This window comes from Faecalicatena sp. Marseille-Q4148, from assembly GCA_018228665.1.
Lineage (GTDB): Bacteria > Bacillota > Clostridia > Lachnospirales > Lachnospiraceae > UBA9414.
The window spans coordinates 1,095,758-1,153,428 of record CP073692.1 but is presented as its reverse complement, the minus strand read 5'-3'; the positions used below and the strand labels follow the sequence as shown (position 1 = coordinate 1,153,428).

The 57,671-nt window shown below is 42.4% G+C and carries 53 protein-coding genes and 1 pseudogene (2 of these 54 running past the window's edge); 48 read left to right on the top strand and 6 right to left on the bottom strand.

Going from position 1 to position 57,671, the window contains the following annotated elements:
• The 5 genes in view from KFE17_05520 to KFE17_05500 are tightly spaced (at most 37 nt apart) and all read left to right on the top strand, a layout consistent with a single transcriptional unit that may run on beyond the window.
• On the top strand, window positions 1-96 hold the end of the coding sequence (locus KFE17_05520) for a ribonuclease III (protein ID QUO33204.1). 375 nt of this gene lie to the left of the window's left edge; the window shows 96 of its 471 coding nt (coding positions 376-471); the start codon falls outside the window, past its left edge; its stop codon occupies window positions 94-96.
• Between the two features lie 17 nt (window positions 97-113).
• Entirely contained in the window at window positions 114-869 is a 756-nt protein-coding gene (gene rlmB / locus KFE17_05515) for a 23S rRNA (guanosine(2251)-2'-O)-methyltransferase RlmB (GenBank protein QUO33203.1), read from the top strand.
• Complete coding sequence (locus KFE17_05510; protein ID QUO33202.1) at window positions 866-1,498, top strand: sigma-70 family RNA polymerase sigma factor; 633 nt, start codon at window positions 866-868, stop codon at window positions 1,496-1,498. Before rlmB ends, KFE17_05510 begins: the two co-directional genes overlap by 4 nt.
• A gap of 37 nt (window positions 1,499-1,535) precedes the next feature.
• A complete protein-coding gene (locus KFE17_05505) occupies window positions 1,536-2,366 on the top strand; it encodes a hypothetical protein (protein ID QUO33201.1) in 831 nt (276 codons plus the stop codon).
• Window positions 2,367-2,379: 13 nt separating this feature from the next.
• Complete coding sequence (locus tag KFE17_05500) at window positions 2,380-3,420, top strand: alcohol dehydrogenase catalytic domain-containing protein (GenBank protein ID QUO33200.1); 1,041 nt, start codon at window positions 2,380-2,382, stop codon at window positions 3,418-3,420.
• 64 nt (window positions 3,421-3,484) lie between these two features.
• Here the strand turns inward: KFE17_05500 and KFE17_05495 are convergent, their stop codons facing one another.
• From KFE17_05495 to KFE17_05485, 3 genes are all read right to left on the bottom strand, one after another.
• Entirely contained in the window at window positions 3,485-4,102 is a 618-nt protein-coding gene (locus KFE17_05495; GenBank protein ID QUO33628.1) for a PepSY domain-containing protein, read from the bottom strand.
• A gap of 83 nt (window positions 4,103-4,185) precedes the next feature.
• Window positions 4,186-5,610: a HAMP domain-containing histidine kinase gene (locus tag KFE17_05490; protein QUO33199.1), complete on the bottom strand. Its 1,425-nt coding sequence runs from the start codon at window positions 5,608-5,610 to the stop codon at window positions 4,186-4,188.
• 3 nt (window positions 5,611-5,613) lie between these two features.
• Window positions 5,614-6,297, bottom strand: coding sequence for a response regulator transcription factor (locus KFE17_05485; GenBank protein QUO33198.1), 684 nt, complete (start codon window positions 6,295-6,297; stop codon window positions 5,614-5,616).
• A 195-nt stretch (window positions 6,298-6,492) separates the two neighbouring features.
• Between KFE17_05485 and KFE17_05480 the strand changes: the two genes are divergently transcribed.
• Window positions 6,493-6,795 (top strand): metal-sensing transcriptional repressor, encoded by a 303-nt coding sequence (locus tag KFE17_05480; protein ID QUO33197.1) that lies wholly within the window; start codon window positions 6,493-6,495, stop codon window positions 6,793-6,795.
• Window positions 6,796-6,810: 15 nt separating this feature from the next.
• The gene (locus KFE17_05475; GenBank protein ID QUO33196.1) at window positions 6,811-9,336 is read left to right on the top strand and encodes a heavy metal translocating P-type ATPase; all 2,526 of its coding nucleotides are present in this window, start codon (window positions 6,811-6,813) and stop codon (window positions 9,334-9,336) included.
• 58 nt (window positions 9,337-9,394) lie between these two features.
• Here KFE17_05475 and KFE17_05470 read toward each other — a convergent pair whose 3' ends face one another.
• Complete coding sequence (locus KFE17_05470; protein ID QUO33195.1) at window positions 9,395-10,285, bottom strand: LysR family transcriptional regulator; 891 nt, start codon at window positions 10,283-10,285, stop codon at window positions 9,395-9,397.
• Window positions 10,286-10,525: 240 nt separating this feature from the next.
• On the opposite strand from KFE17_05470, the gene KFE17_05465 reads away from it, so the two are divergent.
• The 24 genes from KFE17_05465 (at window position 10,526) to thiI (ending at window position 35,619) form a co-directional block, all read left to right on the top strand.
• On the top strand, window positions 10,526-10,969 hold the full coding sequence (locus tag KFE17_05465) for a MarR family transcriptional regulator (protein QUO33194.1): 444 nt from the start codon (window positions 10,526-10,528) through the stop codon (window positions 10,967-10,969).
• 3 nt (window positions 10,970-10,972) lie between these two features.
• Window positions 10,973-12,340 (top strand): MATE family efflux transporter, encoded by a 1,368-nt coding sequence (locus KFE17_05460; GenBank protein QUO33193.1) that lies wholly within the window; start codon window positions 10,973-10,975, stop codon window positions 12,338-12,340.
• 14 nt (window positions 12,341-12,354) lie between these two features.
• Complete coding sequence (locus KFE17_05455; GenBank protein ID QUO33192.1) at window positions 12,355-14,217, top strand: AAA family ATPase; 1,863 nt, start codon at window positions 12,355-12,357, stop codon at window positions 14,215-14,217.
• 23 nt (window positions 14,218-14,240) lie between these two features.
• Window positions 14,241-15,929, top strand: coding sequence for a phospholipase D family protein (locus tag KFE17_05450; GenBank protein ID QUO33191.1), 1,689 nt, complete (start codon window positions 14,241-14,243; stop codon window positions 15,927-15,929).
• A 14-nt stretch (window positions 15,930-15,943) separates the two neighbouring features.
• Window positions 15,944-17,074 carry a DUF362 domain-containing protein gene (locus tag KFE17_05445; GenBank protein QUO33190.1) on the top strand — a complete coding sequence of 377 codons (1,131 nt, stop codon included), beginning with the start codon at window positions 15,944-15,946 and terminating at the stop codon, window positions 17,072-17,074.
• Window positions 17,075-17,213: 139 nt separating this feature from the next.
• Window positions 17,214-18,197 carry a DnaJ domain-containing protein gene (locus tag KFE17_05440; protein ID QUO33189.1) on the top strand — a complete coding sequence of 328 codons (984 nt, stop codon included), beginning with the start codon at window positions 17,214-17,216 and terminating at the stop codon, window positions 18,195-18,197.
• Between the two features lie 119 nt (window positions 18,198-18,316).
• A complete protein-coding gene (locus KFE17_05435) occupies window positions 18,317-19,162 on the top strand; it encodes a 4Fe-4S binding protein (protein QUO33188.1) in 846 nt (281 codons plus the stop codon).
• A gap of 106 nt (window positions 19,163-19,268) precedes the next feature.
• A complete protein-coding gene (locus KFE17_05430) occupies window positions 19,269-19,616 on the top strand; it encodes a hypothetical protein (GenBank protein QUO33187.1) in 348 nt (115 codons plus the stop codon).
• A 278-nt stretch (window positions 19,617-19,894) separates the two neighbouring features.
• Window positions 19,895-20,635, top strand: a complete 741-nt coding sequence (locus KFE17_05425) for a peptidylprolyl isomerase (GenBank protein ID QUO33186.1) — start codon at window positions 19,895-19,897, stop codon at window positions 20,633-20,635.
• Window positions 20,636-20,704: 69 nt separating this feature from the next.
• Window positions 20,705-22,036, top strand: a complete 1,332-nt coding sequence (locus KFE17_05420; GenBank protein QUO33185.1) for an MATE family efflux transporter — start codon at window positions 20,705-20,707, stop codon at window positions 22,034-22,036.
• 17 nt (window positions 22,037-22,053) lie between these two features.
• On the top strand, window positions 22,054-23,115 hold the full coding sequence (locus KFE17_05415; protein QUO33184.1) for a PTS sugar transporter subunit IIC: 1,062 nt from the start codon (window positions 22,054-22,056) through the stop codon (window positions 23,113-23,115).
• A gap of 21 nt (window positions 23,116-23,136) precedes the next feature.
• Complete coding sequence (locus tag KFE17_05410; protein QUO33183.1) at window positions 23,137-24,111, top strand: alpha/beta hydrolase; 975 nt, start codon at window positions 23,137-23,139, stop codon at window positions 24,109-24,111.
• A complete protein-coding gene (locus tag KFE17_05405) occupies window positions 24,075-25,877 on the top strand; it encodes a hypothetical protein (protein ID QUO33182.1) in 1,803 nt (600 codons plus the stop codon). Before KFE17_05410 ends, KFE17_05405 begins: the two co-directional genes overlap by 37 nt.
• A gap of 54 nt (window positions 25,878-25,931) precedes the next feature.
• Window positions 25,932-26,498, top strand: coding sequence for a peptidylprolyl isomerase (locus KFE17_05400; protein QUO33181.1), 567 nt, complete (start codon window positions 25,932-25,934; stop codon window positions 26,496-26,498).
• Window positions 26,499-26,548: 50 nt separating this feature from the next.
• Window positions 26,549-27,043, top strand: a complete 495-nt coding sequence (locus tag KFE17_05395; GenBank protein QUO33180.1) for a flavodoxin family protein — start codon at window positions 26,549-26,551, stop codon at window positions 27,041-27,043.
• A complete protein-coding gene (locus KFE17_05390) occupies window positions 27,037-27,678 on the top strand; it encodes a hypothetical protein (protein QUO33179.1) in 642 nt (213 codons plus the stop codon). The genes KFE17_05395 and KFE17_05390 overlap by 7 nt, the downstream gene beginning before the upstream one ends.
• 38 nt (window positions 27,679-27,716) lie before the next feature.
• Window positions 27,717-28,613 (top strand): radical SAM protein, encoded by an 897-nt coding sequence (locus tag KFE17_05385; GenBank protein ID QUO33627.1) that lies wholly within the window; start codon window positions 27,717-27,719, stop codon window positions 28,611-28,613.
• A 98-nt stretch (window positions 28,614-28,711) separates the two neighbouring features.
• Window positions 28,712-29,698, top strand: coding sequence for a diaminopimelate dehydrogenase (locus KFE17_05380; protein ID QUO33178.1), 987 nt, complete (start codon window positions 28,712-28,714; stop codon window positions 29,696-29,698).
• Between the two features lie 16 nt (window positions 29,699-29,714).
• The gene (locus KFE17_05375; protein QUO33177.1) at window positions 29,715-30,746 is read left to right on the top strand and encodes a 3-deoxy-7-phosphoheptulonate synthase; all 1,032 of its coding nucleotides are present in this window, start codon (window positions 29,715-29,717) and stop codon (window positions 30,744-30,746) included.
• Window positions 30,747-30,883: 137 nt separating this feature from the next.
• Window positions 30,884-31,453, top strand: a complete 570-nt coding sequence (locus tag KFE17_05370) for a manganese efflux pump (protein ID QUO33176.1) — start codon at window positions 30,884-30,886, stop codon at window positions 31,451-31,453.
• A gap of 37 nt (window positions 31,454-31,490) precedes the next feature.
• Window positions 31,491-32,450 (top strand): 50S ribosomal protein L11 methyltransferase, encoded by a 960-nt coding sequence (gene prmA / locus KFE17_05365; GenBank protein ID QUO33175.1) that lies wholly within the window; start codon window positions 31,491-31,493, stop codon window positions 32,448-32,450.
• 2 nt (window positions 32,451-32,452) lie between these two features.
• The gene (locus tag KFE17_05360; protein ID QUO33174.1) at window positions 32,453-33,220 is read left to right on the top strand and encodes a 16S rRNA (uracil(1498)-N(3))-methyltransferase; all 768 of its coding nucleotides are present in this window, start codon (window positions 32,453-32,455) and stop codon (window positions 33,218-33,220) included.
• 39 nt (window positions 33,221-33,259) lie between these two features.
• Complete coding sequence (locus KFE17_05355; protein ID QUO33173.1) at window positions 33,260-34,417, top strand: cysteine desulfurase; 1,158 nt, start codon at window positions 33,260-33,262, stop codon at window positions 34,415-34,417.
• Window positions 34,418-34,437: 20 nt separating this feature from the next.
• The gene (thiI, locus tag KFE17_05350) at window positions 34,438-35,619 is read left to right on the top strand and encodes a tRNA 4-thiouridine(8) synthase ThiI (GenBank protein ID QUO33172.1); all 1,182 of its coding nucleotides are present in this window, start codon (window positions 34,438-34,440) and stop codon (window positions 35,617-35,619) included.
• Between the two features lie 49 nt (window positions 35,620-35,668).
• Here thiI and KFE17_05345 read toward each other — a convergent pair whose 3' ends face one another.
• On the bottom strand, window positions 35,669-35,905 hold the full coding sequence (locus KFE17_05345; protein QUO33171.1) for an HPr family phosphocarrier protein: 237 nt from the start codon (window positions 35,903-35,905) through the stop codon (window positions 35,669-35,671).
• A gap of 102 nt (window positions 35,906-36,007) precedes the next feature.
• Between KFE17_05345 and mtaB the strand changes: the two genes are divergently transcribed.
• The 15 genes from mtaB to KFE17_05270 all read left to right on the top strand — a co-directional run bounded on the left by mtaB (window position 36,008) and on the right by KFE17_05270 (window position 54,600).
• On the top strand, window positions 36,008-37,315 hold the full coding sequence (mtaB, locus tag KFE17_05340) for a tRNA (N(6)-L-threonylcarbamoyladenosine(37)-C(2))-methylthiotransferase MtaB (GenBank protein ID QUO33170.1): 1,308 nt from the start codon (window positions 36,008-36,010) through the stop codon (window positions 37,313-37,315).
• A gap of 56 nt (window positions 37,316-37,371) precedes the next feature.
• Window positions 37,372-37,635, top strand: coding sequence for an IreB family regulatory phosphoprotein (locus KFE17_05335; protein QUO33169.1), 264 nt, complete (start codon window positions 37,372-37,374; stop codon window positions 37,633-37,635).
• Window positions 37,636-37,639: 4 nt separating this feature from the next.
• Window positions 37,640-38,074, top strand: coding sequence for a Holliday junction resolvase RuvX (gene ruvX, locus KFE17_05330; GenBank protein ID QUO33168.1), 435 nt, complete (start codon window positions 37,640-37,642; stop codon window positions 38,072-38,074).
• An 11-nt stretch (window positions 38,075-38,085) separates the two neighbouring features.
• Window positions 38,086-38,346, top strand: coding sequence for a DUF1292 domain-containing protein (locus KFE17_05325; GenBank protein QUO33167.1), 261 nt, complete (start codon window positions 38,086-38,088; stop codon window positions 38,344-38,346).
• 94 nt (window positions 38,347-38,440) lie between these two features.
• A complete protein-coding gene (locus tag KFE17_05320; GenBank protein QUO33166.1) occupies window positions 38,441-40,105 on the top strand; it encodes a ribonuclease J in 1,665 nt (554 codons plus the stop codon).
• Window positions 40,106-40,200: 95 nt separating this feature from the next.
• Window positions 40,201-40,842 (top strand): O-methyltransferase, encoded by a 642-nt coding sequence (locus KFE17_05315; protein ID QUO33165.1) that lies wholly within the window; start codon window positions 40,201-40,203, stop codon window positions 40,840-40,842.
• Between the two features lie 16 nt (window positions 40,843-40,858).
• The gene (locus tag KFE17_05310) at window positions 40,859-42,085 is read left to right on the top strand and encodes a U32 family peptidase (protein QUO33164.1); all 1,227 of its coding nucleotides are present in this window, start codon (window positions 40,859-40,861) and stop codon (window positions 42,083-42,085) included.
• A gap of 139 nt (window positions 42,086-42,224) precedes the next feature.
• Entirely contained in the window at window positions 42,225-44,198 is a 1,974-nt protein-coding gene (locus KFE17_05305; protein ID QUO33163.1) for a sodium-translocating pyrophosphatase, read from the top strand.
• Window positions 44,199-44,446: 248 nt separating this feature from the next.
• Window positions 44,447-45,730, top strand: a complete 1,284-nt coding sequence (locus KFE17_05300; protein ID QUO33162.1) for a substrate-binding domain-containing protein — start codon at window positions 44,447-44,449, stop codon at window positions 45,728-45,730.
• A gap of 107 nt (window positions 45,731-45,837) precedes the next feature.
• Window positions 45,838-47,346 carry a sugar ABC transporter ATP-binding protein gene (locus KFE17_05295; GenBank protein ID QUO33161.1) on the top strand — a complete coding sequence of 503 codons (1,509 nt, stop codon included), beginning with the start codon at window positions 45,838-45,840 and terminating at the stop codon, window positions 47,344-47,346.
• An 18-nt stretch (window positions 47,347-47,364) separates the two neighbouring features.
• A complete protein-coding gene (locus KFE17_05290) occupies window positions 47,365-49,020 on the top strand; it encodes a galactoside ABC transporter permease (protein QUO33160.1) in 1,656 nt (551 codons plus the stop codon).
• A gap of 117 nt (window positions 49,021-49,137) precedes the next feature.
• On the top strand, window positions 49,138-50,751 hold the full coding sequence (locus KFE17_05285) for a response regulator (protein QUO33159.1): 1,614 nt from the start codon (window positions 49,138-49,140) through the stop codon (window positions 50,749-50,751).
• A 52-nt stretch (window positions 50,752-50,803) separates the two neighbouring features.
• Window positions 50,804-52,585, top strand: coding sequence for a sensor histidine kinase (locus KFE17_05280; GenBank protein ID QUO33626.1), 1,782 nt, complete (start codon window positions 50,804-50,806; stop codon window positions 52,583-52,585).
• Window positions 52,586-52,593: 8 nt separating this feature from the next.
• Window positions 52,594-53,565: a substrate-binding domain-containing protein gene (locus KFE17_05275; protein ID QUO33158.1), complete on the top strand. Its 972-nt coding sequence runs from the start codon at window positions 52,594-52,596 to the stop codon at window positions 53,563-53,565.
• An 18-nt stretch (window positions 53,566-53,583) separates the two neighbouring features.
• Window positions 53,584-54,600, top strand: a complete 1,017-nt coding sequence (locus KFE17_05270) for a galactose ABC transporter substrate-binding protein (GenBank protein ID QUO33157.1) — start codon at window positions 53,584-53,586, stop codon at window positions 54,598-54,600.
• Window positions 54,601-54,678: 78 nt separating this feature from the next.
• On the opposite strand, the gene sigK is transcribed toward KFE17_05270, so the two are convergent.
• Window positions 54,679-55,299, bottom strand: a complete 621-nt coding sequence (gene sigK, locus KFE17_05265) for an RNA polymerase sporulation sigma factor SigK (GenBank protein ID QUO33156.1) — start codon at window positions 55,297-55,299, stop codon at window positions 54,679-54,681.
• 267 nt (window positions 55,300-55,566) lie between these two features.
• Here sigK and KFE17_05260 point away from each other — a divergent pair.
• Window positions 55,567-57,108: pseudogene (locus tag KFE17_05260) on the top strand (YifB family Mg chelatase-like AAA ATPase).
• Window positions 57,105-57,671, top strand: the 5' portion of a protein-coding gene (gene dprA / locus KFE17_05255) for a DNA-processing protein DprA (protein ID QUO33155.1). 522 nt of this gene lie beyond the right edge of the window; 567 of the gene's 1,089 nt are visible here — the first part of the coding sequence; its start codon is at window positions 57,105-57,107; its stop codon lies off the right edge, out of view. Before KFE17_05260 ends, dprA begins: the two are co-directional and overlap by 4 nt.

Genomic DNA, 57,671 nt, shown 5'->3' with positions numbered 1-57,671 from the left:
AAGAAATACGGCAGAATTATGGAACTTGTCAGAATCGGTTTGGAATTTATGGAACACCCAACAGCAGATTTGATTTTAGGAAAGCAGGAGTCTTAGAGCGATAGGAGAAAAAGATGAGTGAAGAAATGAAGACAGTGGAGAACCTTGTAATTGAGGGGAGAAATGCAGTAATAGAAGCATTTCGTTCCGGAAAAACAATTGATAAAGTATATGTATTGGATGGATGTCAGGACGGACCGATCCGGACTGTAATCCGAGAAGCGAAAAAGCATGATACGATTCTTAATTTTGTAACGAAAGAGCGCTTAGACCAACTCTCTGAGACAAAGAAACATCAGGGAGTTGTGGCGCATGCAGCGGCATATGAATATGCGACGGTGGAAGATATGCTGGAACTGGCAAGAAAGAAAGGGGAAGATCCATTTCTGATTCTTCTGGACAATATTGAAGATCCACACAATCTTGGCGCGATTATCCGTACAGCCAATCTTGCAGGCGCACATGGGGTAATCATCCCGAAACGGCGTGCAGTAGGGCTGACTGCAACCGTTGCAAAAACATCTGCCGGAGCGCTGAACTATACGCCGGTTGCAAAAGTAACGAATCTTGCAAAGACGATGGAAGAATTGAAAGAGCAGGGGCTTTGGTTTGTCTGTGCGGATATGGGCGGAGAAGTGATGTACCGCATGAATTTGAAAGGACCAATCGGTCTTGTGGTCGGTAATGAAGGAGAGGGAGTAGGACGTCTCGTGAAAGAAAAATGCGATTATATTGCATCGATTCCGATGAAAGGGGATATCGACTCTCTAAATGCGTCGGTAGCAGCCGGAGTGCTGGCTTATGAGATTGTCCGCCAGAGATTATCATGATCGATTATAAGCAGAAAACAGATGAGCAGCTGATAGAGGAGCTGCGTGCCGGCGATAAGCAGATTATTGATTATATTATGGAGAAATATAAATACATGGTTCGCCAGAAGGCGAAAGCGATGTATCTTCTCGGCGGCGAAAATGATGATCTGATCCAGGAAGGAATGATCGGATTGTTTAAGGCAATCCAGGATTTTAATCCGGACTATGGAAGAGCTTTTTCCGGATTTGCGGAGCTTTGTGTAGAAAGGCAGATGTATTCTGCTATTGAGGCATCAAAAAGAAAGAAGCATATCCCATTGAATTCTTATATATCAATCTATGAGGCAGAACAATGTGGATCAGGAGAAGGGGGACAGCATCTCCCCCTGGTGGATGTGATGGAAGCAGAAAAAGAAAGCAATCCGGAAGAGCTGCTGCTTGGGAAAGAGCAGATGGAGCATCTGGAAAGTGCGCTGAAAGAGAATTTAAGCAGTCTGGAAAGTCGGGTACTGTATTTGCAGCTGCAGGGAATCGATTATCAGACGATTGCAAGATTGATCGATAAAAGTCCCAAAGCGGTAGATAACGCGCTCCAACGAATCCGGGCAAAAGCGGCGCAGATTATGAAACATGCGGGGAAGAAATAATATAACAGAGGAAAATGTGCCTTAATTTGGCGGCGAAATGGAGATTGGTATGACGAAAAATAATTACAGACTCATGATAAAGATTGCGGTTGCGCTTGCGATTGCATTAATTTCCGTTTTTGTTTTAACGAGATATGCAGCATCACCGGAGTTTCATGCGAAGACCATTCAGTCTCTGGACGAGAAAAAGAAAACGGTAATGGAGCTGACGGCAGCTTCCGTGGCGGCATCTACTGCGGTAACGATGATTCCCGGAGAAACAGCAACACCAATTGCAGAAAAACTGGCAGATCTGAGTTCTTACTTTTTGATTGTGCTTTGTGCGATTTATCTGGAAAAATATTTATTGACGATAACCGGATTCGCAGCATTTCAGATATTGATCCCGGCAGCCTGTCTGCTGTATGTGATCGGATTATTCCGTAAAAAAGAGATTTACCGGCAGTTTGTAGTGAAATTAACTGTATTTGCAATTGCGATTGCAGCAGTGATCCCTGCCGGTGTAAAAGTTGCAGATATGATTGAAGCAACTTATGAATCTTCTATCAATAGTACGCTTGCTTCGGCAAAAGAAGCGACGGAAGAGATTGAAGAAAATACGGAAGAAAGCGGCGGTGTCTGGGATAAATTTGTTGGTGCGATTAAAGACGGAGTGTCTGGAATTGTAACAAAAGTAGAAACGGTATTAAATAATTTTATTGAATCGCTGGCGGTAATGATTGTGACCTCCTGCTTGATTCCGATTCTCGTGCTGTTGTTTTTTGTATGGTTTACGAAACTGATTCTTGGAATTCAGATTCCGCTGCCGAAAAAACTTCCGGCGGTTGGAACAAGAAAGAGGAATTCGAACAAAAGAGAATCACTATAATCCGGAGGAAACTATGCTTGCCTATACTTATGTGGAAAAAGGGAAATTTGAATTAAAAGAGAAAGAAAAACCGGTTTTGAAAGATGGACAGGATGCGATCGTTCGTGTGACGATGGGAAGTATCTGCAGCAGTGATCTTCATATCAAACACGGTTCGGTACCGAGAGCGGTTCCGGGAATTACTGTTGGACATGAAATGGTTGGAATTGTAGAAGAGATAGGAAACGATGTAACAGCAGTCAAACCCGGAGATCGTGTTACAGTAAATGTGGAAACTTTCTGCGGAGAGTGCTTCTTCTGCCAGCATGGATTTGTGAATAACTGCGTTGATGCCAACGGCGGATGGGCGCTTGGCTGTCGGATTGACGGCGGACAGGCAGAATATGTAAGAGTGCCGTATGCCAATCAGGGCCTGAACAGGATTCCGGACAGCGTGACAGATGAGCAGGCGCTGTTTGTGGGGGATGTTCTTGCAACAGGATTCTGGGCAGCAAAGATTTCCGATATTCAGAAAGAAGATACGGTACTGATCATCGGAGCAGGGCCGACAGGAATCTGCACATTACTCTGTGTGATGTTAAAGGAGCCGGAACATATTATTATCTGTGAGAAAGATCCGCAAAGAATAGCATTTGTCCGTGAGCATTATCCGAATGTATGTGTTGCCACACCGGAAGAATGTGAAAAAATGGTGCAAAAATACAGCAGGCATGGGGGTGCAGATGTTGTCTTGGAAGTTGCCGGAACGAAGGAAACATTCCAGATGGCATGGAAATGTGCAAGACCAAATGCGACTGTGACGATTGTAGCTCTCTACGATGAATCACAGACATTGCCATTGCCGGATATGTATGGAAAAAATCTCACGTTCAAGACAGGCGGTGTTGACGGCTGCGACTGTAATGAAATTCTGGAATTGATTGCAGAAGGGAAGATTGATACGACTGCGTTAATTACTCACACATATGCACTGAAAGATATTGAGGAAGCATATCGTGTCTTTGAGCAGCGGTTGGATCAAGTCATTAAGATTGCAATTGTAAATGAAAAATAATCACTAAGAACGTTATATAACAAAAAGCACACGATCGTGTGCTTTTTGTCATGGGATAGAAGGTTTAATGTCTTTCTTCGCTCCACTCAAGAAATTTTCCGGTGGCAGCGTCAATCTCAAATTCATATTCAATTTGATTATAAATAATATCTCCTTCGTAAGTTTCATATCCATCGTCAAAGTCGAGGTTCATACGAAGATCATTTTGGGTTGCTCCGGAAACACGTTCAAGAGCAAGGGCAGCAGCTTCCTCCCATGTGATGCCGTTTGAGGCATTTTTGTGAGTGGAAGCAGAATCCGGTGAAGAGGATTCTTGTGAATCTGTTTGAGCTGCCGCGTCTGCTTGTGCGGAAGGCTTCTGTGAGTCTGCCTGTGCCGAAGCGGATACATTTTCAGAAGGTTCTGTGGAAGTGTCAAGGATTGTTCCGTCAGAAGCCTGAATTTCATATTCATACTCCATATTATCATAAGTAAATTGGATATCGTAAGTTGGAAGACCATCGTCATGATCTTTGGAAATACGGAACCGGGAAGTATCCTCTCTGGTAATCCCGACATCGTTTAAAGCGATTTTTTCTGCTTTCTCCTTTCCGATATCAGAACCATTGGAAGCCAAACCGCAGGCAGCCATGCTGCCGGATAAAATAATAGAAGCTCCAAGTAATGTCATATATGTTTTCATACGTTTCATAGTCAAATCCTCACTTTCTGATTTTCTGTATCTTTGTGTTGTATTTAGTATAGTATGTGAAGATTAAAGAAAAATTAAAACCTTTCATTTTTTTCATTTTTTTTTATTTTTTTAGGCCCGAAATTTTCCTGAGAATGAGATGCGGGGAGAAGAACAGTAAAGGTACTTCCGGCAGAGGGCTTGCTTTGGGCAGTGATAGTGCCGCCGTGGGCAGTTACAATCCATTGCACCATAGAAAGTCCGAGACCGAAATGGCTGTCTCCGGTTCGGGAGGAATCAGCACGATAAAAGCGTTCCCAGATATGGGAGAGGACCTCTTCTGACATGCCGATACCATCGTCACGAATCTGAAGAAGAATGTCAGAACCGGACGGCGTAAGGCTAATCCATACGTTTCCATTCTCTTTTCCATAAGTGACGGCGTTGGATAAAAGATTGATCAGAAGTCGGAAGTAAGCGGTTTCATCTACGCAGGCAAATAGATTCGGAGTAATCTCTGTATGAAATTGGATATGCCTGGAGGCAGCAGTTAAAGCCTGCTCTTCGACAGTCATTTCTGTCAATTCGCTAAGATTCAGGTACTCGAATGTTAGAATGGCTCTGTTTTGATCTGCGCGGGAGAGCAACAGCAAATGGGAGATCAAAGTGGAAATCTGGCGGGATTTTCGGTAAATGACTTCTGCCTGTGAGCGCAGTTCTTCCGGAAGAGAGGGATTTTCCAAAAGAGCTTCGCTCTGGGCGCAGATAACACTGACAGGAGTGCGAAGTTCATGGGAAACATCGGAAGTAAATTGTTTTTCACGAAGAAAAGCGGCTTCCAGTTCGTCTAACATTAAGTCAAAAGTATCTGCAAGATAGTGGATTTCATCCAAGTTCCGCTCGGTATTTGGATGGCTGCCGGTGCGCAGAGAGAGGTCGCCATTGGCACGGATCTGTTCTACAGTATCAGTCAGCGTGCGGACCGGACGAAGGGAACGGTTGATAATGTAATAACCGAGGAGTGAAGTCAGGAGGATCATGAGCGGAAGAAGGACTAAGGCAAAACGCAGTGTAATGCGGAAGTTATTTTCCGCTTTGGATGCAGAGGTGATTCCTCGTACATAAAAGGTATAATCCGACTCCGGTTCATAAAGAATATCATAAATATACCAGGTAGTATTGTTTTCGGAGACGGTTTGAAGTTCTCCGTCAGTCAACGGAGCAAATACAGTTAGATCGTGTGGAACTTTTCCATACAGGAATTCACCGCCGGGGCTGTAGACTGCGAGATAGATGCCGTGTTCCAGAGAATAAAAATCAGAATCAATATCGAGCGCACCGTCTTCCGGTTCGATATCGTCAAGGCTGTCGGCGACATGCTCTTTTAAAGAAGCCTGAGCAGAAGCAAGGATTTCACGACCGGAAAGGGAAAACAAAATAGCCAGAGCTGCGGCAGAAATCAAAATCATAAAAAAAGAATAAAGTAAAGTCAGTTTCAATTTTAAAGGAAGCTTTTTCATAAATTACCTTTCTGTTTCTTCGATGCGAAGCACATATCCGGCGCCGCGGACCGTGTGGATCAACTTTGGAGTAAAACCGGTGTCAATTTTTTTGCGCAGATAGCGGATGTAAACGTCGATGACATTAGAGCCGCCGCTGTAGTCATAATTCCAGAGATGCTGTTCCATCTTATCTCTGGAGAGTACAATTCCCTGGTTCTGCATCAGATAGCGCAGCAAAGCAAATTCTTTGCCTGACAGAGAAATTTCCTGGGTACCGCGGAATACTTTGTGGGTATCAAGCTGCATTGTCAGGTCAGCCAGATGAAGACAGGATTCCTGAGGAGTGTTTGGCGCTCTCAAAAGTACGCGGACTCTGGCCAGAAGTTCTTCGAAAGCAAAGGGTTTCACAAGATAATCATTCGCTCCGGAATCCAGACCGGTTACCCGGTCCTCGATGCTGTCACGGGCAGTCAAAAGAAGCACAGGGCATCCGATACCATTTTTGCGGAGGGTGCGAAGAAGTGTCAGACCATCCAGTTTTGGCATCATAATATCAAGGATAGCAAGGTCATATTCGGCAGAAGTCAGATAGGAAAGCGCTTCTTCTCCATCAAAGCAGCGATCGACACTGTAATGTTCTGCTTCAAGTTTTGATACAATGAGACGATTGAGATCTTTTTCGTCTTCTGCAATTAAAATACGCATAATATCCATCCTTCTTTCTTTTTTAGATGTCTTTTAGTATACCATTTTTTGAAAGGAAATTGGGCTGTCAGCAGTAGATTTTGAAATCTTTTTTTCGTTTGGAAGATTTTTATTGACATATACCCCATATGGGTATATTATTTTCTTGAACAGAAAACGAATAGAGATTTTGGAATAAAGCAGGAGGAAAGAACATTGGAAGAAAGGAAAGAATGCTGTCATAAAACGAAGAAGCGAACAGAGAAAGAATATAAAGATCTGGTAAATCGGCTGAGCCGGATTGAAGGGCAGGTAAGAGGAATCAAAAGAATGGTAGAAGAAGATGCATACTGTCCGGAGATTTTAATTCAGGTGTCAGCAGTGAATGCAGCACTGAATAGCTTTAACAAAGTGCTGCTGGCAGAGCATATCCGAAGCTGTGTTGCAGAAGATATCCGCAAAGGAAATGATGAGATCATTGATGAGTTGGTTGCAACGCTTCAGAAATTAATGAAATAACAGAGGGAAGAGAACATGAAACAATATTCAGTAACAGGGATGAGCTGCGCGGCGTGCAGCGCCCGGGTAGAGAAAGCAGTCATGAAAGTACCCGGAGTAACAGCATGCTCTGTCAGCCTTTTGACAAATTCTATGGGAGTGGAAGGCGATGCACAGCCGGAAGCAGTGATTGCAGCAGTAGAGGAAGCCGGATACGGGGCGCAAGTCAAAGGAGAGCGCAGCCCACAGAAAAGCAATCCGGAAATGGGAGGAGAGGAAGCTTTCCTGAAAGATACAGAGACGCCAAAGCTGAAAAAACGTCTGATCGCGTCACTTTGCTTTTTACTTCCGCTTATGTATGTTTCTATGGGGCATATGATGTGGAATTGGCCGCTTCCGGAAGTTTTTGCGGAAAATCATGTGGCTATTGGCATTTTTCAAATGCTGTTTACCGGAATCGTTATGGTAATTAATCAGAAATTTTTTATCAGTGGATTTAAAAGTTTGTGGCACAAAGCGCCGAATATGGATACGCTCGTTGCCCTTGGATCAGGAGCTTCATTTGTGTATAGTATGTATGCACTGTTTGCGATGACAGATGCACAGATGCATGGGAATACAGAGAACGTAATGGAATTTATGCATGAATTTTATTTTGAATCTGCGGCAATGATTCTAACTTTGATTACTGTAGGAAAGATGCTTGAGGCCCGCTCAAAAGGAAAAACGACCGATGCATTGAAGAGTTTGATGAAACTGGCGCCAAAGACGGCGATGGTCCTGAGAGATGCTGAAGAGATGGAAGTGCCGATTGAGCAGGTGCGTCGCGGTGATATCTTTCTTGTGCGTCCGGGGGAAAATGTACCGGTAGATGGAATTGTGTTGGAAGGAACGAGCGCAGTCAATGAATCTGCGTTGACTGGAGAGAGTATTCCGGTTGATAAAAAACCTGGCGATACCGTTTCTGCCGCAACTTTAAATCAATCTGGATTTATGAAGTGTGAGGCTTCCCGTGTGGGCGAGGATACTACGTTATCCCAGATTATTCAAATGGTGAGCGATGCGGCAGCTACGAAAGCGCCGATCGCGAAAGTTGCAGATAAGGTATCGGGGATTTTTGTTCCGGCAGTCATTGGGATTGCAGTGTTGACGATTCTGGGGTGGCTGGCTGTAGGTGAAAGCATTGGCTTTGCGTTGGCAAGAGGAATCTCCGTGCTGGTAATCAGCTGCCCGTGTGCACTTGGGTTAGCGACACCGGTGGCGATTATGGTTGGAAATGGCATGGGGGCAAAACATGGAGTGATGTTTAAAACAGCTTCTTCATTGGAAGAGACCGGAAAGATGCAGATTGTGGCATTGGATAAGACCGGAACCATTACGAGCGGAAAGCCGCAGGTAACAGATATGCTTCCGACAGAAGGTGTGACAGAAAAAGAATTGCTTACAATGGCGTATGCACTGGAGAAGAAGAGTGAGCATCCACTGGCAGGAGCAATTCTGGAGAAAGCCAGAGAGAGTGCCGTTGACGAAATCAATGAAGTAACAGAATTCCAGGCAGTTCCTGGAAATGGTCTTTCCGGCTTATGGCATGGAGTGCCGGTGGCAGGAGGCAATTTCAAATTTATCCGTGAGATGGCAGAAGTTCCGGAAGAAATGAAGAAGAAGGCAGAGGAACTTGCGAATCTTGGAAAAACACCGCTTTTTTTTGCTGAAGCAGGGAAACTGACTGGTGTAATTGCGGTGGCTGATGTGATAAAAGAAGACAGCCCGAAAGCGGTAAAAGAGCTGCAGAACATGGGCATCCATGTAGTTATACTGACCGGGGACAATGAGCGCACTGCGAAAGCGATCGGAGAACAGGCAGGAGTTGATGAAGTCATTGCAGGGGTACTTCCGGAGGGAAAAGAGAGTGTCATCCGTTCTTTGAAACGGAAAGGAAAAGTAGCTATGGTTGGAGACGGCATCAATGATGCTCCTGCTTTGATGCGGGCCGATATTGGAATCGCGATAGGAGCCGGAACAGATATTGCCATTGATGCGGCGGATGTGGTATTGATGAAGAGTAAATTGAGCGATGTGCCGGCGGCAATCCGTTTAAGCCGTGCAACGCTGCGAAATATCCATGAGAATCTGTTCTGGGCATTTTTCTATAATGCAATCGGAATTCCGCTGGCAGCAGGCTTGTGGTATCCGATTTTTGGCTGGAAACTAAATCCAATGTTTGGAGCAGCAGCAATGAGTTTATCCAGTTTTTGTGTTGTGACAAATGCACTCCGGTTGAATTTTTTCAACATGCGAGATGCAGGAAAAGATAAAAAAATAAAAATCAGAAAGAAAGAGGAGGAACAACCTATGGAAAAAACAATGAAAATCGAAGGAATGATGTGTGGACATTGCGAAGCGAGGGTAAAAAAATGCCTTGAGAAATTGCCGGAAGTAGAAGAAGCGATTGTAAGCTATGAAGCCGGAACAGCAGTGGTAAAATTAAACAAAGAGATTTCCGATGATGTATTAAAACAGACAGTGGAAGATCAGGATTATGAAGTAAAAGAAATTATTTAAGATTACGGGAAATTCGTGAAAAATCTTAATAGGAATATTGCAGATAAGGGAGCGTCCATTAGAAAGGACCTCCCTTTTGTAATTCTTGAAAAATATGTTCGTATTCGTCTGAAAAAAGACTCCCTTTATTCCAGAGAAATGTAAAATCATGCATGACCATGAAATCGGTCAGAGGTATCTGGATAAGACGCCCTGTCTTTAGTTCTTCCGCAACAGCTGCTTTGTATAAGAAAGAGATACCGCAGTCCCGACAAAGAAGGCTGACAATGGCATGGATATTTTCTAACTCAACGATTCGCTGAAAATCACGGATGGACATGTTCTTCAGAGCCAGTGTTTTTGTCAGAACTGCTCTTGTGCCGGATCCCTGCTCCCGGATTAAAAGACGCTCCCCGGTAAGGTCTTTTAACATTCGAATCGGCTTTTGAAATTGATGTTCGGCAGCACATACAGCAATGTATTCTTCTGTTTGATAGTTCCGGGTTTCATAATGTTCACCGGTAAAATAACCTTCCACAATGGCAAAATCAATGATTCCTTCCCGAAGTTCTGAAAGGAGTGTCTGGGTATTACCGTAGCGGATATGAAAATTAGTTTCCGGATGCGATTTGATAAACTCGGCAAGTGCAGGAATTACTGCATATTCTCCAATGGTCATCGTAACGCCGAAAGTCAATGTTTTCTGATTGACCAAACTGTTTTTGATACGCTTTTTGATATGTTCTTCGTCATTTCGCATTGTTTCCAGCGCCTGGCGAAGAATCTCACCGGCCGGTGTCAGCTGAAGACCTCGCTTTTCCCTTAGAAAAAGAGGAGCGCCGTAAATCTCTTCCAGATATTTAATATGTTGAGAAACAGCAGGCTGTGTCAGATGAAGCGCTTCAGCGGCATGGGTAAAGTTCATGGATTCACAGACTGTCAAAAATGTTTTCATACGAAAATCAAGCATGTCAACCTCCAGAAAGATAGATATTCATGATCGGATGGATCCGTATAAATAAGCATATCAAATATTTTATGAAAAGACAATTTGCGGTTGACATTTTTTATCCATATTCTATAATAAAAGAAAAAAGTTTTTTTTAGAACTGTTTTGAAAAGAACTTTATAAGAGCTTTTCGGGAATGCCGAAAGAAAAAGGAGCGGATTTCTGAAATAGTATTACATTTAGAAAGGAAGAAAGAGTGTTATGAAAAGGACAACGGATCTTCTTGTAAGCATTAGAAAAATTTTGAAAATCGACGAGGACTTAATGAAAAGTGTTTGTGAAATGTATGATTTGACGCTGATTGAAGCGAAGATTCTTGTGTTTTTAAAGAATAATCCAGGTTGTGACACAGCTGCGGACATTGTGGAATACCGTATGCTGTCAAAGGGAAACGTATCGCAGGCAGTGGACAGTCTGATCCGGAAACAGTATTTGCAGAGAAGACCGGATGAAAATGACCGCAGGAAAGTGCATTTGTCGCTGCTTCCGGCAGCAGATCCTGTGAGTGCTAAAATGCAGATTTTGCGTTCTGATTATGAGAAGAGGTTATTTGACGGCATGACAGAGGAAGAGCGCCAGACATTTATCAGACTAAGCAACAAAGTGATTGAAAACAGCAAAAAAATAGCAGAGAGAAGGAAATAAAACATGAAAGAAGAAAAGGATTTTTTGGGAAAAGAGCCAATTGGGAAACTGCTCTTGCGGCTTGCATTGCCGACAATCACAGCCCAGATCATTAATATGCTGTACAATATTGTAGACCGGATTTATATTGGGCATATTCCGGAAAACGGAGCAGCGGCGCTGACCGGCGCAGGCGTATGTATGCCGCTGATCATGATCGTTTCTGCATTTGCAGCGCTTGTAGGAAATGGAGGAGCTCCGAGAGCTTCGATCGCAATGGGAAAAGGAAAAAATGATGAAGCAGAGCAGATTCTTGGCAACTGCTTTACGCTGCAGATAGTTCTTTCATTGATTTTAACCGTTGTTCTATTTCTCTTTAACCGGAGTTTTCTGATGGCATTCGGAGCCAGTGAAAATACGATTGAATATGCGGTAAGTTATATGAACATTTATTCTCTTGGCGTACTGTTTACGCAGTTGACGCTGGGAATGAATGCATTTATCACAGCGCAGGGATTTGCAAAGACCGGAATGCTGTCTGTATTGATTGGCGCGGTAACGAATATTGTGTTGGATCCAATCTTCATTTTCGGACTGCATATGGGAGTACGGGGTGCAGCGCTTGCAACGATCATTTCTCAGGCATGTTCCTGTATTTGGGTATTATGCTTTTTATTTGGAAAGAAGCCATTTCTTAAAATCCGCAGGGTGAATATTGGACTTTGCCCAAAAGTAATTTTGCCGTGTATCGCACTTGGTTCTTCTTTTTTTGTTATGCAGGCAAGCGAGAGCGTCATCTCTGTATGCTTCAATTCCTCATTATTAAAATACGGAGGGGATATTGCAGTTGGAGCTATGACAATCTTAACAAGCGTTATGCAGTTTGCCCTGTTGCCAATCCAGGGACTCGGACAGGGAGCGCAGCCGATCATCAGTTATAATTATGGAGCTAAAAATGTAGAGCGGGTAAAAGGGGCGTTTAAACTGCTTTTGAAACTGAGTCTTGCCTATTCGTGTCTGTTCTGGGTTGGGGTAATGATGTTTCCGAGAGCATTCGCATCCATGTTTACAACCGACACAGCGCTTCTTGACTTTACCGGAACAGCTCTTCGCATTTACATGGGAAGCATGTGTCTGTTTGGAATTCAGATGGCGTGTCAGATGACATTTACTTCGCTCGGAAATGCAAAAGAATCTATTACGGTTGCAATTATGAGAAAATTTGTTCTTCTCATTCCGCTGATTTATATTATGCCAATGCTGTTGAAACAGAATCAGACGATGGCTGTTTATATGGCAGAACCGATTGCAGACTTTCTGGCAGTGATTTTTACAGCCTGTCTGTTCCGTGTTCGGTTTAAAAAGTCACTAATGTTAATTGGAGAGAAATAAAACAGGAGAATGTTATGCAGATTGTAGATTTGTGGATTCGTAATTTTAAGTCGATCAAAAATATGCACATTCAGGAAATTGAAAATGCACTGATCCTTGTGGGACAGAATAATACCGGGAAAACCGTTATCCTGGATGCTGTCCGTGCAGTCAGCGGAGATTATAAGATCAGCAGCGATGATTTCCAGGAAGATTATCCAAACATAGAAATCGGTGTCACTTTGCAGATAACAGAAGAAGACCTTCATCGGTTTCATCAAACCGGAACAGTCAGTACTTATCGCAGATATGAGGCGTGGTATCGGGATTTCTGTAAAAAGCTTCCCTCTTATTCGGATGGAGAGTTAAGCTTTGTATACACTGCAAACAGAGAAGGAAAAATCCGTTATGCCGACGGATTTCAAAAGCAGAATCATTATATCTTACAAGTATTTCCAAATGTGTATTATCTGGATGTACAGAGGAATCTAAATCAGTTTCAGGATGCACTGTTAATGATGCAGGAAGATGATCTCCTGAAACAAATGCGTTCCGGATGCTGTATGTTTGATCGGGCAAAGGAATGTAATCACTGTTTTTCCTGTATGGGACTGATACGACAGAAGACAGCAGAAGAACTAAATGCCTTTGAGGCGGCAAAGCTTTTGGAATATAAGCTTTATTGTTTGAATCTGGATGATTTTGAACGCCGTGTCAATGAGAACTTTCGGAGAAATGGAGGGCGGGAGATCATTCATTATTCTATGAACCGCGACATTGAAAAGATGCTGCTTGTAACTGCAGAAATCGAAGGAAAAGGGCAGAACCGCCGCAGACCATTGAGTTCTCTCGGCAAGGGTATGCGCAGCATTTATCTTCTGTCGCTGCTTGAGACATGTGAAGATCAAAATAGAAAAAATACAGATATTATCATTGTAGAGAATCCGGAAATGTTTTTGCATCCGAAACTCCAAAATAGCTGTGGCGAGATTCTTTACCGTCTTTCAAAGAAAAATCAGGTGATGTTTTCTACACATTCGCCGAATCTTTTGCCAAACTTTGGCAGCAGGCAGATCCGTCAGATCATGCTGGGCAAGGATGGCTATTCAGAAATCTGTCCGACGACAGATATCAGCGCAGTGCTTGATGATCTTGGCTATTCTGCGACAGATGTGATGAATGTGAATTTCGTATTTATTGTAGAAGGAAAACAGGACAAAAGCCGGCTTCCGCTGCTTCTGAAAAAATATTTTTCTGAAACGTATGATGAAGATGGAAATTTGTCCAGAATTGCGATTATTACAACAAACAGCTGCACGAATATTAAAACGTACGCGAATTTGAAATATATGAATCAAGTGTACTTAAAAGATAATTTTCTAATGATCCGGGATGGTGACGGTAAAGACCGGGAGAAATTAAAAAGGGAGCTTTGCAAATATTATGAAGCGCGTAATCTGGAAGATGTGGATCGTCTTCCCCGTGTCACAGAAAAAAATGTTCTGATTTTGAAATATTATTCTTTTGAGAATTATTTCCTCAATCCAAAGATTATGGCGGCGCTTGGGATTGTGGAATCAGAAGAAGCCTTTTACGAAATATTTCTTGACAAATGGAAAGAGTATCTTCATCGTATGCGAAGCGGTCAGGCGCTGATCGAAGCGATAGGACATGATATCGAGACGGTAGAAGATGTGAAAAACAATATGGAAAATATTAAAATCTATATGAGAGGCCATAATTTGTATGACATTTTTTATGGAAGATATAAAGCGCAGGAGCAGGAACTTCTGACGCGATATATTGACATAGCTCCGCGAGAAGATTTTCAGGACATTTTGGATTCCGTAGAGCAATTTATCTATTTTGAGAGCAGAAAAAACAGGGTGGGAATGTAAAAGAATAGAAGAGGTGGATAAACATGAGAAAGTGGATATGTTTGATTCAAATTGTATTAGCGGCGTTTCTGGTCAGCCGCTATCCGGCGATGTCAGTGCTTTTGCTCCTGCTCATTGCCAATGCAGCCGCTACGCTTTTGCTTGGAGTGACAAGAAAAGGAATTGCAGGAATGGCAGTGATACTGCTTTTCATGGTGTGTATGTTGCTGCTTCCAAAAGAAGCAGTCATTGCAGCAAATATTTTTGTTTGCATCAGCACACTGATATTGTTGGTAGAGTGGCTGCAGCAGTGGAATGCAGCAATTTTTTGCAGGAGAAATCTTCTGACGGCAGGCGGCATTTTTCTTGTCGTATTTCTTTTGGCGGCAATTTTGCCTTATGTAAAACAGCCGGAAGTACAGAAAGACACAATGGAGAATTTCGATCTTGCGGATTATACCGGTACACGTCAGGAAGGCGAGCGCGCAAAGATTATTTCAGATAATGGCGAGGCTTTGGAAGAGAGGATCCGGCTTATTTCTCAGGCGAAAGAAGAAATTATACTTTCTACCTTTGAGTTTGACGCTGATACGAGCGGTAAGCAGGTGTTGGCAGCCCTTATGGATGCAGCCGATCGGGGCGTGAAAGTAAAGATCCTGGTTGATGGATTCCCTTATTTGAAGACCATGTGGGGAAATCCGTACTTTTTAGCTGCAGCGCAGCAGGAGCATATGGAGATTCGGGTATATAATCCGGTAAGGCTTTGGAAACCGTGGACATTGATGGGACGTTTGCATGATAAATATCTTCTTGTAGATGATACAGCATATCTTCTGGGAGGAAGAAATACATTTGATTTCTTTCTCGGAAATCAGAAAGGGTACAAAAACTATGACTGGGATGTATTTGTTTCCTGTAAGGAAAGTGAAAATCCATCGATTGTCCAGGTACAGAATTATTTTCAATCTGTCTGGAAACAGCCGGACAGCCGACCATACGGAAGCGGCCTCTGGAAATGGAATCCGTCAGTAAAAACAGCCGGAAAAGAATTAAAACAATTAAAGCAGCAGATAGAAAAAACACATGCAGACTGGTTTGCGGAAGAAGATATTTATGAAAAAACAGTGCCAATTCAAAATGTACAGTTGATTGCAAACCCGGTTCATGCTAATGTAAAAGAGCCAACTGCGTTTTATGAAATGGCAGAGATTATGAAATCTGCCGAATCAGAAGTGACATTCCATACGCCATATTTGATCTGCGATGACTGGATGCTTCAGAAACTCAAAGAAGTTTGTTCGGACGGACGTCAAGTGCAGATGATGACCAACTCTGTTGTGAATAATGGAAATCCTTTCGGAGCAATGGATTATCATCGCTATAAAGGGCAAATTTTAGAAACCGGAGTTTCTATTCTGGAATATGATAAAGGTGTATCCTATCATGGAAAATGTTTTACAGTAGACGATCATATATCAGGTATCGGTTCTTTTAACTGGGATATGAGAAGCGCATATCTTGATACAGAACTCATGCTTGTGATAGACAGTCAGGAACTCACGATGCAGTTGAGGAAAGAAATGAGCAGCTATGAGGCAGATGCGCTTCGGGTAACGGGAAAAGATTCTTATGATCTTCCGGAAGGAGTTACACCGCGGCCAATGAGCAAAAAGAAGGAATTTCGCATCAAAGCACTGGACCTTTTAGGTGGATGGGCCAGATTTTTGATGTGACAGGAGGGATTCAAATGGAGAAATCAAAAGTATACTACACAGACTTTCGTACAAGATTAGGGGAAGGACTTCCAATCAAATTAAAAAAACTGATCCGGAAAGCAGGGATTGGTGAGATTGATATGGAAAATAAATTTGTAGCAATAAAAATGCATTTTGGTGAGCTTGGAAATCTTAGTTTTCTCAGACCAAACTATGCAAAAGCAGTTGCAGATGTCGTGAAAGAGCTGGGCGGCAATCCATTTCTGACAGATTGCAATACACTCTATCCGGGCAGCAGAAAAAATGCACTGGAACACTTATATTGTGCATGGGAGAATGGATTTACGCCGATGACAGTGGGCTGTCCGATTCTGATCGGAGACGGCTTAAAGGGAACAGATGACATTGCTGTTCCGGTAGAAGGCGGAGAATATGTAGCAGAAGCTAAAATCGGCCGTGCAGTAATGGATGCAGATATTTTTATTAGTCTCTCCCATTTTAAAGGACATGAGACAGCCGGATTTGGAGGTGCGATTAAGAATATCGGTATGGGATGCGGTTCCAGAGCCGGAAAGAAGGATCAGCATTATAATGGGAAACCAACCATTGATGCGGAAAAATGCCGCGGATGTAAGAGCTGTATGAAGGAATGTGCTAATAACGGTCTTGTATGGAATGATGCTTCCAAAAAAATGGAAATTTCGAATGAAAACTGCGTTGGATGCGGCAGATGCATCGGCGCTTGCAACTTTGATGCAATTGCATTTTCAAGCAGTGCGGCAGTAAAAGAATTGAACTGTCGTATGGCAGAGTATACAAAAGCAGTTATTGATGGACGGCCGAATTTCCATATTTCTTTGATTGTAGATGTGTCTCCGCATTGTGACTGCCATAGTGAAAATGATGCGCCGATTTTGCCAAACATCGGTATGTTTGCATCATTTGATCCATTAGCGCTTGATCAGGCCTGTGTGGATGCGTGTCTGCAGGCAGAGCCGCTGCCGAACAGTCTGCTCGGAGAAAATATGAGGCGAGATGATTTCTGCGATCATCACGATCACTTTGTAAACACAACACCGGACTCAGAGTACCGGACCTGTCTGGAACATGCAGAGAAGATTGGAATCGGAAACCGGGCATACGGACTTGTCTTTGTAAAATAAAGCTTTATCAAGAACGGAAAATCCGCTGGAGAAGTAATTCTTTCAGCGGATTTTTTTATGTTGCGTTGACATTTTTGTAAAAAGTGTTATAGTACATATAGAACAAGTGGGTTTTGGAGTGCAATTCGAGGTGATTGGTATGAAGCAAAAAAGAGATTATTATGAAGTTTTAGGAATAAATAAACAGGCAGAGAGCAGTGAGATTAAGAAAGCTTACAGAAAACTGGCGAAGAAATACCATCCGGATGCCAATGAAGGAAATCCTGAGGCGGAACAGCAGTTTAAAGAAGTTACAGAAGCGTATAATGTATTGAGTGATCCGGAGAAAAAGAAATTGTACGATCGTTTCGGACATGCAGCATTTGATGGAAGTATGCCAGGGGGAGGAACCGGAGGCGCTCAGAATGGTTATGGAGAATTCAGGGGCGGTTTTGGAGATGGAACATTTCATGAGTTTCATTTTGAAGGCAGCGATATGGATGATCTGTTTGAAAATTTGTTTGGACACGGATTCCATGCAGGAGGTTTTCAATCAGATGGAACAAGAAGGCAATTCCGGAAAAAGGGGCAGGATGTAAGGGCCCAGGTGGAGATAACTTTTGATGAAGCCGTATTTGGATGTGAAAAGGTTATTTCATTTCAGAATCCGCAGACAGGAACGATCCAGAGACTGCAGGTGCATATACCGGCAGGAATTGACAGTGGGAAAACAGTACGGCTCCGTGGAAAAGGAATGCCGGGAATGAATGGAGGAGAGGCAGGAGATATTCTTTTGGATGTAACGGTGGGAGAAAAGCCGAATTTCGAGAGAAAAGGAGCAGATGTCTATACGGTATGCAATATTCCATTTACAACAGCTGTTTTCGGCGGCGAGGCAAGAGTACAGACGTTGTACGGGGATGTTTTATGTAAAATTAAAGAAGGAACACAGTCCGGATGCAGAATCCGGCTGAAAGGCAAAGGGATTGTATCTATGACAAACCCGGAGCAATATGGTGATCAGTATGTGACGGTTCAGATTCAGGTTCCGAAACGATTAAGCCCGGAGGCAAAGCAGAAATTGAAAGAGTATGCATGCCTAAGTCATGAAAATCTTCAAAATTATCAAACCGGCAGAGCGTAAAATGGCTTGTGGAATGGTTTGTAATCTTTTATAATAATTCCATAGATGAGTAAAATCAGGATGGCAGAACCATGAGGATACGGTTCAGCGAAAGGAATGAAATAAAGGAGGAATGTCCCATGACGAAGGAAGAGCTGGAAAGAAAAGTCGAAGTATTTGTTAATGCATCTCCGATGAATTATGTCTCAGAAGAGGAGGCGCTTGCTCCAGACTGCATAGGACTGAAGATGTATGAACCACCGATATGGGGGTATGGAACAGCTGATGATAAGATGTTTGCAGAATTTCAGAAGAAAGAAGCAGTAGGTCCGCAGTTTCTCTTGCCGGGACAATGGCTTGGCGAAGCAAAAAGTGTTATTAGTTTTTTTCTTCCCTATACAGAACAGGTAAAGAAAAGCAATGGTATTTTGAAAGAGGAACCATCAAAAGAATGGCTGCATGCCAGAATCGAAGGTCAGAAATTTGTCATGGCAGTCTGCAGATATATCAAAGAGCTTCTGGAAGCAGACGGAATGCAGTGTGTCATTCCGGCAGAAGACAGCAGATTTCACAGTGTAACAAAGTCTGGGCACGGTCAGGAAGATCTGTGGCAGGGCAGTTCGTATACAAGTAACTGGTCAGAACGACATGTGGCATATCTTTGCGGGCTTGGTACTTTCGGTCTTTCGAAAGGTCTGATTACCGAAAAAGGAATGGCCGGAAGACTGGGAAGTTTGATTGTCAGCGGAAGTTTTGAGCCGCGAAAACGAGAATATACAGGAATCTACGACTATTGCACAAGATGTGGGGCATGTGTGAGACGGTGTCCGGCAAAGGCGATTTCATTGGAAGCAGGGAAGGATCACGAGAAGTGCGAGGCATTTCTTGGTAAGACAAAAGAAACCTATAAAACGCATATGGGATGCGGAAAGTGTCAGACGAAAGTGCCTTGCGAAAGCGAAATACCGCTCTTAAAAACAAAATAAGAACAATAAATCTGAAAATTTAATAAAATACATAAAAATAATTGACTATTATAAACTTTGAGTTTACAATAAAAGTAATTTAAAAGTGGATAGGAGTTGAGGTTTTATGTTGAACGAAATGCGGATGATTTTTTTAACAATCGGTACTGTGATGATCGGTATTTTGACAGCAGTGTATTTTAAAATGGATGCAGAGTTCAGAGCCAAACCACTCCACAAACTTTATACGTTGATCGTATACGAGTACTTGAAGATCTGTGTAATGTCTGTACGAGGAGTGGATTATCTGAGAAGAAAATTCTGGTTTGGCGCAGGCGTCTATGAACCAGATGCAGAGCGAATGGCAGAATTACAGAGGAAGGAAGCAAGGATGCATCAGATGCGTTTGCAAATGAAGAGTTCTTCTTCCGGCCATAAGAATTACCATCAGTACAATATGCGCAGAATGAAATAGTAACAGAAAAGAATAATTACACCGCAGACATAATGAAAAAATGTCTGCGGTGTTTTTAGAGGAATGAAGTTCTGCTTGTGAAATGGTTGGAAGTTCGCTATAATAGGACAGTAGATGTAAGGAGGAAAATGAAATGAGTCATACAGATACAGAGCATTGTACAGGCTGTATGAAAGAGTGCAGTCTTGAGAAGCCGAAATGTTCCTTTGGTGAGAATCTTGCAAAGGAAAAAGGAATTCAAAAAGAAGAAAAATAAGTTTACTACAGGAGATTGAAATATGAGTCAGGAAATTTTAGCAACAGTGGCAGGAGAGGCGATTACAAAAGAAGATTTAGATGCATTTTTACAGAAACTGCCTCCGAATCAGAAAATTTATGCAGAGAATCCACAGATGAGAGCATATTATTTAGATCAGCTTGTATCTATGCGCTTATATGCAGCGTTAGGTAAGGAAATGAAGCTGGACGAGACAGAAGGATTTCGCATGATTATGGAAGATGTGAGAAGAGAGCTGTTATCTCAGTTCGCTATGAAAGAAACATTGAAAGGAATTGTTGTGACAGAAGAAGAGGCAAAAGAATTCTACGACAGCAATCCGGAACAGTTTGTAAAAGGCGAGATGGTACAGGCGAAGCATATTCTTGTTGAGACAAATGAGCAGTGCAGCAGCATTGCGGAAGAAATCAAAAGTGGAGCAAAAACATTTGAAGAGGCTGCAAAAGCATACTCTACCTGTCCATCCAAAGACCGGGGAGGAGATCTCGGACAGTTTGGAAAAGGACAGATGGTAAAAGAATTTGAGGACGCTGCATTTACGGCAGAGCCGGGAGTTGTGGTAGGACCGGTTCAGACACAGTTTGGATATCATCTGATCAAAGTGGAATCCCATCAGGAACCAGAGACAATTGCATTTGCTGATGCAAAAGAACAGATTGAAAAGACCGTTCTTCAGCAGAAGCAAAAAGCAGTCTATAATAGAAAGCTGAATGAATTAAAAGAAACTTATATGAACGCATAATGTATCATAGAAGATATTGTAAAAAACCGGCTGAGAAGAACCGGTTTTTTTACTTATGAGGGGGATAAGATGAATCAGGATTTAACAAGTGGACCCATTGGACGAAAATTGATAATGTTTTCTATTCCAATGATTCTGGGAAATCTGCTTCAGCAAGTCTATAATATTGCAGATACGTTGATCGTAGGGAAAGTTCTTGGGACAGAAGCCCTTGCAGCAGTGGGAGCGGCATATGCTTTTATGACATTTTTGACATCGATTATCATTGGACTTTGCATGGGATGCGGAGCTTTGTTTTCTATGTACTACGGAGGAAAGAAAATGAAGCGTCTCAAACAAAGTATTGCCATGTCATTTGCCGTCATTGCTGTGATTATGGCAGTGCTTACATCAGCATCTGTCTGTTGGCTTGATCAGATTATAAGACTTTTGCAAGTACCGGGGGAGATTCGGGGTATTCTCAGAGACTATCTTTCGGTAATTCTTTTTGGAATGCTCTTTACTTTCCTGTATAATTATTTTGCATTTTTGCTGCGGGCTATTGGAAATTCAGTTGTGCCGCTTATTTCGCTTGCGGCAGCTTCGGTATGCAATATCATATTGGATCTTTTATTTGTAATTGGGTTTCAGTGGGGACCAAAAGGAGCAGCTTTTGCGACGGTAATTGCTCAGGGAATTTCAGCAGCAGGAGTATTGCTCTATACGTTTGTGCGGGAGAAGCAGCTTCGAATTCATTGGACAGATTTTTGTACAGACTGGGGATTGCTGAAAGAAATCGGACAGTATTCGGTATTTACATGCATTCAGCAGTCCGTAATGAATTTTGGAATTCTAATGGTGCAGGGACTCGTAAATCAGTTTGGCACTGCGGTTATGGCAGCATTTGCTGCAGCAGTCAAGATCGATTCCTTTGCATATATGCCGGCGCAGGAATTTGGAAATGCATATTCTATTTTTATTTCGCAGAATTACGGAGCCGGAGAAAGAAAACGGATTCAGAAAGGCACGAAAACAGCGCTAAAGATCTCTATGATGTTCTGCGCAGTCATATCTGTTCTTGTATGGATTCTGGCGAAACCATTCATGTGGATTTTTATTGATCCGTCAGAGACAGAGATTGTTAAAATCGGTGTAGAGTATCTTCGGATTGAAGGAGCATTTTATTGCGGAATCGGATGCCTTTTCCTGCTGTATGGATTGTACCGGGCTATTGCAAAGCCGTTTATGTCAGTCGTACTGACGGTCATTTCCCTCGGAACAAGGGTAGGGCTTGCGTATGCGCTTGCACCAATTACATGGATTGGCGTCTGGGGAATCTGGTGGGCAATTCCTATTGGATGGGGACTTGCAGATGCAGTGGGAATTCTTTATTATAGAAACATGAGAAAGAAAATGGAATGAGAAAGGAATAGAGTCTTATGGAACGATGGATGGCATTTTTGAAACGGAAAGATATTGTATTTTCTGTTAAGCGTTATGGGATTGAGGCCCTTGGCGCTATGGCACAGGGATTATTTGCTTCCCTGTTAATTGGAACAATCATTTCTACTTTGGGAGAACAGATTGGAAGTGAAGTGCTGATCACTGTAGGAGGATATGCAAAAGCTGCAACAGGACCGGCTATGGCGGCAGCTATCGGTTATGCGCTGAAATGTCCGCCGCTTGTGCTGTTCTCACTCATTGCAGTGGGAGAGGCGGCGAATGCACTTGGAGGCGCCGGCGGACCTTTGGCAGTTCTTGTGGTAACGATTTTTGCAGCGGAATTTGGAAAAGCTGTATCGAAAGAGACAAAGATAGATATCATTGTGACACCGTGTGTGACAATCCTTGTGGGAACGCTATTGTCAATGTGGTGGGCGCCGGCCATTGGTGCAGCAGCCAGCAGTGTTGGAAATGCGATTATGTGGGCAACAGAACTTCAGCCATTCTTTATGGGAATGATCGTTTCTGTCGTCGTGGGAATTGCACTTACACTCCCGATCAGCAGTGCTGCCATCTGTGCGGCGCTTGGTCTTACCGGGCTTGCCGGAGGAGCGGCAGTGGCAGGCTGCTGCGCGCAGATGATTGGATTTGCGGTAATGAGCTTTCGGGAGAATAAATGGGGCGGTTTATTTGCCCAGGGAATCGGGACTTCCATGCTTCAGATGGGAAATATCGTTAAGAATCCGAGAATTTGGATCCCGCCGATTCTGGCATCTGCCATTACAGGACCGATTTCTACTTGTTTGTTTCAAATGAAAATGAACGGAGCGGCAGTAGCTTCCGGAATGGGAACCTGCGGGCTTGTAGGACAGATTGGGGTATATACCGGCTGGGTACAGGATATCGCCAATGGCGCTAAGACAGCGATTACGGCAATGGATTGGATCGGGCTGCTTTTGATCTGTTTTGTACTTCCGGCAGTGCTGACATTAATATTTGCTGCGCCGATGCGGAAGATGGGATGGATATTGGAAGATGACTTGAAACTTGATCTATAAGAAAATAACGGGAGAGTGTACATGAAGAAAACAGTAAAAGCACTTTTACATGCCCTGTCTTATGGAGATATTGAGGTGGAATCTTCCAGAAGATTTGCAGATTTAAAGCAGTTGGACCCGATGAGGATCTTCGTGAAAAAACTGGATGAGCGCATTTGCCGCGGAAATTATGAAATACCGGTAAGAGTCTACTTTCCATCGGAGGAAGCGATGGAAATGGGGCTTGAGAAAGGGCACCGCTTTCCGATATTGTTATTTTTTCATGGCGGTGGCTGGGTAACAGAATGTGTGGAAAACTATGACCGTGTCTGTGCACAAATGTCTCAGTCGACGGCTCATATTGTTGTATCGGTAGAGTACCGTCTGGCGCCGGAATATAAATTTCCTACCGGATTGCTTGACTGTTATGAGGCAGCAAGAAGTTTGTTTACGAATTCCTTTTTACTCCATACAGATCCTAACCGGATTACCCTTGTAGGAGACAGCGCCGGGGGCAATCTTGCAGCAGCTGTTTCTATGATGGCAAGGGATTTGGGAGAATTCATGCCGCGAAGACAGATATTGATCTATCCGGCGACGAATAGTGATTATTCAGAGCAGACACCGTTTCGGTCTGTGATAGAAAATGGTCAGGATTATCTTCTGACACGAGTGAAAATGGAGTCCTATATTAAGCTCTATGAGCGAACAGAAAAGGACAGGGAAAATCCTTACTTCGCTCCGATTCGGGCGAAAGATTTCCGGAATCTTCCGGATACACTGATTCTGACTGCAGAATTCGATCCGCTGCGGGACGAGGGAGAAGCTTACGGAAAATGCCTTCGCGAGGCAGGAAATACAGTACGGGTGGAACGAATACCGGATGCACTTCACGGATTCTTTGCACTTGGAATCCGACATTTACATGTGCAGGAGAGTTTTGATCATATGAATCGGTTTTTGAGAGAGGAGGAAACCGTATGCGGGAAGGAAGAAGATCCAGATGGCGTAAATTAGATAATGCAGCGCTCGCATTTCCGGCAGCCACCGGGAAAAAAGATACGAGAGTGTTTCGGTTTTACTGCTGTCTGAAAGAAAAAGTGGATGCAGAGCTTTTGCAGCAGGCGCTTGAGCGAACGATTGAGCGCTATCCGCTTTATCTGGCGGTTTTAAGAAAAGGGCTGTTCTGGTTTTATCTGGAACACAGGGAACTTCCGGCAGAAGTAACGCAGGAAGATAAGCCGCCGTGCAGCAAAATTTATGTACCGGATCAGAAACGGCTGTTATTTGAAGTTTCCTATTATGAAAACAGGATTAATTTTGAGATTTTTCATGCATTGTCTGATGGAACGGGCGCAACAAGATTCCTTAAAGAATTGGTACAGCAGTATTTGCAGCTTGCACATTCAGATGTATCTTTTCCGGAAACAGGAGAACAGCTTTTGACAAACCGGGATCAGGAAGAAGATAGTTTTTCTCAATACTATTCTGAGAAAAAAACAAAAAATCCGGAAAGAAAGCGAAAAGCATTCCAGCTTCCGGGGCCGAAACTGGAACAGGATGAAATGGAAATTATGGAATGCAGGATGTCTGTGCAGGAGCTTTTGAACTATACAAGAAGCCGGGGGGTTTCAATTACCGTATTTTTGAGTGCAGTATTGCTCTGTGCGATCCACGAAGAGATGACGGAGCATCAGGCGAAAAAACCAGTCACCTTAATGATCCCGATTAATCTGCGTAATTATTTTCCATCGCGCTCTATGGCGAATTTTTTTGGATGGTTGGAAGCGGGATATGAGTTTTCGGCAGAAACAACATTTGACGACGTGCTGCTGCATGTGAAAGAACGATTTGCAAAGGAACTTACGAAAGAGCGGGTAGCAGAACGGATGAATGAATTTGTGCGTCTGGAAAAGAATCCGTTTCTAAGGGCAGTACCGCTGGAAATAAAGAATCTCTTTCTGTTAGCAGGAACAACGCTTGGAGGGCGAAGCATTACCGCAGTGTTTTCAAATATGTCGGCAGTCAGACTTCCGGAAGCTTATGAGAATTATATTGAACGTTTTGGGGTTTTTACAAGTACAGATAAACTCCAGCTGTGCAGCTGTTCCTTTCAGGATACGATGATGCTTGGATTTACCTCTAAAGTGATGAGTACGAATATTCAGCGGAATTTTATCAGAATTTTGCGGGAACAGGGACTTGGTGTAGAAGTACTGGAAGAAAACTTTCCGGCAAAGAAACCGGAAAAAAATCGAAAATTTCCCGAATTCTTTACCTTTGCCTGTATGGCAGCGGCAGTTGTCTGTGTGATGCTGAATTATCTTGTGACACCAACGCTTCGATGGTCAATCTTTGCGGTGGCAGGATGCGCCTGCATCTGGGCGATGGTCATGCTCGGTTATGCAAAAAGACGTAACTTACTGAAAAACAGTATGTGGCAGCTTGTCAGCATGTCGGTACTGGCAATTTTGTGGGATTATTTTACCGGCTGGTCCGGCTGGTCGCTTAGTTATGTGCTTCCATGCGGTACGCTGATGGTGCTATTGTCGATGCTGACCATTGTGCGTCTGCAGAAGCTGGAACAGGATGAATATTTATTTTATTTTGTGCAGGCGGCAGGATTTGGAATGATTCCGTTTCTTTTGCTGGTGTTCGGTGCGGTTAAAGTAACAGAGCCTTCGGTTGTATGCAGCGGGATCAGCTTTTTGTTTCTTGCGGGATTGGCGTTATTTCACGGTAAGGAATTTAAACAGGAATTTTATAAGAAATTCCGTATGTAAAAGAATATAAGAAGAAAATCAAAAGCATTACAGAGCGAGAAAAGAGGAAGTATAATGGAAAAACAAAATGTGTCCGGAAAACCAACTATTTGCATTCGAATGAAGAATCATGCAGAAATTGTGGTAGAATTATATCCGCAGTCTGCACCAAATGCAGTGAACAGTATCTTGGAATTGATTGATCAGAAGGGCTTTGAAGAGTTGCAAATTCAGAGAATTGCGCCGGATTTCGTTCTCCAGCCATGGTTTGATGAAGTGCACATGGATCAGCGCTATCAGTATGTGATGGAGAAAGAAATCTGTCCAGAATTTTCATTTACCCGTTATACGGTGGGAATGGCAGGAAATGAGGAAATTGCCTCTTGCGGCTGTATCTTTTTTGTTATGGGAGATGGGTGCGAAGAGCGGTTAAATGGTAAATTTACCGGAGCAGGGAAGGTAATTTCCGGATTTGATGAACTTGAGCGGATTATGCATGTAAAGACAAGAGAAGTTGTGTGCGATATGGAAGGAGTTGTCGTCAGAGAACCGGTCATTCCGGAGGTGATTCAGGAGATTACTTATGAATTAAACGGTTATGAACGAAAAAAAGTGGTGAAACGTCTGGAAGTATTTGCGTAAGAAAAGTATAAAATAACAGACAGAACGAATAACAGAGAGGAGGAACTTGTGTGAGATTAATTATACATGATTTGAAAAAAGAACAGGCGGATCAGTTTTTGCCGCAGGATGAAAATACAAAGGTCATTTATCAGAAAAGCGAGATAAAACCATGCAGAGGATGTTTCGGCTGTTGGGTGCGGACACCCGGGAAATGCGTCCAGACAGATGGATATGAAATGATGGGGGAACTTTTCGCGCAGACAGAGGAACTTGTGATTGTCAGCAGATGTGTTTATGGCAGTTTTAGTCCTTTTGTGAAAATGGTATTGGACCGAAGTCTTTCTTATCTGCTTCCTGATTTTCAAATCATCGATGGAGAAATGCATCATTTGAGAAGGTATGAAAATCAGTTTCGGATTCGTGTTCTTTTCTATGGGGAAGATATTACGGAGTGGGAAAAAGAAACTGCAAAAAATCTTGTCTATGCCAATGCGAAAAATCTGAATGCACAGGTAGAGGAAATTGAATTTGATCCGCAGGATCTGGGAGGTTTGCCATGTTAAGAGTTGCATTGATCAATGGAAGTCCGAAAGGAACAAAGAGTCATTCGGAACATATTATTGAAGAAATGAAATATGAATTGGAAGGGGTGCAGATTGAAGAAATTCAAATGCCTTCTTCCAGTCCGGAGGGGTTGGAGAAGATTTTGCGCTGTCATGCGGCTGTATTTGTATTTCCGTTATATGTAGATGGGATTCCCGCACATTTTCTTTCCTGTCTTATGGAGATGGAACGGTATTTTAAAGCAGAACAGGCGGGATTTACCGTATATACTGTTGTGCAGGGGGGATTTTACGAAAGCATTCAAGCCAAAACTGCTATCGAGATAATGGAAAACTGGTGTGCCAGAACGTATCTGAAATGGGGGCAGGGAATCGCTGTGGGCGGAGGAGGCATGTTGGAATGTCTTGATCAGAAACATAATTATTTTATGCAGAAGATTGAAGAAGCCATTGGAGAACTTTGCGATGGAATCCGGTCACTGGAAAATGGTCCAACCCTATATGCAGAGCCGAATATACCGCGGGCAGCGTACAAGATGGCGGCAGAACGCCAGTGGAGAAAGCTTTTGAAAGAAAATGGTCTGGACAAAGAAGCGCTTTTTTATCGGATACCGGTTTCAACTGAAAACAGGTAGGGGATATGAAGATGAAACAGGAAACGTGGATGAAAGAGATGGAAGCGTGTCAGCTTTGTCCAAGAAATTGCAGAGTAAATCGCAGTGCAGGTCAGACAGGATTTTGTGGTCAGAGCGCAGTCATAAAAGCGGCAAGAGCGGCGCTGCATATGTGGGAAGAACCGTGCATTTCCGGTGAGAAAGGATCGGGAACCGTGTTTTTCTCAGGATGTCCTCTTCAGTGTGTATTCTGCCAGAACCATGAGATTGCGGTTTCCAGATCCGGGGCAGAGATCAGCGTTGGAAGATTGGCGGAGATTTTTCTGGAATTGCAGGAAAAGCATGCGGCAAATATCAATCTTGTGACACCGGGGCATTTTGTACCGCAAATGATAGAAGCAGTGACAAAGGCGAGGGATCAGGGCCTTTCCATTCCAATCGTATATAATACCGGAAGTTATGAGAAAGAAGAAACAATTAGGAGACTGGAAGGCATTGTTGATATTTATCTTCCGGACTTTAAATATTGGGATGAAAAGATCGGAGAAAGATATGCCGGTGCTGCAGACTACCGGAAATATGCCTGTGATGCAATACGGGAGATGGTACGTCAGACAGGTCCATGCAGGTTTGATGAAGAGGGATATTTAAAACAGGGGGTTCTTGTGCGTCACCTCGTACTTCCCGGAAATACAGCAGATTCAAAAAAGATTATTCACTATCTGTATGAGACATATGGTAACAGTATTTATATAAGTATTATGAATCAGTATACACCGGTCATTGCAAAGGAAGCATTTCCGGAGCTTGCGCGCCGTCTGACAGAAGAAGAATATGATGAGGTTGTGGATGATGCTATTGCTCTTGGTGTGGAAAATGGATTTATTCAAGAGGGAGAAACTGCTGAAGAAAGTTTTATTCCGCCTTTCGACTATGAGGGGATTTTATCCAATTGACGTGTCACAGCAAAAATATCTTGCATTTTTCACACAATCATGCAAAAATAATATCGGATTGTAACATCCAAATGAGGATCAAAAAGGAGGAACTTGTAATGAGTATTCGAGTTGGCATTTATGGATATGGAAATCTTGGAAGAGGAGTAGAGTGTGCGCTGAAACAGAATCCGGATATGGAGTTGGCGGCAGTATTTACAAGAAGAGATCCGGCAACAGTAACCGTTCTGACAGAGGGCGTGAAAGTTTATCATACAGATGAAGCAAAAAATATGGCAGATGAGATCGATGTAATGATCCTCTGCGGAGGAAGTGCAACAGATCTTCCGGTGCAGACACCGGAAGTCGGAAAATATTTTAATACCGTCAATAGTTTTGACACCCATGCAAAAATTCCGGAACATTTTCAGGCAGTGGATGCAGCAGCAAAAGAGGGCGGAAAGGTCAGTCTGATTTCTGTCGGATGGGATCCGGGAATGTTTTCGCTGAATCGTCTGTATGCAGAAGCAATCCTTCCGGAAGGAGAGGCCTATACCTTCTGGGGAAAAGGTGTAAGTCAGGGACATTCAGATGCAATCCGTCGGGTAGAGGGCGTAAAGGATGGAAAACAGTATACAATTCCGAAAGAAGAGGCTCTTGAAGCAGTTCGTTCCGGAAATAATCCGGCGCTGACAACGAGAGAGAAACATCTGAGAGAATGTTTTGTTGTACCGGAAGAAGGGGCGGATCTTCAGAAGATTGAAGAGACAATCAAAACAATGCCGAATTATTTTGCAGATTATGATACGATTGTTCATTTTATTTCAGAAGAAGAGCTGAAAAGAGACCACAGCGAGATTCCGCACGGTGGGTTTGTGATCCGAAGCGGAAAGAGCGGCTGGGAGAAGGAACATACACATATCATTGAATACAGCTTAAAACTGGATTCGAATCCGGAATTTACTTCAGCGGTGCTTGTTGCCTATGCAAGAGCAGCATATCGTATGAATCAGGAAGGACAGAGCGGATGCCGAACAGTATTTGATGTTGCGCCGTCTTACTTGAGTGCAAAAAGTGCAGAGGAATTAAGAAGCCATTTATTATAGAAAGAAGTAGATGAAAATGACAATGAGAGTAAATAAAGTGCTTCCGCAGCCGGCAGAACTGAAAGAAATGTTTCCGTTGTCGGAGAATATGAAGTGTCTGAAAAGAAAACGAGATGAAGAGATCAGAAATATTTTCACTGGAAAATCAGAAAAATTTATAGTGATTGTAGGGCCTTGTTCTGCAGATAATGAGGATGCTGTCTGTGAATATACGGAGCGTCTGGCGAAAGTAAATGAAAAGCTTTCTGATAAATTGATGATTATTCCACGAATCTATACGAATAAACCTAGAACAACAGGAAGCGGCTATAAAGGAATGCTGCATCAGCCGGAGCCGGATAAGGCACCGGATCTGTTCGCGGGAATTTGTGCGATTCGTAAGATGCATATTCATGCGATGGAGATTAGTGGTCTGACAAGTGCAGATGAGATGCTCTATCCGGAAAACCGGAGTTATCTGGATGATGTGCTGTCATACGAGGCGATTGGCGCCCGTTCCGTGGAAAATCAGCAGCATCGTCTGACTGCCAGCGGAATGGATATTCCGATCGGTATGAAAAATCCTACAAGCGGTGATCTGGCAGTTATGTTGAATTCCATTCTTGCAGCGCAGAAAGGACATAATTTTATCTATCGTGGTCAGGATGTCACAACAAATGGAAATCCATATGCACATGCAATTTTAAGAGGCGGAGTGGATAAATACGGTACATGTATTCCAAACTATCACTACGAAGATCTGGCGCGTCTGATGGAATTGTATGAAAAGTGGGATTTGAAAAATCCGGCAATTATTGTAGATGCAAATCATTCAAATTCCAATAAAAAGCACAGAGAACAGATTCGTATTGTAAGTGAAGTGCTTCACAGCAGAAATTATAATTCGGATCTGAAACACCTTGTAAAAGGTGTTATGATAGAAAGTTATCTTGTGGAGGGAACGCAGTCGATCGACAGTAAACGAATTTACGGGAAATCTATTACAGATCCATGTATTGGGTGGAATGATACAGAGGCGTTGCTGTACAAGATTGCACAGATGTGCTAAGTAATACTTGACGGCGTAAAAGGTTAATTGTATAATAATTTGAACTGAAAAACTTATCCGCATATTGGACATGCGGATAGGTTTTTTTGCAGTATAGATGCTTGAGAAGCAGAACGTAAAAGGAGAGTGTGGTTGTCGTGAATATTGTGGAGTTACTGCTGATTGCAGTCGGGCTGTCTATGGATGCGTTTGCTGTGGCCGTATGTAAAGGGCTTTCTATGAAAAAATGCACTGTGAAAAAAGCAATGCTCGTAGGCGCGTGGTTTGGTGTTTTCCAGGGGGGAATGCCTCTGATCGGTTATTTTCTTGGAGTACAGTTTAAAGAGATCATTACATCCATTGATCACTGGATTGCATTTATACTGTTGGGGATGATTGGAGGAAATATGATCAGGGAAGCTTTCTGTGAAGAAGAGACAGAGTATGCCGTACAACAGGAAAGTCTCGACATGAGAACAATGTTTGGGCTTGCAATTGCCACGAGCATTGATGCGCTTGCAGTAGGCGTCACATTCGCATTTTTGCAGGTAAAGATTGTTCCGGCTGTAAGTTTTATCGGAATTGTTACCTTTATTCTATCAATGATCGGTGTAAAAGTTGGGAATGTCTTTGGAGAAAAATACAGCAAAAAGGCTGAAATAGCAGGAGGAGTTATTCTTATTCTGTTGGGAATTAAGATTTTATTGGAACATACAGGAATCCTATGATATACTTGGAGAAGGGAAAAGGAGGATCAGAACTCTTATGAAGTGGAATAAATTTAAATTAAAAACAAGAACAGAAGCGGAAGATATCATTAGCAGCACTCTGATGGAGATCGGAATACAAGGAATAGAGATTGAAGATAAGGTACCATTGACAGCAATGGAAAAAGAGCAGATGTTTGTTGATATTTTGCCGGATAATGGACCGGATGACGGAATTGCTTATATCAGTTTCTATTTAGAAGAGGAAGAGGATAAAGAAGAAATTCTGGCTGCGGTAAGAAGAGAACTGGAAGAGTTGAGAGCATTTATCGATATTGGAGAAGGAAGCATTGAGGAGTCACAGACAGAAGATGTGGATTGGGTAAATAACTGGAAGAAATATTTCCATCAGTTCTATGTAGACGATGTATTAATTATCCCATCCTGGGAGGAGGTAAAACCGGAAGATGAAGATAAGATGATTATTCATATTGATCCGGGAACTGCTTTTGGAACAGGAATGCATGAGACGACTCAGCTTTGTATTCGCGCTATTCGAAAATATGTAACAGAAGGAGCAGAAGTTCTTGATGTTGGATGCGGAAGCGGAATTCTTGGAATGTTAGCGTTGAAGTTTGGTGCAGGACATTCTCTTGGTACGGATCTTGATCCATGTGCGATTGATGCGACTCATGAAAATATGGAAGTGAATGGAATTCGGAAAGATCAGTATGAAGTTATGATTGGAAATATCATTGACGATACAACAGTGCAGGATGCTGTAGGTTATGAAAAGTATGATATTGTGGCAGCCAATATCCTGGCGGAAGTGCTTGTTCCGCTTACTCCGGTCATTCTTCATCAGCTGAAACCGGGCGGTATTTATATTACAAGCGGAATTATAGATGATAAAGAAACAAAAGTTGTTGAAACAGTAAAAGCAGCAGGACTGGAAGTACTGGAAGTAAATCATCAGGGCGAATGGGTATCTGTTGTTGCAAGGAAAGCAAAGAGGTAGCTATGCATCAGTTTTTTGTGACACCTGCACAGGTGGAAGAAGATAAAATCTATATTCATGGAAGTGATGTAAACCATATTAAGAATGTGCTTCGTATGCAGGAAGGTGAAGAAATTCGTATCAGTGACGGAAATAACTGCAAATACCTTTGTGCGATTCAGAAAATAAGTCCAGAGGAGATAACAGCAGTTATTTTGGAAGAAGAAGCGGCTGATAATGAATTACCGTCCAGAATCTACCTTTTTCAGGGACTGCCAAAGGCAGATAAAATGGAACTGATTATTCAAAAAGCGGTGGAACTGGGAGTATATGAGATTATTCCGGTAGAAATGAAGCGTTCGGTGGTTCGTCTGGATGCGAAGAAGGCTGCAAAAAAAGTGGAACGCTGGAATGAGATCTCCAGAAGTGCAGCAAAACAGTCGGGAAGAAATCTGGTGCCAAAAGTAGAACGGGTTATGACATTTGCGGAAGCACTCCAAAAAGCGAATGATTTGGATATCGTGCTGCTTCCTTATGAGCTTTCAGAAGGAATGTCATATACAAGAAACTGCATAGAACAGATTCGACCGGGGCAGTCTATTGGGATTTTTATCGGTCCGGAAGGCGGATTTGATCAGGCCGAAGTGCTGGTGGCAAGTGAGAAGAAAGCAAAGCCGGTTACTCTTGGGAAAAGGATCCTTAGAACAGAGACGGCAGGGCTTACGATGCTTTCAATCCTGATGTATCATCTGGAGGAAAAAAATCCGGAAAATAACATTATGGAAGAATAGGCATATGCTAAAATGAAAGACGATTAGAAGGAGACAATCATGGAGGTATATTTAGATAATTCGGCAACAACGCGTGCATATGATTGTGTGCGTGATTTTGTGGGAAAGGTTATGTGCGAAGATTACGGCAATCCGTCTTCTATGCATCGGAAGGGAATTATCGCAGAGAATTATGTGAAAGAAGCAAAGCAGAGATTTGCGAAGATTCTGAAAGTACAGGAGAAAGAGATTTTCTTTACATCCGGAGGAACAGAGAGTGATAATCTGGCGCTGATTGGAACGGCAAGAGCAAATAAACGAAGCGGCAATCATATCATTACCTCTTCTGTCGAACATCCGGCGATTTTGAATACACTCCGCTATCTGGAGGAGGAAGAAGGTTTTCGGGTTACGTATCTTCCGGTAGACCGGGAAGGGAAAGTGCGTCTTGATGTACTTCGGCAGTCTCTATGCCAGGAGACGATTCTTGTCTCTATTATGTATGTCAATAACGAGATTGGAACATGCCAGCCGATTCGTGAGATTGCTTCCATTGTAAAAGATTATAACCGAAATATCCTGTTTCATGTGGATGCAGTACAGGGATTTGGAAAATATTATATTTATCCGAAGAAAGACGGAATAGATCTTCTTACAATCAGTGGACATAAAATTCACGGACCGAAAGGAACAGGAGTGCTTTATATCCGGGATGGAGTGAAAATCCGCCCAGTGATTTTTGGCGGAGAGCAGCAGAAGAATATTCGTTCAGGAACAGAAAATGTTCCGGGAATTGCAGGCATTGGCCTGGCGGCTTGGGAGATTTACCGCAATTTAGATGCGAATGTGTTGAAGATGCGGGAATTGAAGGCATATTTTGAGGAAGGGCTGAAGAAGATCGAGCATACAGTTATCCATGGACCTTCAAGCTGTGAAGGGGCGCCTCATATTGTAAGTGCCGGCTTTGCAGGCATTCGGAGTGAAGTGCTTCTGCATACATTGGAAGAACATGGGATTTATGTCTCTTCCGGCTCTGCCTGTGCGTCAAACCACCCGGGAATCAGCAGTGTATTAAAGAGCATCGGCACTTCGAGAGAATATTTGGACGCAACGATTCGCTTCAGTATGTCAGAATTTACAACAAAAGAAGAAATTGACTATACACTGCAGACATTATATAATTGTATACCTATGTTAAGAAGATATATGCGGCGATAGCCGGAGAAAGGATACAGAAGATGAGATTTCAGTCATTTTTAATTAAGTACGGTGAGATTGGTATTAAAGGAAAGAACAGATATCTGTTTGAAGACGCGCTTATGCGTCAGATCCGTTTTGCATTGAGAGATGTAGAGGGGACTTTTAAAGTAAGTAAAGCCCAGGGGAGAATCTATGTGGACTGGGAAGGCGATTATGACTATGATGAAGCGATGGAATGTCTTCAGAGAGTGTTCGGAATCGTTGGAATCTGTCCGGTCATTCATGTGGAAGACAAAGGGTTTGAAGAACTGAAAAAAGAAGTTGTTTCTTATATGGATCGCATGTATCCGGATAAGAAGATTACTTTTAAAGTGGAATCAAGACGAGGAAAGAAAAGCTATCCAAAACGTTCTATGGAGATTAATTGCGATCTTGGAGAGGCAATTTTAAATGCATTTCCGGAGATCCGGGTAGACGTGCATAAGCCGGATGTTCTTTTAAATATTGAAGTGCGGGATGAAATTTATATTTATTCCGAGATCATTCCGGGACCGGGAGGAATGCCGGTTGGAACGAACGGTAAGGCAATGCTCCTGTTGTCAGGAGGAATCGACAGTCCGGTGGCAGGTTATATGGTGTCAAAGCGAGGCGTTGGACTTGAGGCGACTTATTTTCATGCGCCGCCGTATACAAGTGAGCGTGCAAAACAGAAAGTCATAGATCTGGCTAAATTAGTGTCCAGATATTCTGGTCCGATCAAGCTTCATGTTGTGAATTTTACAGATATCCAGCTTTATATTTATGACAAATGTCCGCATGATGAGCTGACGATTATTATGCGGCGCTATATGATGCGGATCGCAGAGCATTTTGCAAGGGAAAATGATTGTCTTGGTCTGATCACAGGAGAGAGTATCGGACAGGTGGCAAGCCAGACAATGCAAAGCCTTGCAGCAACAAACGATGTCTGCACGATGCCGGTATACCGACCGCTCATTGGCTTTGACAAACAGGAAATTGTGGAAGTATCAGAGAAGATTGACACATATGAAACATCTATCCTGCCTTTTGAGGATTGCTGTACGATCTTTGTTGCAAAACATCCGGTAACAAAACCGAATATTGGGAAAATACGCAAATCAGAGGAACGTCTGAGTGAGAAGATTGATGAGCTGATGAAAGAGGCGATTGAGACAACAGAAGTGATTGTTGTAAAATAGAATAAAAGAATAAAAGAGAATGTCTCCGGACATTCTCTTATCATGCATCTTATTCAACAATGTATGGAGTCAGTACAGCAAGAACATCGTCTAACTCGCCGTCAGAACCGTGAATGTTCAATTCGATTGGTTTCGAGAGGTCCAGACTGAAGATACCCATGATTGATTTTGCATCGATAACATATCTGCCGGAAATTAAATCAAAATCATAATCAAATTTTGTGATATCATTCACGAAGGATTTTACTTTGTCGATAGAATTTAAAGAAATTTTTACTGATTTCATTGGAAATTACCTCCTGATTAGTTTTGCATATTATTATATTAAATCCAGCAGGAGTAAAAGTCAAGAAACAAACTGACGAAGTGGAAAGGAATTAAAATAACGATGAAAAAGGTTGCGTTACATAACTTGGGATGTAAAGTAAATGCTTATGAAACAGAGGCAATGCAGGAACTTCTGGAGGCAAATGGCTATGAAATTGTGCCGTTTGCAGAGGGCGCAGATATTTATATTATCAATACATGCACAGTTACAAATATGGCTGACCGTAAGTCGCGTCAAATGCTGCACCGGGCGAAGAAAATGAATCCGGATGCAATTGTAGTTGCGGCGGGCTGTTATGTGCAGGCACAGGAGGAAGAGGGAAAGACGGATGACTGTGTTGACATTGTTATTGGGAATAACTGTAAAAAGGATCTAATTGCAATCCTGGAAGAGTTTTCTGCAAAGAGCAGAAAAGAAAATGAGCACCAGGTAATGAAAGATCTGGTTGATATCCACCATACAAAAGAGTATGAGAACTTGAACTTGAGTAAAACGGCAGAACATACAAGAGCGTATATAAAAGTTCAAGACGGATGTAATCAGTTTTGCACTTACTGTATCATTCCTTTTACAAGAGGGCGTGTAAGAAGCAGGAGCAAACAGGATGTATTGGAAGAAGTATGCAGGCTTGCGGAACATGGATATCAGGAAATTGTATTGACCGGAATCCATTTGAGTTCTTATGGCGTAGATTTGGAAGGGGAAAATCTGCTCTCGCTGATAGAAGCAGTTCATGAGATTGAGGGAATCAAACGAATCCGGCTTGGATCTTTGGAACCAAGGATTATTACAGAGGAATTTGCCGCGCGGCTGTCAAGACTCGAAAAGATTTGTCCTCATTTTCATTTGTCTTTACAAAGCGGATGTGATGCGGTATTGAAACGCATGAATCGAAAATACGATTCTGCAGAATACTATGAGAAATGCATCCTTCTGCGGAAATATTTTTCTAATCCGGCACTGACAACAGACGTTATTGTGGGATTTCCCGGAGAAACAGAAGAAGAATTTGAAGAGTCGAGAGCTTTTGTAGAGAAAGTAGGTTTCTATGAAACACACATTTTTAAATACTCAAGACGTCAGGGAACGAAAGCTGCGGCAATGAAAGATCAGATACCGGAGCAGGTGAAGGCAAAGCGCAGTGAGATACTTCTGGAACTTGATCAGAGACAGCGCAGAGCATATGAGGCACTCTGGAAAGGAAAAGAAGTAGAAATACTTGTGGAAGAGGAAATTATAAGAGACGGACAGAAATACTGGACAGGACATACGAAAGAATATATCCGCGGGGCATTTATCACTGAAGAATATGTGCAGAATCAGATCGTCAGAAAATGTCTTGGGGTGGATTCACAAATTGTGCATTGAATTTTGTAGATATTTATATTAGAATAAGAGGGAAGTACATTAAAGGACGTGATAAGATGAGCAACTTAAGTAATACACAATTTTTTAAAGTAGAGACAGGTCCTCAGATTCAGGCGAAAGATATTCTTGAAATTGTTTACAGTGCATTAAAAGAGAAAGGATACAATCCGGTGAATCAGATCGTTGGTTATATTATGTCAGGAGATCCGACTTATATTACAAGTCATAACGGTGCGAGAAGTCTTGTGATGAAAGTAGAACGTGACGAGCTGGTAGAAGAGATGCTCAAGGCATATATTGAGCATCAGGGATGGGAATAACGCCATGAGGATTATGGGACTTGATTATGGTTCAAAGACTGTTGGTGTGGCAATCAGTGATCCGCTCGGAATTACAGCGCAGGGCATTGAAACAATTGAACGAAAGATGGAGAATAAGCTGAGGCAGACTCTGGCTCGTATTCAGCAGCTGGCGGAAGAATATGAGGTAGAGAAAGTTGTCGTTGGGCTTCCAAAGCATATGAATAACGATATCGGGGAACGGGCAGAAAAATCTCTTGAATTTGCAGAGATGGTAAAGAAGCGTACCGGACTTGAGGTTGTGATGTGGGACGAGCGCCTTACAACTGCCTCCGCTGAGCGAACTCTGATCGAGAGCAATGTTCGAAGAGAGGATCGTAAAAAATATATTGATAAGATCGCGGCAGTTTTTATTTTACAGGGGTATCTGGATGCCCTGAGTATACAGAACGGACAGTAGCAGGAGAATACATGGAGAAAATTAGATTTGAATTTGGGGAAACAGGGGAATCTGTTGATTTCTTTGTGTTGGAACAGACAAAAGTAAATGGAAAATCATACATTCTTGTGACCGATTCTATGGAAGATGATGCAGAATGTCTGATTTTAAGAGATACGAGCAAGGCAGAAGAAGCGGACAGTGTTTATGAAATTGTAGAAGATGAGGTAGAACTGTCAGCAGTGTCAAAAGTGTTCGAAGAGCTGCTTGAAGATGTTGATATTGAGCTGTAGCAGCTCTTTATTTGCTGAACATTTATAAGTGTGATGAATGTGTGCACATAAGAAAAAATTAATGTACGGAAAAATATATGGAGGTGTCATTTTTTTGAAACGAGAGAACAACTCAAAATTAAAAATCATTCCTCTCGGAGGTCTGGAACAGATCGGAATGAACATTACTGTATTTGAATATGAGAACAGTATTGTTGTTGTTGACTGCGGCCTTGCCTTCCCGGAGGATGATATGTTGGGAATTGACCTGGTTATACCGGATATCACATATTTGCGTGATAATATTGAAAAGGTCAAAGGATTTGTCATTACGCATGGACATGAGGATCATATCGGTGCGTTACCTTATGTATTAAAGGAAATTAATGTACCGATCTACACAACCAAGCTGACAATGGGAATTATTGAGAATAAATTAAAGGAGCATAATTTGCTGCGGTGTACGAGAAGAAAGGTGGTTCGTCACGGACAGTCTATTAATCTGGGACAGTTCAGAATTGAATTTATTAAGACAAACCACAGTATTCAGGATGCATCGGCACTGGCAATTTATTCACCGGCTGGAATCGTTGTGCACACAGGCGATTTCAAAGTAGATTATACGCCGGTGTTTGGAGATGCCATTGATCTGCAGCGTTTTGCGGAGATCGGGAAAAAAGGTGTTCTGGCGTTGATGTCAGACAGTACGAATGCAGAACGTCAGGGCTTTACGATGTCAGAACGGACGGTTGGAAAAACATTTGACACACTTTTTGCAGAGCATAGGAATACGCGTATCATTATTGCTACATTTGCATCGAATGTAGATCGTGTTCAACAGATTATCAATTCTGCATATAAGTATGACCGCAAGGTTGTCGTGGAAGGAAGAAGTATGGTCAATATCATTTCCACGGCATCAGAATTAGGATATTTGAATGTACCGGATAAAACACTGATTGAAATTGATCAGTTGAAGAATTATCCGGATGAAAAAACAGTTCTTATCACAACCGGAAGTCAGGGAGAATCTATGGCTGCGCTGTCAAGAATGGCTGCAGATATTCACAAGAAAGTGACAATTAAGCCGGGGGATACAGTTATTTTTAGTTCTAACCCGATTCCGGGAAATGAAAAAGCTGTATCAAAGGTAATTAATGAACTTTCACAAAAGGGAGCGAATGTAATCTTTCAGGATGCTCATGTATCAGGGCATGCCTGCCAGGAAGAACTGAAATTAATTTATTCTCTTGTAAAACCGCGTTATGCCATTCCGGTGCACGGTGAATATCGTCATCTGAAAGCGAATGCAAAACTGGCTGAATCGCTTGGAATTGACAAAGAGAATATCTTTATCCTGAAATCAGGCAATGTATTAGAATTGGACGATAAGAGTGCAAAGATCAGCGGACAGGTACACACAGGAGCGATTCTTGTAGATGGACTTGGTGTGGGCGATGTAGGCAATATTGTACTTCGGGATCGTCAGCATCTGGCTGAAGATGGTATCTTGATCGTCGTATTGACATTGGAGCGCGGCAGCAATCAGCTGCTTGCAGGTCCGGATATTGTTTCACGCGGTTTTGTGTATGTGCGTGAATCGGAAAGTCTTATGGAAGAGGCAAGACAGGTGCTTCAGCAGGCTTTGGAGGGATGTCTTTCCAACCGTCACGCAGACTGGAGCCGGATTAAACTTGTGATTCGTGATACGATGAATGACTTTATCTGGAAGAGGACAAAGAGGAAACCAATGATCCTTCCGATCATTATGGATGTATAAATCATTATGAAGTATAAATGAAGTTTAGAGACGGGACATGCAATACTGTCCCGTTCTCATTTGTTGTTAAAAGAATAACACAAAGGATAGAAACGATGATAGTAGATGAAAGAATGATTTCCTATCTGCATTCGCTGGAGAGGAAAAATAGTGAAATATTGGAGAAGATCGAAGAGGAAGCGTTGGCTTCCTATGTGCCGATTATCCGAAAAGAAATGCAGAGCTTTCTGAAAGTGCTGCTTTTGATTAAAAAGCCGGTAAGGATATTGGAAGTAGGGACAGCGGTTGGTTTTTCGGCAATTTTGATGAGTGAGTATATGCCGGAGAATGGTCATATTACAACGATTGAGAAATATGAAAAGCGTATTCCGATTGCGAGAGAGAATTTCCGGCGTGCGGGGAAAGAAAACTGCATCACATTGCTGGAGGGAGATGCACTTGAGCTTATGAAAGAACTTTCCGGTCCCTATGACTTAATTTTTATGGATGCAGCGAAAGGGCAGTACATTAATTACATGCCGGAAGCAATAAGACTTCTTTCAGAAGAAGGCGTCCTTGTATCAGATAATGTGCTTCAGGACGGGGATATTATTGAATCGCGTTTTGCTGTAGAGCGGAGGAACAGGACGATCCACAGTCGGATGCGGGAATATTTATATGAATTGAAACACGATGAACGTCTGGAAACGGCAATCATTCCTCTTGGGGATGGGGTTGCAGTCTCCAGAAAACTTTAATTTAGGAGGGAAAAACATGGCAAGACACCCTGAACTTTTGATTCCGGCAAGCAGTCTTGAAGTGCTAAAGACAGCAGTTATTTTTGGCGCGGATGCAGTGTATATTGGCGGAGAAGCTTTTGGACTTCGGGCAAAGGCAAAAAACTTTTCAATGGAAGATATGCGGGAAGGAATTGCATTTGCACATGAGCATGATGTGAAGGTATATGTAACAGCAAATATTCTGGCACATAACAAAGATTTGGACGGTGTCCGGAAATATTTTGAAGAATTAAAAGAGATTCGGCCGGATGGGCTGATCATTGCAGATCCGGGGGTATTTGAGATTGCAAAGGAAGTGTGTCCGGAGATTGAACGGCATATCAGCACGCAGGCAAATAATACAAACTACGGCACATATAATTTCTGGTATCGTCAGGGGGCAAGCAGGGTTGTATCAGCGAGAGAACTATCGCTGGAAGAAATCAAAGAACTTCGTGCAAACATTCCGGAAAATCTGGAGATTGAGACGTTTGTCCATGGTGCGATGTGTATTTCTTATTCCGGAAGATGTCTTTTGAGCAATTATTTTACAGGACGGGATGCAAATCAAGGTGCCTGTACACATCCTTGCAGGTGGAAATATGCTGTTGTAGAGGAAAAACGTCCGGGAGAATATCTTCCGGTTTACGAAAATGAGAGAGGAACTTATATCTTTAACTCGAAAGATCTTTGTATGATCGAACATATTCCGGAATTATTAGAGGCAGGAATTGACAGTCTTAAGATTGAAGGACGTATGAAGACAGCGCTTTATGTGGCTACAGTGGCAAGAACATATCGTAAGGCGATTGATGACTGTCAGAAAGATGTGGAGCTTTACCGCAAAAATATGCCGTGGTATTTAGATCAGATTTCGAACTGTACTTACAGAAAATTTACTACCGGATTTTTCTTTGGAAAACCGGATGAAGAAGCGCAGATTTATGATAACAATACTTATGTAAAAGAATATACATATTTGGGGATCGTAGGAGAAGAATGTGATGGGATGTACCGAATCGAGCAGCGCAACAAATTTTCTGTCGGAGAAGAGATTGAAATTATGAAGCCGAATGGAGAGAATGTCCGGACAACAGTAAAACGAATCGTGAATATGGATGGCGAGGAACAGGAGAGCGCACCGCATCCAAAACAGGAACTTTTTATTGAATTAGACCAAAAAGCAGAAAAATTTGACATTTTGCGCAGAGAGGAAGCCTAAAAAGCATTGACAGTTGGTCAATTTTATGGTACAAAAAATATATGGTCTGCATATAGACATTTGAAACCGTATGTGTTACACTAATACGGTTAGTCTGTGTGAAAGTTACTAATGAATGAAATGAAATGGAGGAAATGTAATGAACTATTTTGCAGCGATTGTCGGAATTCTGGCACTCCTCTTCGCAGCTTACCTTGCAAGCAGTGTAGGGAAACAGGAAGTTGGAACAGACAGAATGAAAGAAATCTCTTCTGCAATTAAAGAAGGCGCAAAAGCATTCTTATTTGCAGAGTATCGTGTGCTGGTCGTGTTCGTACTCGTTCTTTTTGTCCTGATCGGCCTGGGACTTCAGAACTGGGTGACAGCAATCTGCTTTGTTGTCGGAGCATTGTTCTCAGTAGCAGCCGGCTATGTCGGAATGAATGTAGCTACTAGTGCGAACGTTAGAACAGCAAATGCCGCAAGAAAAGGCGGTATGGTTAGTGCCCTTGCAATTGCCTTTAAAGGCGGTGCAGTTATGGGTATGTGTGTAGTTGGACTTGGCTTATTTGGATGTACAGTAATCTATGTTATTACAGGAGATGTATCTGTACTGTCAGGCTTCAGCTTAGGTGCATCTTCAATTGCGCTGTTTGCTCGTGTAGGTGGAGGTATCTATACAAAAGCAGCAGACGTTGGAGCAGACCTTGTTGGTAAAGTAGAATCCGGAATTCCGGAAGATGATCCGCGTAACCCGGCAGTTATCGCAGACAATGTAGGTGATAACGTAGGTGACGTTGCGGGTATGGGAGCAGACCTGTTTGAATCTTATGTTGGTGCGATTGTTTCAGCAGTAACACTTGGTGTTCTTTCTTATAAAGCAGAGGGAGCATTCTTCCCGCTGATGTTGGCGGCAATCGGTGTACTTGCATCAATCATCGGATGCTTCTTCGTACGTGGAGACGAGAAGAAAAACCCACATTCCGCATTAAAGATGGGTACATATGTATCTGGTGTCATTGTAATTATTGCTTCTCTTGTAATGAGTAAGCTGTTCTTTGGAAACTTCAATGCAGCTATGGCAATCATTGCCGGTCTGATCGTTGGTATCCTGATCGGATTTATTACAGAGGTTTACACATCTGATGAGTATCGTTTCGTAAAGAGAATTGCAGAACAGTCTCAGACAGGCCCTGCAACAACAATCATCAGTGGTATTTCTGTAGGTATGCAGTCTACATGCGCTCCGATTTTATTCATCGGTGTTGGTATTTTTATTGCATATCAGTGCTTTGGAGTATACGGAATTGCTCTTGCAGCAGTAGGTATGCTTTCTACAACAGGTATTACAGTTGCAGTTGATGCTTACGGTCCGATCGCTGACAATGCCGGCGGTATCGCTGAGATGTCAGGTCTTGATCATTCCGTAAGACAGATTACAGATAAGCTTGATGCAGTTGGTAATACAACAGCAGCTATGGGTAAAGGATTCGCTATCGGATCTGCTGCTCTGACAGCATTATCTCTGTTTGTATCATATGCATCTACAGTTGGACTTAAGAATATTGATATTTTAAATGCGCGTGTTATCATCGGTTTATTTGTTGGTGGTATGCTTCCATTCCTGTTCTCAGCATGGACAATGGATTCTGTTTCGAAAGCTGCTTACAGCATGATCGAAGAAGTAAGAAGACAGTTCCGTACAATTCCGGGAATCATGGAAGGAAAAGGAAAACCGGATTACACAGCATGTGTAGATATTTCTACAAAAGCTGCTTTAAGAGAAATGATCAAACCGGGTGTGATTGCAGTTGTTGTTCCGATCCTTACAGGTATCGTGTTAGGTGCGGATGCACTTGGCGGACTTCTTGCAGGCGCACTTGTTACAGGTGTTCTTCTTGCAATTTTCCTGAGTAACTCAGGTGGAGCCTGGGATAATGCTAAGAAATACATTGAAGCAGGAAATTACGGCGGAAAGGGTAGTGAAGTTCATAAAGCGGGTGTTGTTGGAGATACAGTAGGTGACCCGTTCAAAGATACTTCAGGACCTTCTATCAATATCCTGATCAAACTTATGACAATCATCTCCTTAGTATTTGCACCGTTATTTGTTGCAATCGGAGGACTGTTATAGTCATATGACAGTGAGTTAAAAGAACAGAGTTTTCGTGTATATATACGGAAACTCTGTTTTTTTGCTATGATTCGATATTTTTATACAAGAATTTCTGCGAAAAATATAAAAAATTATTGGATATTAACAATCATTCTTGAAAAATATTCAATGAAAAAAGAAAAAATTTCTATGTCATCTGTGCAAAAATTCCATTATACTGGCAATATCAACAAAACGTGAAACGTAATGGAAGGAGATCATGTATTATGAAAAAGAGAATTGCGTTATTAATGATGGCAGCAGCATTAGCTGTATCAGCTACAGCTTGTGGTTCGGGCGGAGACACTTCTGACGGAGGAGATAAAAAAGGTGAAGCAAAAACATCAGAAGTTGCTAACAAAGACAAACCATTAGTATGGTTTAACCGTCAGCCATCTAACAGTTCTACAGGAGAGTTGGACAAGACAGCGCTGAACTTCAATAAAGATACATATTATGTAGGATTTGATGCAAATCAGGGTGCTGAGCTTCAGGGAACAATGGTTAAAGATTATATCGAGGCAAACATTGATAAGATTGACCGTAACGGCGATGGTGTAATCGGATATGTACTTGCAATCGGTGATATTGGACACAATGACTCTATTGCTCGTACAAGAGGTGTTCGTAAAGCTCTTGGAACAGCAGTGGAAAAAGATGGAAACATCAACAGTGATCCGATCGGTACAAACACAGACGGATCTGCAAAAGCAGTTAAAGACGGAGAATTGGAAGTAAACGGAAAGAAATATGTTGTTCGTGAACTTGCTTCTCAGGAAATGAAGAACTCTGCAGGTTCTACATGGGATGCAGCAACAGCAGGTAACTCTATCGGAACATGGTCATCTTCTTTTGGAGATCAGATCGATGTAGTTGCATCTAACAACGATGGTATGGGAATGTCAATGTTTAATGCATGGTCAAAAGACAATAAGGTACCGACATTCGGATACGATGCAAACAGCGACGCAGTTGCAGCAATCGCAGAAGGATACGGCGGAACAATCAGCCAGCATGCAGACGTTCAGGCTTACTTAACACTTCGTGTTCTTCGTAACGCACTTGATGGTGTAGACATTGACACAGGTATCGGTACAGAAGATGAAGCAGGAAATGTTCTTTCAGATGATGTTTATGTATACAGAGAAGAAGAACGTTCTTACTATGCATTAAACGTAGCTGTAACAGCAGATAACTATCAGGACTTTACAGATTCTACAAAGATCTACGAGCCGGTTTCTAATCAGCTTGATAAAGAGAAAAACCCTACTAAGAAAGTATGGCTTAACATCTACAATGCAGCAGACAACTTCTTAAGTTCTACATATCAGCCATTGCTTCAGAACTATGATAAACTTCTTAACCTTGAAGTTGAGTACATCGGTGGAGATGGCCAGACAGAATCTAATATCACAAACCGTCTTGGAAACCCTGGACAGTATGATGCATTCGCAATCAACATGGTTAAGACAGACAACGCAGCTTCTTACACATCCTTACTGAATCAGTAATCACAGATGCAACAATAAAGAGGACATAACTTATTAGGGAGAAGAGATTCTCCCTAATATCCTCTTGTAGGACAGAATAAATCTAACGAATACAGGAGTAGAGAATAATGGCAGATAAGAAAGATGATATCATCTTATCGATATGCGGCATGAGCAAATCCTTTGGACGTAACCGTGTTCTTGATCATATCAATCTGAATGTAAAACGCGGAACAGTCATGGGACTTATGGGGGAGAACGGTGCAGGAAAATCTACAATGATGAAGTGCCTGTTCGGAACATATCAGAAAGATGAAGGTAATATTTTCCTTGATGGAAAAGAAGTGAGTTTTTCCGGACCGAAAGATGCCCTTGAGAATGGTATTGCGATGGTTCATCAGGAGCTGAACCAGTGTCTGGAGCGAAATGTAGTTGACAATTTATTTCTTGGACGTTATCCGGTAAATTCTCTGGGAATCGTTGATGAAGGACGAATGAAAAAAGAGGCTTCTGAATTGTTCAGAAAGCTTGGAATGACAGTGAACCTGACACAGCCGATGCGGAATATGTCTGTATCACAGCGTCAGATGTGTGAGATTGCGAAAGCAATTTCTTATAATTCAAAAGTAATCGTTCTTGATGAGCCAACATCATCCCTGACCGTCCAGGAAGTTGATAAACTGTTTGAAATGATGAATATGTTAAAAGAGCAGGGAATTGCTTTGATCTACATTTCTCATAAGATGGACGAGATTTTTAAAATCTGTGATGAAGTATCTGTTCTCCGCGATGGTAATCTTGTTATGACAAAGAGTACTCAGGAGACAAATATGAATGAGCTGATTGCTGCGATGGTAGGACGTTCTCTTGAAAATCGTTTCCCGCCGGTAGATAATCAGCCACAGGACGTTGTACTGTCGATTCAGCATTTATCAACGAAATTTGAACCACATTTACAGGATATTTCATTTGATGTTAGAAAAGGTGAGATTTTTGGTCTGTATGGACTTGTGGGAGCTGGTCGAACAGAGCTTCTGGAAACGATTTTCGGAGTACGGACAAGAGCGGCCGGACGAGTATATTTCAATGGACATCTGATGAACTTTACCAGTGCAAAAGAAGCAATGGATCATGGATTTGCAATGATTACGGAAGAGCGTAAAGCAAATGGTCTGTTCTTAAAAGAGGACTTAACGTTTAATACGACGATTGCCAATTTGAATCATTATAAATCAGGAATTGCTCTTTCAGAAGCTAAGATGGTAAAGGCAACTGCAGATGAAATTCGGATTATGCATACAAAGTGTATGGGACCGGATGATATGATTGCCAGCCTCTCCGGTGGTAATCAGCAGAAGGTTATCTTTGGTAAATGGCTGGAGAGAGATCCACAGGTATTTATGATGGATGAGCCGACAAGAGGTATCGATGTCGGTGCTAAGTATGAGATTTACGAACTGATCATTAACATGGCAAAACAGGGTAAGACAATTATTGTTGTTTCTTCTGAAATGCCGGAGATCCTCGGAATTACTAACCGTATCGGAGTCATGTCCAATGGACACCTCTCCGGAATCGTAAATACAAAAGAGACAAATCAGGAAGAGCTTTTAAGACTCAGTGCAAAATACCTATAAATGAGGGAGATTGAAGTTATGGCTAATGAAAACAATAAGATTCTTACGGCAGAGCAGGAATTAGAACTGCGCAGGCCGATCGAGGATCATATCGGTAAGATTCAGGCAAAGATTGACGGTCTCAGAGCAGACGGTACAGATAAAGTGGTTGCAATGCAGAATGCCATTGATACCATGAAAAGAGATAAGAGCCTGACAAAAGAAGAACGCGAACACAGAATTGCTGCTGCACACAAAGAATTGGAACAGGCAAAAGCAGTAGAATCCAAACATAAGGCTGAGGTTGCAAAATTAATTTCAGAGGCAGAAAATTATCTGAAAGCACATTTTGATAAGGATTATTATCAGGCAGTCGCAGCAAGCTGTGCTCAGGAAAAAGTTGCAGCAAAAGAAAAATACCGCTTAAAAGTAGCAGAACTTGAGAAAGAACATCAGGAACTTGCTTCTAAATTAAAAGATCACCAGGAGATTAAAGACGAGAATTATGTATATAAAAACCGTCTGTTTGATGCGAAACTTCAGTATCAGAAAAATCTTCAGGAAATCAAAGACAGAAGACATGCCGCATATAATTTTAAGTTCCATTTAATTGATTTGCTGCGTATGTCTAAGTTTACATTTCTTGAGACAAGAGCACAGAAATGGGAAAACTACAAGTATACATTCAACAGAAGATCATTCTTATTGCAGAATGGATTGTATATTGCAATTATTTTAATCTTTATTGCATTATGTATCATCACACCGATTATCAAAGGAGCTCCGCTTCTGACATACAATAACGTACTTAACATACTTCAGCAGGCATCTCCTCGAATGTTCCTTGCACTTGGTGTTGCCGGTCTGATCCTTCTTGCAGGTACTGACCTTTCCATCGGACGTATGGTAGGTATGGGTATGACAACAGCAACAATTATCATGCATCAGGGAGTGAATACAGGTTCTGTATTTGGACATATTTTTGATTTTACGAAGATGTCTATCGGTGCAAGAATGATTCTGGCTCTTGTCGTATGTGTTGTACTTTGTACATTCTTTACAACAATTGCCGGTTTCTTTACAGCGAAGTTTAAAATGCATCCATTTATTTCAACAATGGCGAACATGCTTGTAATCTTTGGTCTCATTACTTATGCAACAAAAGGTGTATCTTTCGGTGCAATTGAGCCGACAATTCCAAATATGGTAATTCCTAGAGTCAATGGATTCCCGACAATCATTCTCTGGGCAGTAGCAGCTATTGCAATCGTATGGTTCATTTGGAATAAAACAAGCTTTGGTAAGAATCTGTACGCAGTCGGAGGTAACCCGGAAGCGGCAGCTGTTTCTGGTATTTCTGTATTCTGGGTAACTGTTGGTGCATTTATGCTTGCAGGTGTTCTGTATGGATTTGGTTCCTGGTTAGAGTGTATGAGAATGGTTGGTTCAGGATCAGCAGCTTACGGACAGGGATGGGAGATGGATGCCATCGCAGCCTGTGTAGTTGGCGGAGTATCTTTCACAGGTGGTATTGGTAAGATTTCAGGTGTAGTAGTTGGTGTATTTATCTTTACAGCACTTACATACTCTCTTACAATCCTCGGTATTGATACAAACCTTCAGTTCGTATTCTCAGGTATCATTATCCTTGTGGCAGTAACACTTGACTGTCTGAAATACGTTCAGAAAAAATAATTATGATATAAGGCAGAAGAGTCAGATGTATTTCTGGCTCTTTTTTTTCGTCCGGGATTTCTATTTCAATATACATCTGATATAATAATAGATATTAAAAACAATGGAGAAACAGTTATGGAAAAATACACAGTGCTTCTTGTAGATGACGAGGAAGAGGTAATTCAGGTCATTATGAAAAAAATAGATTGGGAAGGTCTTGGCTTTTCTGTGATCGGTTATGCGAATAATGGAGTGAAGGCATTTGAAATGGTGGAAGAATATCAGCCGGACGTGGTAATGACGGATATAAAGATGCCTTATGTAGATGGAATGGAGCTGGCGCACCGGATTAAAGAGGAATTTCCGGCAACGAAGCTTTTGATTTTCACAGGATTTGATGAATTTGAATATGCGAAAGAAGCTGTACATCTGGAAGTGGAAGAGTATCTTCTAAAGCCGGTAAATTCTGTGGAACTGACCAATGTGTTTTCGCATTTAAAACAGAAATTAGACCAGGAAATCAGCGAAAAACGTAATGTGGAAGTTCTGCAGAATTATTATCTGGAATCATTGCCGTTATTGCAGGTGAATTTTTATTCTACATTGATCGAGGGGAGGATTCAGCAGGAAGATCTTCCGAAATATCTTAAAGATTATCAGATTACGATGGAAGGTCCTTTTTATTGCTGTCTTGTAATCCATACATCGTCCAGCCGAATCCCCGATGGCGTGAATCCATTGCTCTTATTTACGGCAGTACAGAAACAGGCAGTGGAGCGCCTGGCAGAAGCCTGGAGAGGAAAGTGTTTTTCTTATCTGAATAATACAGTTCTGATCGCACAGCTTTCGACAGAGCAGGAAGTATCCCGTCTGACAGATGAGTGCGATCGCTTTTGCCGATATGTGAAGCGGATAATGGGAGCAGTTGTCACAGTTGGAGTTGGTTTTGTATGCAGCAATATGCTGGAATTGTCGCAGTCTTACAGCAGTGCGAGAGAAGCTGTATCGTACAGAGCCATTTACGGAGCGAACAGAGCGATCAATATGAAAGAGATTGCGCCGAGAGAAATGAGTGAGAAAGAGACCGGAACAGACACAGAAGTTTTTACACATTTATTTAAAATGATTCGGCTTGGAACGGAGGAAGAAATCAGCGGGGCAGTGGATCAGTATTTGGATCAGATTGCAGTGCGGAACAGGACGCTGCAGCAGCATTATATTGTTGTAATGGAACTGGTCAGTGAATTATATCGTTTTTCATCGCAAAATGATATTGTAATGGAGGAATTTGCGGGGGATATGCGTTCATTATATGGGCGGATTCTCGATATGGAGCCAGAGACATTTCGTAAATGGCTCGTACAGATCAGTCTGTCATTACATGAAAAATTGACAAATGCACGGAGCAATTCCACAAAGTCTTTTGTGGCAAAGGCAAAAGAATATGTAGAAAACCATTATGGAGACGAAACCCTTTCACTGGATTTAATATGCAGGAAGCTAGGTGTGTCCAATTCTTATTTCTCAACAATTTTTAAGAAGGAAACAGGAAATTCTTTCATTGGATATCTGACAGAATACCGCATGGAGAAGGCGGCGGAGATGCTGATAGAATCGGATGAAAAGAGTTATATTATTGGGAAAAAGGTTGGATATACCGATCCGAATTATTTCAGCTATGTATTTAAACGACAATTTGGAACGTCTCCTTCCAAATATAGAACGGAGTATGCAGAGCGTGAAACATAATTATTCGAGAATATTAAAAAAATTAAAACCGAGGGGAATACAGTCAACGATCATGGTAATCTTTTCCGGAATTTCTCTTTCCCTTCTGCTTGTAAGCGGTCTGATCCTATATTCCCGCTTTTCTACCGTATTTCGAAAGGAAATGGTGCAAAGTACAAAAACGCTCATGGAGCAGACCGGAGAAAGTCTGGAAGATTATCTTGTAAAAATGCGTCAGATTTCAGATACACTGTATTACAATGTAATAAAAGAAAATGATTTTTCCAGTGAGACAAAAGAAATTCAGCAGAAAATGAATCTGTTATATGCAGCGAATGATGAAAATCTGCAAAGTATTGCGATTTATAATCGTTATGGGCGTCTGATGGCAGCGGAACCGGTGGCGGAAGAAAAAAAAGATCCGGACGTTATGAAGCAGGACTGGTATCGACAGGCTGCAGAGAAGCAGGAAAATATGCATTTCTCCAATCCGCATGTTCAGAATCTTTTTGATGATGGTTCTTTTCGCTATTATTGGGTAATTTCTTTAAGCAGAGCCATTGAAATTACAGATCACGGCAGATCCCAGGAAGGGGTGCTTCTCGTAGACATGGACTATTCTGTGATTTCCCGAATGATGCGGCAGATTAATGAATCAAGCGGAGGGCAGTATTTTTATCTTTGTGACAGCGATGGAGAGATTATTTATCATCCAAAACAGATGCAGATCGGAGATGGAATCCAGAAAGAGAATCATCAGGCAGTAGCAGATTATAAAGAAGGGATTTATCAGGAGAAGTTCGAAGGAGAAAATCGAAAAGTAATTGTGAATACAATCAGTTATACCGGTTGGAAATTGGTCGGGGTGCTTCCGGACAGCACGTTTACGGATGGAATTATTGATATTCGCTATTTTGTTGCCATGCTGATGCTTCTTGTAGCGATGATGCTTGTGACGATTAACCGTGTTGTATCTGTGAGAATTTCCAGGCCGATTCTACAGCTCAGTGATTCTGTCAGAGAATATGAGACCGGAAAGAAGCCGGAGATTTATATTGGTGGTTCTACCGAGATTCGTTATCTGGGACATTCCATCCAGAGTTTTTATGAGAAGATTGATGTCTTAATGAAAGAAATTGTGTGGGAACAGACAGAGCGCCGCAAAAGTGAGCTTGCAGCGCTGCAAAGCCAGATTAACCCGCATTTTTTGTATAATACGCTGGAATCCATTACCTGGATGATCGAAGGCGAACGAAACGAAGAAGCTTCTTTTATGATTACGCAGCTGGCAAAGTTCTTCCGTATCAGCCTTTCAAAGGGCCGTACAGTTATTACGATCCGGGATGAGCTTCAGCATGCGCAGAGTTATATGAATATTCAGAAAATCCGTTACAAAAATACATTTTCCGTAACATTTGCTGTAGCAGAAGAGCTGTATTCTTACTGTACAGTGAAATTGATTTTACAGCCGCTTTTGGAAAATGCCATTGCATATGGGGTAGGAGCAATGGATGATTCCGGTGAGATTGTTGTGGCAGGAGAGCGGAAAGGAAGGGATATTATTCTTTCCGTCAAGGACAACGGCATCGGAATGGCAGAGGAAGAAGTAGAACATATATTGACAGACGGCGAACGTATCAGCAAACATGGTTCCGGAGTCGGACTCGTAAATGTCAATAACCGGATACAGATACTTTTTGGGAAAGAATATGGTTTGAAGGTGGAGAGTGAGCCGGATGAGGGAACGATTGTATCAATCAGAATGCCGGCAGTGCCGTATACAGAGGAGAATCGGGAAATTCTTGAGAAAGGTCATATGTTTCGGAAGGAAGATGTGATGGATGAGGAAGTGTAGCAGAGAGCATGGTAAGTGGGAAAAAAGGATTTATTATAACGGAAATGATATTGGGGCTGCTGGCAGCGGTGCTTGCGGTAAGTATGCTGCTTGGAAAAGGCGAGCAGAAGCGGAATAAAGTGTCTGTAATCCTGCAGAATGCAGACGACAGCCGGTGGGCATCTGCAAAGTATGGACTGAAAACTGCCGGGGAAGATTTTGGAGTGGAAGTTACGATCGTAAATATGGAAAGCGGTTCCACGGCTAAGAAGCAGAGGCAGATGATTGAGACGGAATTAAAAAACGGAGCCGATGCCTTAATTGTGCAGCCGGCAGCCGGAGCCAAAGCAGAGTCGGCGGTGACACAGGTTAGAAAAAATATCCCGATCATGCTGCTGGAATCTATTTCTTCGAAAGACAGTGAAAAGAAAGAATGGGCGGTAACAGAACCGGATAATTATGAAATGGGACAGAATCTTGCTAAGGAACTTCTGAAAGACTATAATGAAAATCTTCAGGGAAAACGGATTGGAATTTTGGCCGAAACAATGGATATGGAGACAATTCGCAGGCGGGACGAAGGATTTCGAGATGCAATAAAAGAAGCGAACGGAGAAATCATCTGGTCTGTGGCAGGCTCCTTTACAGAAGCCAGTGGTACACTTACAAGCTGGCCGAAAGTAGATATTGTAATTGCACTGGATGACAGAAGTGTGAAAACAGCAGGACGCTATGCGGCGGGAAATCAGCTTTGGGGAGCAGTCGTATATGGAATAGGGCATTCGACAGAGGCAGTATATTACTTGGATACAAGAAATGTAGAATGTCTTGTTGTTCCGGATGAGTTTGATGCGGGATATCAAAGTCTGAAGGAAGTGGCACAGGCACTGGAGAAGTTCTGGCCTGAGATGAAAAGCAGAAGGATTGCGCATACAGTTTTTCGGAGAGCTTGTTTGTTTACAAAGGAGAGCCAGAAAATACTTTTTACAATGAGTCAGTAGAAAGACAGAGGTGTCAAAATGAAACGAAAAAAAGTGTGGGAAGTTTGTGCTGTGCTTATGTTTGGAATGCAGATCCTGTCAGGCTGTAAAGCAGGTGAGACAGCACAGACAGGGAAGATACATGTCGGAGTAACTTACTATAATCAGAGTGATACCTTTCTGAACGAAATGATGTCAAGTTTTCGGGAGGAGCTGAAATTAGCGGCGGGAACATCTGAGACGACAGTAACGGTATTAGATGCTGCCGGAGCACAGCGGACGCAGGATGATCAGGTAAAGGAATTAATTGATATGGGATGTGATGTGCTGTGTGTCAATCTGGTAGACCGTGCAGATCCGTCAGAAATTATAGATTTAGCAAGAGATAATGACGTGCCTATCATTTTTTTTAACAGAGAACCGGTAGCGGAAGATCTGATGCAGTGGGATGGTCTCTATTATGTGGGAGCTGAGGCAAAGCAGTCTGGCATTATGCAGGGAGAATTAGCGGCAGAGGTTATCCGGAACAATGAAAAGGTTGACAGAAATGGTGACGGGAAAATACAGTATGTCGTGCTTGAAGGAGAGGCAGGGCATCAGGATGCGATTATCCGGACCGGGTATGCAGTGGATACATTGAAAAATCAGGGGATTATGCTGGAAAAATTAAGTTATCAGATTGCCAATTGGAGTCGCCCGCAGGCACAGAACCGGATGGAGCAGATGATTGGCCAATATCAGAATCAGATTGAACTTGTTCTGGCAAATAATGATGATATGGCGCTTGGGGCAATTGATGCTTATAAGGGAGCAAATTACACAGAAAATACATGGCCGATCTTTCTCGGGATTGATGGGACTCATGTAGGGCTTCAGGCATTTCTGGAAGGAGAACTGGCAGGAACAGTCTACAATGATAAAGAAGGACAGGCGGAAGCAATGGCTCATCTTGCAGTTGAAATCAGTGACGGTACAGTACATCCGGAGAAGTATACTTATTTACCGTATATTAAAATAACAGAAGAAAATGTCAGAGAATTTTTAGAAAGGCAGTAGGACAGAAAAAAGCTGATGCAGCGAATCGTCAGGCGGAAGAAAATGGTTCCGTTTCGATTTCCGGCATCAGCTTTTGTGTTATTGAAAATGTCTGCGCAGTTTTTCAATTGCACTTTTTTCAATCCGGGAGACATATGACCGGGAAATACCAAGCTGGGAAGCTACTTCCCGCTGCGTGTACTCTTCTTCATTATAAAGTCCATAACGCAGTTTAAGAACAAGTCGTTCCCGGGGAGAAAGTTCAGACTCTACTTTTGTATAAAGGAGTTGAATATCATCATGTAAGGCGATTTGTGCTTCGGCGTCAAGCTCTTCTGTTTCCAGTATATCATAGAGCTGGATTTCATTGCCTTCGCAGTCTGTTCCGATGGGATCGTAGAGAGAGACCTCTTTGGAAGATTTTTTTTTGGAACGCAGGAACATAAGGATTTCATTTTCGATACAGCGTGCAGCATAAGAAGCAAGACGATTATTGCGTTTCGGATTGAAAGTTGTGACGGCCTTGATCAATCCGATTGTTCCAATGGAAATGAAATCTTCCTGGTCAGTGTCTGCGTGCTGGTATTTTTTTACGATGTGTGCGACAAGGCGAAGATTGCGTTCGATTAAGATATGTTTTGCATTCAGATCACCTTCGGTATATTTCTGCATGTAGAACTGTTCTTCTTCCCGGGAGAGGGGCTGTGGAAATGCTTTCAAGATCAATACCTCGCAGCGTGTTTAATACAATGTATGAGAAGTCAAATGGATTTGTGCTTTTCCATCAAAAACATTTTGGTTTCTATGGAAAATGCCGGGGATATCATTGCACTGTATTAGAATCTATGATAATATGAACCCATATCTTCATATCCGGCGGGTGATTCTTATCACATTTCTGAATTTGACAATTCTACGTCTTCTGAGAGTTCTTATAGCAGCCGGATCATCCAGATGAAAATAGAATCAGGAAAGGAGCTGACTGAAATTATGTTCAGTAAAGTGACAACGGCTGTACTGCATGGACTTAGGGTAAAGTTTGTTCAGGCAGAAGCAGATGTCAGCAATGGGCTTCCGGTATTTCATATGGTAGGGTATCTGTCATCGGAAGTCAAAGAAGCAAGTGAGCGGGTACGCTCTGCGATTCGCCATACCGGGTATCTGCTTCCTGCTAAAAGAATTGTTGTGAATTTATCGCCGGCAAATCTGCGAAAAAAAGGATCTTCATTTGATCTTCCGGTGGCAATAGCAGTTCTTCAGGCAATGGGGATAAGGATTCCCATTGCAGAAACAGGGGAGCTATTGTGGATAGGAGAGCTTGGACTTGATGGAGAGATCAGAAAGGTACCGGGAATTCTGCCAATTGTAGATGAGGCAAAAAAACAGGGGATTTCACTTTGCGTTGTTCCGAAAGAGAATGAAGAAGAAGCGGGACTTGTTGAGGGAATTCAGGTGATTGGACTTTCGCATTTGCAGGAGGTAATGGAGGAAAATCTTATGGGAAGATCTCCGGCGAAGAAATGTATGTTATACCAGCGACCACTTTATCCGGACTTTTCGGATATTGCGGGACAGGAAGCAGTAAAGCGCGCCATTGAGGTGGCAGTGGCAGGAGGACATAATATTTTATTTCTCGGACCGCCGGGGGCAGGTAAAACAATGCTGGCTAAGCGGATTCCGGGAATTTTGCCTCCGCTCACAAGAGAGGAGAGTATTGAGCTTACAAAAATTTACAGCGTACTTGGAAGGGTATCTTCAGAACAGCCGCTTATAGAAGAAAGGCCGTTCCGGGAAGTTCATCATACTGCTTCCAAACCGGCGCTGCTTGGCGGAGGACAGACGCCTCTGCCCGGAGAAATCAGTATGGCGCACAAAGGTGTTCTGTTTTTGGATGAATTAGCAGAATTTGATAAAGCAGTTCTGTAAGTCCTTCGGCAACCGTTAGAATCAAAGGAAGTGCGGCTGATCAGAACACAGGGTACCTATGTGTATCCGGCAGATTTTATTCTTGTCGGAGCCATGAATCCCTGTCCTTGCGGATGTTATCCGGATCTAAACAGATGTATGTGTACACCTGCCCAGATTCAGAATTATCTTGGAAAGATCAGCCAGCCATTTCTGGACAGAATCGATATTTGTATTGAAGTCCCAAAAGTTACCTACGAATCTTTGAGGGGAGAACTGTATACGCCAAAAGAGCGGGACTCTGCCAGAATGCGAAGGCGGATTTGTGCAGCAAGAGAGATACAAAAGCAGCGATTTCTAGAAAATGCTTATGATGTGAATGCATTGCTGGAGCCGGGAGACATGAACAGATACTGCAATCTCGGAATCGCAGAAGAAAAATTAATGGGACAGGCATTTCAGGCATATGGAATGACAGCAAGAACATACCATAAGGTATTGAAGGTTGCCAGAACAATTGCAGATCTTGAAGGAGAGAAGAAGATAAGAGCTGTTCATTTAAAAGAGGCTATCGGCTACCGGACACTGGATAAAAAATACTGGGGAAGGCAGGGGCTGAGATGAAATATGAATATTGGTTTGGAACACTTCCCGGAATTTCGCCTGCGAGAAAATTCGCAATCCGTTCAGCAGTTCCGTCAGCAGCCGTGCTGTATAAAACAAAAGAGTTTCATACACTGGGAATCTGTTTGAAGGAGAAAGAGATTTTAGCAATCCGGGACGGACAGAAACGCTGTGATAAGGAAATACTGAATCGAAATCTGGAGGAGCTGTACAGGAAACAAATATATTTTCTGAGGCGGGGGACAAAAGAATATCCAAAACGGCTTTCAAGTATTTCTGCGCCGCCCTATCTTCTTTATGTAAAAGGAAAACTCCCGGAGGAGGAAATGCCGGCCGCAGCTGTAGTTGGAGCCAGAAGCTGTACTGCCTATGGGCGGCAATCTGCAGAAAACTTTGCCGTCAGCCTTTCGCGGAATGGTGTTCTGCTCGTAAGTGGAATGGCGCTTGGAATAGATGGCGCAGCACAGAGAGGGGCTTTAAAAGCGGGAGGAAAGACAATTGCAGTATTGGGATGTGGTGTGGATCTCTGTTACCCAAGAGAACATATAGGACTGTATCAGGAT

Bases quoted from the DNA above. Each gene is read 5' to 3' on its own strand.
- rlmB (QUO33203.1), top strand. From the start codon at position 114: ATGAGTGAAGAAATGAAGACAGTGGAGAACCTTGTAATTGAGGGGAGA.
- KFE17_05510 (QUO33202.1), top strand. From the start codon at position 866: ATGATCGATTATAAGCAGAAAACAGATGAGCAGCTGATAGAGGAGCTG.
- KFE17_05505 (QUO33201.1), top strand. From the start codon at position 1,536: ATGGAGATTGGTATGACGAAAAATAATTACAGACTCATGATAAAGATT.
- KFE17_05500 (QUO33200.1), top strand. From the start codon at position 2,380: ATGCTTGCCTATACTTATGTGGAAAAAGGGAAATTTGAATTAAAAGAG.
- KFE17_05495 (QUO33628.1), bottom strand. From the start codon at position 4,102: ATGAAAACATATATGACATTACTTGGAGCTTCTATTATTTTATCCGGC.
- KFE17_05490 (QUO33199.1), bottom strand. From the start codon at position 5,610: ATGAAAAAGCTTCCTTTAAAATTGAAACTGACTTTACTTTATTCTTTT.
- KFE17_05485 (QUO33198.1), bottom strand. From the start codon at position 6,297: ATGCGTATTTTAATTGCAGAAGACGAAAAAGATCTCAATCGTCTCATT.
- KFE17_05475 (QUO33196.1), top strand. From the start codon at position 6,811: ATGAAACAATATTCAGTAACAGGGATGAGCTGCGCGGCGTGCAGCGCC.
- KFE17_05470 (QUO33195.1), bottom strand. From the start codon at position 10,285: ATGCTTGATTTTCGTATGAAAACATTTTTGACAGTCTGTGAATCCATG.
- KFE17_05465 (QUO33194.1), top strand. From the start codon at position 10,526: ATGAAAAGGACAACGGATCTTCTTGTAAGCATTAGAAAAATTTTGAAA.
- KFE17_05460 (QUO33193.1), top strand. From the start codon at position 10,973: ATGAAAGAAGAAAAGGATTTTTTGGGAAAAGAGCCAATTGGGAAACTG.
- KFE17_05455 (QUO33192.1), top strand. From the start codon at position 12,355: ATGCAGATTGTAGATTTGTGGATTCGTAATTTTAAGTCGATCAAAAAT.
- KFE17_05450 (QUO33191.1), top strand. From the start codon at position 14,241: ATGAGAAAGTGGATATGTTTGATTCAAATTGTATTAGCGGCGTTTCTG.
- KFE17_05445 (QUO33190.1), top strand. From the start codon at position 15,944: ATGGAGAAATCAAAAGTATACTACACAGACTTTCGTACAAGATTAGGG.
- KFE17_05440 (QUO33189.1), top strand. From the start codon at position 17,214: ATGAAGCAAAAAAGAGATTATTATGAAGTTTTAGGAATAAATAAACAG.
- KFE17_05435 (QUO33188.1), top strand. From the start codon at position 18,317: ATGACGAAGGAAGAGCTGGAAAGAAAAGTCGAAGTATTTGTTAATGCA.
- KFE17_05430 (QUO33187.1), top strand. From the start codon at position 19,269: ATGTTGAACGAAATGCGGATGATTTTTTTAACAATCGGTACTGTGATG.
- KFE17_05425 (QUO33186.1), top strand. From the start codon at position 19,895: ATGAGTCAGGAAATTTTAGCAACAGTGGCAGGAGAGGCGATTACAAAA.
- KFE17_05420 (QUO33185.1), top strand. From the start codon at position 20,705: ATGAATCAGGATTTAACAAGTGGACCCATTGGACGAAAATTGATAATG.
- KFE17_05415 (QUO33184.1), top strand. From the start codon at position 22,054: ATGGAACGATGGATGGCATTTTTGAAACGGAAAGATATTGTATTTTCT.
- KFE17_05410 (QUO33183.1), top strand. From the start codon at position 23,137: ATGAAGAAAACAGTAAAAGCACTTTTACATGCCCTGTCTTATGGAGAT.
- KFE17_05405 (QUO33182.1), top strand. From the start codon at position 24,075: ATGCGGGAAGGAAGAAGATCCAGATGGCGTAAATTAGATAATGCAGCG.
- KFE17_05400 (QUO33181.1), top strand. From the start codon at position 25,932: ATGGAAAAACAAAATGTGTCCGGAAAACCAACTATTTGCATTCGAATG.
- KFE17_05390 (QUO33179.1), top strand. From the start codon at position 27,037: ATGTTAAGAGTTGCATTGATCAATGGAAGTCCGAAAGGAACAAAGAGT.
- KFE17_05385 (QUO33627.1), top strand. From the start codon at position 27,717: ATGGAAGCGTGTCAGCTTTGTCCAAGAAATTGCAGAGTAAATCGCAGT.
- KFE17_05380 (QUO33178.1), top strand. From the start codon at position 28,712: ATGAGTATTCGAGTTGGCATTTATGGATATGGAAATCTTGGAAGAGGA.
- KFE17_05375 (QUO33177.1), top strand. From the start codon at position 29,715: ATGACAATGAGAGTAAATAAAGTGCTTCCGCAGCCGGCAGAACTGAAA.
- prmA (QUO33175.1), top strand. From the start codon at position 31,491: ATGAAGTGGAATAAATTTAAATTAAAAACAAGAACAGAAGCGGAAGAT.
- KFE17_05360 (QUO33174.1), top strand. From the start codon at position 32,453: ATGCATCAGTTTTTTGTGACACCTGCACAGGTGGAAGAAGATAAAATC.
- KFE17_05355 (QUO33173.1), top strand. From the start codon at position 33,260: ATGGAGGTATATTTAGATAATTCGGCAACAACGCGTGCATATGATTGT.
- thiI (QUO33172.1), top strand. From the start codon at position 34,438: ATGAGATTTCAGTCATTTTTAATTAAGTACGGTGAGATTGGTATTAAA.
- KFE17_05345 (QUO33171.1), bottom strand. From the start codon at position 35,905: ATGAAATCAGTAAAAATTTCTTTAAATTCTATCGACAAAGTAAAATCC.
- mtaB (QUO33170.1), top strand. From the start codon at position 36,008: ATGAAAAAGGTTGCGTTACATAACTTGGGATGTAAAGTAAATGCTTAT.
- KFE17_05335 (QUO33169.1), top strand. From the start codon at position 37,372: ATGAGCAACTTAAGTAATACACAATTTTTTAAAGTAGAGACAGGTCCT.
- ruvX (QUO33168.1), top strand. From the start codon at position 37,640: ATGAGGATTATGGGACTTGATTATGGTTCAAAGACTGTTGGTGTGGCA.
- KFE17_05325 (QUO33167.1), top strand. From the start codon at position 38,086: ATGGAGAAAATTAGATTTGAATTTGGGGAAACAGGGGAATCTGTTGAT.
- KFE17_05315 (QUO33165.1), top strand. From the start codon at position 40,201: ATGATAGTAGATGAAAGAATGATTTCCTATCTGCATTCGCTGGAGAGG.
- KFE17_05310 (QUO33164.1), top strand. From the start codon at position 40,859: ATGGCAAGACACCCTGAACTTTTGATTCCGGCAAGCAGTCTTGAAGTG.
- KFE17_05305 (QUO33163.1), top strand. From the start codon at position 42,225: ATGAACTATTTTGCAGCGATTGTCGGAATTCTGGCACTCCTCTTCGCA.
- KFE17_05300 (QUO33162.1), top strand. From the start codon at position 44,447: ATGAAAAAGAGAATTGCGTTATTAATGATGGCAGCAGCATTAGCTGTA.
- KFE17_05295 (QUO33161.1), top strand. From the start codon at position 45,838: ATGGCAGATAAGAAAGATGATATCATCTTATCGATATGCGGCATGAGC.
- KFE17_05290 (QUO33160.1), top strand. From the start codon at position 47,365: ATGGCTAATGAAAACAATAAGATTCTTACGGCAGAGCAGGAATTAGAA.
- KFE17_05285 (QUO33159.1), top strand. From the start codon at position 49,138: ATGGAAAAATACACAGTGCTTCTTGTAGATGACGAGGAAGAGGTAATT.
- KFE17_05280 (QUO33626.1), top strand. From the start codon at position 50,804: ATGGTAATCTTTTCCGGAATTTCTCTTTCCCTTCTGCTTGTAAGCGGT.
- KFE17_05275 (QUO33158.1), top strand. From the start codon at position 52,594: ATGGTAAGTGGGAAAAAAGGATTTATTATAACGGAAATGATATTGGGG.
- KFE17_05270 (QUO33157.1), top strand. From the start codon at position 53,584: ATGAAACGAAAAAAAGTGTGGGAAGTTTGTGCTGTGCTTATGTTTGGA.